This window comes from Pontivivens ytuae, from assembly GCF_015679265.1.
Classification (GTDB): domain Bacteria; phylum Pseudomonadota; class Alphaproteobacteria; order Rhodobacterales; family Rhodobacteraceae; genus Pontivivens; species Pontivivens ytuae.
This window is the reverse complement of record NZ_CP064942.1, coordinates 1394302-1448336: the sequence shown is the minus strand read 5'-3', so window position 1 is coordinate 1448336 and position 54035 is coordinate 1394302. Positions and strand designations below refer to the sequence as shown.

Sequence of the window (54035 nt, the reverse complement as noted above, 5' to 3'; positions counted from 1 at the left end):
CGGCGAGAAGGACCGCACGATCCTGCGCGAGCGCTTCGGCCTAACCATCTGACAATCCGGCGAGGCGGGACCCGGCCGAATTGCTTGGTTGCGCCGGTACGCTATCTTGCTCTCGAACTTCAAGAAGGAGGGATCCGTGCGCGTTCTCATTTCCGCCATGGCGCTGACGGTTCTCGCAGCCTGCGAGACGACATACGCACTGCCCGAGGTGGGCGGCAGCGCGAACATTCCGAACCGGGGCGCGGTCGCCGCGAACCGCTCCGTCTCTTCCGGAGAAAGCCTGATGCGGCAGGTGGCCCAGCGGGTCGAGCCCATAGCCGAGAGCACCTGCCGGCAGGAGACGGGGCAGTCCGGCCAGTATTGCGACTTCCGCATCCTGGTCGAGGATACGGGCGACCAGCCCAATGCCTTCCAGACGTTCCGGGACGGGCGGCCGCTCATCATCTTCAACACCGCGATGCTGCGCACCGTGCGCAACGACAACGAGGTGGCCTTCATCATGAGCCACGAGGCGGGCCATCACATCGCCGGGCACCTGCAGCGCCGTCAGCAGCAGGTGGGGCTCGGCGGCCTCCTCGGGGCGATCACCATCGGTGCGCTCGGGGGCGATCCGCAGCAGGGCGCCGACCTCGGTGCAAGCGTCGGGAGCCGGGCCTATTCGCAGGCCTTCGAGTTGGAGGCCGATCTGCTGGGCACCTACATCGCCGACCGCGCCGGCTACGACCCGGTGGACGGGGCGGCGAGCTTCGCGCGGTTCGGGGGATCGAACTCGATCCTGTCCACGCACCCGCCGGGACCGCAGCGCTACAACACCGTGGTGGCCGCCGCGCGGCAGATCGAGCAGCAGCGGGCGCGGGGCATCACGCCGACCATTCCGCGGAACTGAGTTGCGCGGGGCGCGCGCCCCGCATAGGTCTCAGTCATTCCGAAACGGATGGAGGGTATCCCCATGTCCCTGCGCATCAACGACACCGCCCCCGACTTCACGGCCGAGACCACCGAGGGCGAGATCACGTTCCACGACTGGATCGGCGACGGCTATGCCGTGCTGTTCAGCCACCCGAAGGACTTCACGCCCGTCTGCACGACGGAGCTCGGCACCATGGCCGGGATGATCGACGCCTTCGAGAAGCGGAACACCAAGATCATCGGCATCTCGGTCGATCCGGTCGAGGATCACCTGAAGTGGAAGGCCGATATCGAGCAGGTCTCGGGCAACAAGGTCGACTACCCGATGATCGGCGACCCGGACATGAAGGTGGCGAAGGCCTTCGACATGCTCCCGGCCGAGGACACCGATACGGAAGGCCGCACGGCGGCGTCGAACGCGACCGTGCGCTCGGTCTTCGTCGTCGGGCCGGACAAGAAGATCAAGCTGTCGCTCACCTATCCGATGACGACGGGCCGCAACTTTGATGAGATCCTGCGGGCCATCGACTCGATCCAGCTCACGGCGGAGCACAAGGTGGCGACGCCCGCCAACTGGCACCAGGGCGAGGACGTGATCATCACGCCCGCGGTCAGCGACGAGGAAGCGACCGAGAAGTTCGGTGCGTTCGAGCGCGTGCTTCCCTACCTGCGCAAGACCAAGCAGCCGGGCTGAGGCATCAGCCAAAGGAAGATGCGCCTGAACTTCAGGCGCATCTTTCATTGCATCCCGCGCCCCTGTCGCGACATTTCCTTGCCTTTCTTTCTGTGCCGTCGAAGCCTCCTCGGGCGCTCCTGTGCGCCAATCCATTCATGGAGGGGACCATGACGACACACGCCACACGCGCCGCTCTCATCCTGAGCTGCGCCTTCGCCATCGCCGCCACCGCGCCTGTTCCGTTCTCGGGCACCGACCTCGCAGCACACGCGCAGGGCCGGAGCGAGGACCGCGGCAATCGCGGTGGGAACGGCAACGGGAACGGTCGCAGCGAGCGGGCGGATCGCGACCGCGGAGATGATCGGCCCGGCCGCGGAAACGGCAATGGCGGCGCGGAGCGGTTCATCGTGACCGAGAGCGGCGAGGTGGAGCGGGAGCTCCATCCCCGTGACCTCGGCCGCTGGAACGCGAGCAATGCCAACCAGGCGGCACTCGACGCGCATGTGCGCAACGGGAACTTCAACGGGACCGTCGGTGCGCTGGCGCAGTACCAGCTCGTCTCTCGCTACGCCGCCGGGGAGGATCTGAGTGCTATCGAGCAGCAGCGGGTGGACGAGCTTCTGTCAGGCGGCAGCCGCCGGGCACGGCAGGTCGATATCGACGACGACCTGCGCCGTACCAACGAGCTGTCTCGGGCCGCGGGGCTCGATGCGACCTACCGGCTGGAGGGGACGACCGTCACCTGCACGGGTACCGGGTGCGATGACGTCGCCATCGAGCTGTTGCAGGCCGAGGTGAACGGCCAGCTTCCCGACGATCCCGCGATGAATGCCGACGAGCTGCTCCACCTGTCGGAGCAGCGGATCGTCGATGGCGGCCCGCGGGAGACGCCAGGCGAGGCTCTGCTCGACACCGTGGCCAATGCGCTTGGCGTCGTGCGGGACGCCTTCGCCGGTGAGGGCACCACGACCCAGTAAGCCGGGCCGGTTGACCGGGCGGGGCGAAGGGCGCACCTTCGCCCCATGAAACGATCCGAGATCAACGACATTCTGGCCCAAGGTGCCGCGTTCATCGCGCAGCACGGCGTCGTCCTGCCCCCCTTCGTCCATTGGGGGCCGGAGGAGCTGGTGGAGCGCGCGCGCGGCGATGCGCGCCAGATCGCGGAGCGGCGGCTGGGCTGGGACATCACCGATTACGGCGCCGGGCGGTTCGACGAGATGGGGCTGTTCCTCGTCACCACGCGCAACGGCGATCTGTCGGAGCGCAACTCCGGCACGGGCATGCTCTATGCGGAGAAGGTCATGATCTCGCGCAACGAGCAGCTCAGCCCGATGCACACTCATGTCCACAAGGTCGAGGACATCATCAACCGCGGGGGCGCAACGCTGGTCATCGAGCTCTACGGCTCAGACGACGCGGGCGGGTTTGCGGAGGATCGCGGCTGCACCGTGGCCTGCGACGGGATCGCGCGGGAGGTGCCGCCGGGCGGCAAGCTCATGCTCGCCCCGGGGGAGAGCGTGACCCTGCGCCCCGGCGACTGGCACGCCTTCTGGGGCGAGGGCGGGGACGTTCTGATCGGTGAGGTCTCCACGGTGAACGACGATCTGACCGACAACATCTTCCGCGAGCCGATCGGGCGCTTTGCCACGGTGGAGGAGGACGTGGCGCCGGATCACCTCCTCGTCTCCGACTACGACCGCTGGATCGGCTAGGTCGATTTTCGCATCGACGGTTGCAAGGTCGCACGCTACCTGCGGTGAGGCCCACTCGGCCTGAAAGGCTTTCCCATGACACGCGCCTCGCCGCACCATGCGCCGCTCGGCTTTGCCGGGTTCGTCGCCATCATCGCCGCCCTGATGGGGCTGAACGCGGTGGCGATCGACATCATGCTGCCCGGCCTGCCGGAGATCGCAGCGGCCTTCACGCCGGATGACGTGAACCGGGCGCAGCTCGTCTTCTCCGCCTATCTCGCGGGGTTCGGGCTTGCGCAGCTCGCGATGGGTGTGCTCGCGGATCGCTATGGGCGAAAGCCGGTGCTGATCGGCGGGATCGCGGTCTATGCGGCCGCCGGGTTCGCCTGTGCCTTCGCCCCGTCGCTGGAGGTGCTGCTGATCGCGCGGTTCGTGCAGGGCCTCGGCTCTGCCGCGCCGCGGGTGGTGGCGACGGCTTCGGTGCGGGACTGCTACGAGGGGCGGGACATGGCGCAGGTCATGTCGCTGAGCATGGTGGTCTTCATGGCCGTGCCGGTGATCGCGCCGACGCTGGGCCAACTCATCCTGTTCGTGGCGCCGTGGCCGGCGGTGTTCGTATTCCTGGGGCTCTATGCCCTCTTCATGCTGTGGATCTGCGCGACGAGGCTGCCGGAGACCCTGCGGCCCGAGCATCGCCGCCCGATCCGGTGGGCGAGTTTCGCGGCCGCGCTGCGCTCCGTCTTCGGGGCGCGGCAGACGGTAGGCTACATGCTGGCGGCCGGCATGTTCTTCGGCTCGCTCTTCGGCTTCATCAATTCCGCCCAACAGGTGCTAGAGGAGGTGCTGGAGCTCGGCCCCTGGTTCGTCGCGGTCTTTGCGCTGATCGCCGTCGCCATCGCGGTGTCCTCGCTGGTGAACGCCCAACTGGTGCAGCGCTTCGGCATGCGGTTGCTCAGCCACGGTGCGGTGTGCCTGTGCGCCCTCTTCTCCGCAATCCTGCTGATCGGGCCGGAGGGGCTGGGCGTGGTCGGGTTCCTCGCCGTGCTGTCGGGCGTGATGCTGATGATCGGGTTGATCTTCGCGAACTTCAACGCGCTGGCGATGGAGCCGCAGGGGGCGGTCGCGGGCATCGCGGCCTCGGTCATCGGGTCTGTGACGGCGCTGATGGGGGCGGGCATCGGCTTCACCATCGGGGCGGCCTTCGACGGGACGGCGCGGCCGCTTGCCCTCGGCTTTCTGGTGAGCGCGGTTGTCACCATCGCCATCCTCGCCGTGACGGAGCGCGGGCGCCTCTTCCGCAGCAGCCCCGCAGCGGCCTGACTCGCCGCGGGCCGGTCGCCGACTACCTATCTGCGGATGCACGGAAAATGGGGCAGAATGCCATGACATCGTCGACCGACAATAGCTGCCTTGTGACCAAGCTCAGCCACTACATGACGTTGAGCGAAACCGACCGGGGGCATCTCGCGCGGCTGGAGGAGGCGGAGGACGAGATCGAGCCGCAGACGGACTGCACGACCGAGGGGGACCCGCTCGAACGGCTCTACGTGGTCAAGACCGGCTGGCTCTACTCCTATCTCGACATGCCCGACGGGCGGCGGCAGATCGTCCAGCTTCACCACGCGGGCGACATGGTCGGTTTTCCGGATATCGCGTTCACCCGCGTGGCGACAACACTGCGAAGCTGTACGCCAGCGATCCTCTGCCCGTTCCCGAAGAGCGCGCTCAGCGAGATCTTCGCCACGGCACCGCGGCTGACGGCGCTGATCTTCGCCATCGCGGCGCGTGACCAGATCGTGCTGACGGACATGCTGCGCGCCACGGGCCGGATGACGGCGACGGAGCGGGTGGCGAACCTGCATCTGTCGCTGCTCACCCGGCTGCGGATCACGAACTCCAGGATGACCGACACATTCAACCTACCGCTCAGCCAGCGGGAGATCGGGGACGTGCTGGGGCTGACCAACGTCTCCGTCTCCAAATCGACGACGCAGCTGGAGCAGGACGGCCTGATCGCGCGGCACGGGCGGCAGGTGCAGATCCTCGACGAGGAGCGGCTGGCGCAGCTCGTAAGCTTCGACTACCGCTTCGACAACATCGATACGAGCTGGTTCCCTGCGTACTGACGCTGCGCCACGGTGAAACGATTTGACGTTCCGCGCGTTCACACTCGATAAACCGGGTCCGCGCTACCCGAAAAGACGCCAAATCATCGGTGGGACATGCCAAGCCTGAGACCTCTTCTCGCAGCGCTCGTGACGCTGCTCTTCCTCGCCTACCCCGTTGCTGCGCAGATTACGTCTCCACTTGGTGGGGGATCGTCGTCCGAGGCGCCGGCCGAGAGTTCGGGCGGTGAAGGGTCGGGTGGCGAAGGACCCGCGGCCGAGGTGGTGGAGAGCGTCGATCTGCTCATCGAGCTCTTACGCGATCCGGCCGTCGCCGCCGAACTGGCCCAACGGCTGTCCGGTGCGGCCGAGGAGGGCGCGCCGGAGGCCGCTGCACCGGAGGAGCCGGCTCAGCCCGAGGCCGCTTCCGTTGCCCGGCGCATTGCCGACCTCACATCCGGGGCGGCCGAGTCCGCCTTCGAGGGGCTGAACCGCGCGTGGATCGGGCTGGAGCGCCTTCCGCGCACGCTGGAGCGCAGCCTGTCCGCCTTCGACCGCGACGTGCTGATCGCAGCGGCGCAGAGCCTGCTGCTGGTCATCGTGGTCACCTATGCCGTGTTCATGGTGCTGAAGGCCGGGGGGCGCTGGATCGACCGCAGGCTCGGGCGCGAGGCGGAGAACCGCAGTGTGCTGGAGCGGGTGGCCCTCGCCGTCACGTCCTCCATTCTCGAAGTCGTGGTCGTCGCGCTGTCCTGGGCCGCGGGCTACGTCGTGTCGCTCTTCGCCGCGGGCGGGGGCGATATCGCGCTCCAGAGCCTTTACCTGAACGCCTTTCTGATCGTGGAGCTGTCAAAGGTCGTCGTCCGCGCGCTGCTGGCGCCGCGGGTGTCCAACCTGCGCCTCGTCCGGCTGCCGGACCGGGGCGCGCGCTCGATCAGCCGCTGGCTGGCCCTGTCGATCGGCTTGTTGACCTATGGCCAGCTCCTCGCCGTCCCGATCGTGAACCGCAATGCCTCGTTCCTTGCGGGCAGCGCGCTGGGCACGGTTATCAACATCATCGTCGTGCTGATGGCGATCACGGTGGTGCTGCGTCATCGTCGGTCGATCACCTCCTGGCTGCTGTCGGAGCCGGAGGAGGGGAAGAAGAAGCGCGGTGCGATGCGCACGCTTGTGCGGCTCTGGCCGGTCCCGGTGCTGCTCTATCTCGTGAGCCTTCTGGTGATTGTGGCGACCCGGCCCGGCGGCATCCTATTCCCGCTGCTGCAGGATACGGGGCGCATCATCGGGGCGGGTCTCGCAGGCTGGATCGTCGTGAGCTTGCTGTCCGGCGCCATCGCGCGCGGCGTGCGGCTGCCGCAGAAGACGCGCGAGCGCTTCCCGCTGCTGGAGCGGCGCCTCAACTCCTTCGTGCCGAAGTTCCTGATGGTGATCCGCTTCCTTGTGATCGCTGCCGTGATCAGCGTGACGCTCGACGTGACGGGTGTGGCGAACATCGGCGGCTGGCTGACGAGTGAGCGGGGTCTCGCGATGACCGGCGCGGTGGCGAGTGCGACGGTGATCCTGCTGATCGCCTTCGGCATCTGGCTCGTCTTCAGCTCCTGGGTGGAGTACCGGCTGAACCCCGATTACGGCCGCCCGCCCACGGCGCGGGAGACGACGCTGCTCACGCTGCTGCGCAACGCAGCGACCATCGCGCTGCTGGTCATCACGCTGATGATCGTGCTGAGCGAACTGGGCCTCGACATCGGGCCGCTGCTGGCATCGGCCGGTGTGCTGGGCCTCGCCATCGGCTTCGGCGCGCAGAAGATGGTGCAGGACATCATCACCGGCGTCTTCATCCAGTTCGAGAACGCGATCAATGTGGGCGACGTGATCAGCGTCGGCGGGGTGACCGGTGTGGTGGAAAAGCTGACGGTGCGCTCCGTCTCCCTCCGCGACCTGCACGGGGTGTTCCACATCATCCCGTTTTCCTCGGTCGATCTGGTGTCGAACTACATGCGGGAGTTCAGCTTCTACGTCTGCGACATGGGCATCGCCTATCGCGAGGATGTGGAGGAGGCGAAGGTCGCGATGCACGACGCCTTTGCCGAGCTGAAGAAGGGCGAATCCGGTCGCGATGTGCTCGGTGAGCTGGAGTGGTTCGGTCTCAACTCCTTCGGTGACAGCGCCGTGGTGCTGCGCGCGCGGATCAAGACGCTGCCCGGCAAGCAGTGGGCTACAGGCCGCGAGTACAACGCGCTCCTCAAGCGGATCTTCGACGAGCGCGGGATCGAGATCCCGTTCCCGCACCAGACGATCTACTGGGGCGAGGACAAGGAGGGCAAGGCGCCGCCGCTGCGCATGATCCGCGAGGAGGTGAAGGCCGCCGTACCCGCGCCCTCGCCCGAGCGGACCGACAGTCCCGTCGAGCGCGATCCCTACAAGTCCATGCCTGACGAGGCGCCGGAAACGGAGGATGCGCCGCGCTGATCGCGGCGCGCCTCACCGGGCGCGGGACTTGCACCTGCGTCGCAACTGGCCCTTATTGCGACACATGAGCGAACTGACCGAATACGAGCGCCGGCTGCGCGAGGCGGGCCTGCGCCTGACCGAGCCGCGCCGGGTGATCTTGCGTATCCTCGATGAAGCCGCAGATCACCCGGACGCGACCGAGATCTTCCAGCGGGCGGTGAAGAAGGATGCCCGCATCTCCCTCGCCACCGTGTATCGCACGCTGAAGATGCTGGAGGAGACGGGCGTCGTGGAGCGGCATGCCTTCGAAGGCGGTCCGGCGCGGTTCGAGCAGGCGGACGGCGAGCATCACGACCACCTGATCGACGTGGAGACCGGCGACGTGATCGAGTTCACCTCCCCCCGGATCGAGGAACTGCAAAAGGCCATCGCCGAGGAACTGGGCTACGAGATCGTGGACCACCGGCTGGAGCTTTACGGCCGGAAGATCCGGTGAGGATCGTCGCCGGGCGGTTCCGCGGCCGGGCGCTGGCGGCGCTGGGCAAGGGCGATGCGGGGGCGCAGCTCCGCCCCACCACCGACCGGGTGCGCGAGAGCCTGTTCAGCGTGCTCGGTGGGCACGGGGTGCTGGAAGGCGCGCGGGTGCTCGACCTCTTCGCGGGGACGGGCGCGCTGGGGCTGGAGGCGCTGTCGCGCGGCGCGGTCCATGTCACCTTCGTCGATGACGGCGCGAAGGCCGGGCAGCTTCTGAAGCGCAACATCGCAACGCTGGGCGTGGCGGATGAGACGCGGGTGATCCGGCGCGACGCGCGGCGGCTCTTCGCAGCAGATGCGACGTGCGACCTCGTATTCCTCGATCCGCCCTATGGGCGCGGGCTCGGCGCACCCGCCCTGGCTGCCGCAGCAGCAGGCGGCTGGATCGCGGAGGATGCGCTGGTCGTCTGGGAGGAGGCCGCGCCGCAGGAGGTGCCTGCGGGCTTCCGCGAGGTGGATCGGCGCGCCTATGGCGACACGTCGGTCCAGTTGCTGCGGCGGGATCCGAGTATTTAGGCGAACTCGAAAGCTAGAGGCTCTTGAGATCAGCGCCCGGGTCGGCGAGAGCGCCAGGGTCGGGATGGTGCCCGCCCTCGATCCACCGCTTGCCGGTCATGTAGGCGCGTGGATCGTTCATGGCATCGACGGCGAGCAGGCGGTCGCCCGCGAAATACCAGACCGATTGCGTGCCATCGCGAGCGCCAGGGCGGGTTACGGTTCGGTCATAGCCCGCATTAAGACCCGCGATCTGAAGCTTCACGTCGTACTGGTCGGACCAGAACCACGGCTTCGCGTCATAGTCCGCAGGTTGACCTGCCATCGCGGCCGCGGCGGCTTCCGCCTGCTCGATGGCGTTGGGCACGGATTCCAGCCGAATGCGCGCGCCGTGCCACGGGAAGCTCGCGCAATCCCCGGCGGCGAAGATCGCGGGGGCGGAGGTGCGGCAGTGCGCATCTACCGCGATGCCGTTGTCGAGGGCGAGCCCGGCGGCCTCGGCCAGTGCGGTGTCGGGCGCGATGCCGATGCCGATCAGGACGAAATCGACCTCCAGGGTCTCGCCACCCGCCAGCACGGCGCGCGTGACTGTGCCGTCACCCTCCAGCCGATCGAGGGCCGCGCCCTCCCGGATCTCGACGCCATGCGCGGTGTGCAGGTCGCGGAAGTAGTCGGCGGTGGCGGGCGCCGCGACGCGGGCGAGGATGCGAGGCGCCGCCTCGATCAGCGTGACCTTCAACCCGCGGGAGGCGGCGACCGCCGCGGCCTCCAACCCGATATAGCCGCCGCCGACGATGAGGCAGCGCGCGCCCTCGCGAAACTCCGGCTCCATCGCGTCCACGTCCGCCAGCGTGCGCACCGGATAGACCCGCTCCAGATCGCCACCCATCGCGGTGGGCAGCATCCGGGGGCGGGAGCCCGTGGTCAGCGCCAGCGTCGCGTAGGGCAGGGTGGAGCCATCGGAAAGCTGCACCTCCTGCGCTGGCCGGTCGATTGCCTCGGCTCGCACACCCGTGCGCAGGTCGATCCCTTGGTCGGCATAGAAGCTCTCGGGTCGCAGGAACAGGCGTTCCAGCGCCATCTCCCCCAGCAGGTATTTCTTGGAGAGTGGCGGGCGCTGGTATGGCGGCACCGGCTCCTCGCCGATCAAGGTGATAGGGCTTTCCGCATCCAGTTCGCGCAGCTTCGCCACCAGCGCCGCGCCCGCCTGTCCGGCGCCGATTACCACATGTCCGGCCATGTCCCTCGCCCTTTCCGCCTCACGTCTTACGTAAGAAGCGTCATATGCCACCAAACCGAAAGGTCACACCGAAATGACGATCTCAGTTGGGGACAGCCTGCCCGCGGCCACCTTCATCACCATGGGCGCCGAGGGGCCGGAGGAGGTGAAGTCGACCGACATGCTCGCGGGCAAGACCGTGGTGCTGTTCGCGGTGCCGGGCGCCTTCACGCCGACTTGCACCTCGGCGCACATGCCGAGCTTCATCCGCACCGCCGACAAGCTGCGGGAGAAGGGGGTGGACGAGATCGCCTGCGTCTCCGTCAACGATCCGTTCGTCATGAAGGCGTGGAGCGATGCGACGGGGGCCGAGGGCGCGGGGATCAAGGTGCTCGCCGATCCGCAGTCGGAGTTCACGAAGGGTATCGGCATGGACTTCACAGCGCCCCCGGTGGGCCTGATCGCGCGGTCCCAGCGCTACGCCATGGTGGTGAAGGACGGCAAGGTGACGGCGCTGAATGTGGAGGAGAGCCCGGGCGTGTGTGAGCTGAGCGCCGGGGAAGCATTGCTCGATCAGCTGTGAGCGATGAGCCGTCCCGGCTTTAGCGCCGGGACCTTTCCGCAACGGAGCGCTGCTTTAGCGAAAGGCCCCGGCACTACGGCCGGGGCGGTAGCCTACTTGATCGCGTCGAACTGCTTGGCCAGCGCGATGTCGCGGTCGGACAAGCCGCCGACATCGTGCGTCGTCAGCGTCACCTCGACCTTGTTGTAGACGTTAAACCATTCGGGGTGATGATCGGCCTTCTCCGCCAGGATCGCCGCGGAGGTCATCCAGCCGAACGCTTGCGTGAAATCCTTGAACTGGAAGGTCTTCTGGATCGCGTCGCCGTCCCGCGCCTCATCCCAGCCAGTGAGCGTGTCGAGCGCGCGGCGCTTCTCGTCGCCTTCGAGTTTCGCAACCATCAGTCCTCTCCCTGAACCTTTCTGAAGGGCCCGTAGGCCGTGAGCACCTCGATCTCCTCGTCCACCGCGGCGCGCTCGGCCTCCAGAAAACTCTCGACGGCGTTGCGGAAGCCCTCGTCGGCAATCCAGTGGAGCGAATAGGTGGGTGTGGGCAGGTAGCCGCGTGCGAGCTTGTGCTCGCCCTGCGCGCCTGCCTCGACGCGGGTGAGACCCTGGGCAAGCGCGAAGTCGATGGCCTGGTAGTAGCAGACCTCGAAATGCAGGCAGTCGTGATGCTCGATGCAGCCCCAGTACCGGCCGTAGAGCGTCTCGCGCCCGATCAGGTTCATGGCACCGGCGACCCAGCGGCCGTTCCGCTCGCACATCACCAGCATGATGTCGTCGCGCAGATGCTCCTGCGCTTCATGGAAGAAGGCGCGGGTCAGGTACGGCGTGCCCCACTTGCGCGAGCCCGTGTCCTGGTAGAAGCGCCAGAAGGCGTCCCAATGCTCGGGCTGGATCTCATCCCCGGTGAACTGGTGGATGGTCCCGCCGAAGTCCTGCGCCGTGCGCCGCTCCTTGCGGATCGTCTTGCGCTTGCGGGAGCTCAGATCGGCGAGGAAGCCGTCGAAATCGGCGTAGTCGCGGTCGAACCAGTGGAACTGCTGCCCCGTGCGCTGGCTGAGGCCGAGCGCGCCGCCCGCCTCGTACTCCGCCTCGGTGCAGAAGGTGACGTGGACCGAGGAGAGCCGGTTCTCGCTCGCGAGTTGCACCATTCCTTGAACGAGCGCCGCGGTCCCCGTCTCTTCCAACCCCGGCAGGGTCAGAAAGCGCCGCCCGGTTGCCGGGGTGAAGGGCACGGCGCCCTGCAGCTTCGGATAGTAGCGCCCGCCCGCGCGCTCATAGGCATGCGCCCAGTTGTGGTCGAAGATGTACTCGCCCTGGCTGTGCCCCTTGGCATAGAGCGGCATCACCGCGATCACGTTGCCTTCGGCCCGCGCCACCAGGTGCCGCGACATCCAGCCCGTACCGGTGCCGACGGAGCCGGAGCGTTCCAGCGCGTTGAGGAAGCGATGCGTGGTGAACGGGTCGAGCGGGCGGCCCTCATCCGGGGCCGCGCAGGCATCCCAGTCGGCCTCGTCGATCTCCGAAAGCGACGACAGCACGCTGATTTCGATGGCGGTTGTATCTCTCATCGACCCGTTCCCCCGGCAAGCCTACCAGATGGCCCCGGACCGCGCCCGATCAACGGGGCGCGGCGCGCAGTCTCATCACTCTCGTCAAATACGCAAAAGAAGACGGTTCAGATTGCGGGCACGTAGCCTTCGAAGGTGATCTGGTCGGCCACGCGCCGCGCCTCAGCCTCCTCCTCCGCACTTCGGACGGTCCAGGTGAGCACCGGCAGGCCGCGCCGCTTCGCCTCCCGCACCGGGACCATGTCGAGTGTGCGACGGTTGTGGGAGATGAAACTGACGCCACACGCGTCGAGATCGGCCATCCGCGCGAGTTTCTCGCGCCGCGGGGCCGGGACCATGGCCCAGTCCTCCCGCGCGAAGGCATCGGTCACAAGGCCGCGCGGCACATCCGGCGCCATGCCGCCCAGCACGCGGACGGAGTTCGGGTTGAAGCTGATCAGCGCCAGCGGGCCCGAATATCCTCGGATCACATCGGCCACCGCCTGCTCCAGCGCGCCGATACCGGGGCCGAGGGCGCCGTCCTGGTCCTTCACTTCGATGACCAGCGGCACGCGGCCGCCCACGATCTCCAGCACGTCCGAAAGGGTCGGCACGCCTGCGCCGGTGCCGAGCAGCGACATGCGGCGCAGGTCCTCGACCGGGGTGAGCCGCACCCAGCCGTCGACACCGCAGAGCCGGTCGAGCGCGTAGTCGTGAAAGACCATGGGCGTGCCGTCGGCGGCGGGCTGGACATCGACCTCGATGCCCCAGCCGCCCTCGACCGCGGCGCGCACAGCCGCCGCCGAGTTCTCCGCCACGCCCGGCCTGTGCAGCGCGCGGTGCGCTATGGGCCGGGCCAGAAAGCCATCGGGCAGGGTCATGCGATCTCGAAGATCCCCTCGACCTCCACCGCTACGCCAAAGGGCAGGGAGGAGGAACCGACGGCGGAACGGGCATGGCGGCCCTTCTCGCCGAAGATCTCGACCATCAGGTCGGAGGCGCCGTTGACCACCGCGGGATGCTCGCCGAAATCGCCGGTCGCGTTGACGAAGCCATTGAGCTTCACGACGCGCACCGTCTCCAGGTCGCCCACGGCCTTTTTCACCTGCGCGATCAGGGAGATGGCGCAGAGCCGCGCGGCGGCCTGCCCGTCCTCGACGGAGAAGCCGGCGCCGAGCTGGCCGGTCACCAGCGCTCCGTTCTGGATCGGCACTTGGCCGGAGACGTAGAGCAGGTTGCCCGTGCGCACCGTCGGCACGTAGTTGGCGGCAGGTGCGGGCGCGTCGGGCAGCTCGATGCCGAGCTCCTTGAGGCGATCATCGACGGACATGGGCAGTCTCCTCTCCTTGAGTCGGAGGGGAGACTAGCCCGGCATCACGTCTCGCGGAACGCCTTGGTGAAGTAGTCGGTCAGCGGCTTCGTCAGGAAGGTGAGCGGTGAGCGCTCGCCGGTCTGGATGAAGGCGTCGACCGGCATGCCCGGCACAAGTTCGAGGCCCGAGAGCTTCTCCATTTCCTCGTCGTAGGGCAGGATCTCGGCCTCGTAGTAGTTCTGGCCTGTCGCCTCATCCGTAAGCACGTCCGCCGAGACGTTGGTGACGACGCCGTAGATCTCGGGCGTCGTACGCTGGTCGAAGGCGGCGAAGCGCAGGACTGCCTCCTGCCCGATGCGGACCTGGTCGATGTTGATGGTCTCGATCCGGCTCGCGATCACCAGCGGGCTGTCCTGCGGGACGATGAACATCACCGGATCCGCCGGGCGGACGACCGAGCGCAGGGCATGGACGGTCTTGCCGTAGACGATGCCGGAGGTCGGGGCGCGCACCTCGAGGCGGGAGAGCGTCTCGATGGTCGAGAGACGCCGCTCGCGCAGCTCGTTCTCGCGGAACTGCAGGTCGCGCAGGGTGGTGATCGCCTCTTCCTGCTTCGTGGTGTCGAGGCGGATGATCTCGATCTCCAGCTCCGAGATGCGGCCGCGGTTCTCGGCCACCGATGCGGTGAGCTCGCCGACCTGACCGCGAAGCTGCGCCGCCTCACGCTGGAGTGCGAGGACGCGGGACGCCTGCGCGAGACCCCGGTCGAGCAGCGATTGCTGGTCGGTGAGCTCCGAGTCGATCAGTTCGATCTGCTCGGCCAGCGCTTCGAGCTGCGATTCGCGGCCCGCGATGAGCTGTTCGATCTGGCTCTGCCGCTCGCGCAGCTGGCTGATCTGCTGCTCCGCGCTTTCCTTGCGCGCGTTGAAGAGGCGGATCTGGCCGCCGATCAGCTCGGCCACCTCGGAGTTTTCCATCGCGAGGTTCAAAAGGCCCGTGTCGAAGGTGATCTGCTCGGCGTTCTCACTTTCCGCGCGCAGGCGGCCGCGGCGGGCGATCAGCTCGAAGTACTGGCTTTCGATGATCGAAAGCTCCGAGCGCAGCAGTGTGTCGTCGAAGCGGATCAGGACGTCGCCCGCCTCCACCCGGTCGCCGTCATCGACGTAGATCGCGCCGACCACGCCGCCTTCGGGGTGCTGGACGATCTGGCGGTTCGATTCGACCTCGATCTGGCCGGTCGCGATGACCGCGCCCGCGATGCTGGTCAGAACCGACCAGCCGCCGACGCCGCAGACCAAGACGATCAGGGCGACGGTGCCGATGAAGACGGCGCGGCTGGGTTGCCACTTGTCGCCGCCGGTTTCGCTTTTCTTGCCGATCATGCGTCACTCTCCGCATCACGCTTACGGTCGGCGGGCTTTGCCGCCGGGGTTTTCTGAGGGGCGGGCTGGGCCGATGCATCGGCCGGGGCCGCGGGGCCTGCCGGACGGGGTCCGTGTGGCGGCTGGTTGGGTGCAGGCTGATGCGCCGCGGCCGCCGGAACGGGCTTGCGCTGCGCGTCCGCCTTCGGTGCCTCGGCGGGCTGCCCCCCGGTCGCGGTGCCCGGAAGCTTGGGCGCCTCGCCCGGCTTCTGGGGGATGCGGCGGTTGGCCGGCCGTTGCGAGACGGCGCCGGCGACCTGATCGTAGTTCTTCAGGTGCTTCTTGAGGACCTCGTCGCGCTTGCCGAAATCCTTCACCTGGCCGTTTTCCATCAGCAGAAGCAGCTCGCACTGGGCGATCGCGGCGGGGCGGTGGGCCATGATGATGACCGAGCCGCCGTCCTTTTTCATCTGCTCGATGGCGGCGTTCAGCGCGTTCGAGCCCTCGTTGTCGAGGTTTGCGTTGGGCTCGTCGAGCACCAGCAGCACAGGGTTGCCGTACATCGCGCGCGCAAGGCCGAGGCGCTGGCGCTGACCGCCCGAGAGGCGGCTGCCGCCCGCCTGGATCTGGGTGTCGTAGCCGTCGGGCAGCTTGAGGATCATCTCGTGCGCACCGGCCTTCTTCGCCGCCTCCACGATCTGCTTCGGATCGGGGTTGGGCGACAGGCGGGAGATGTTCTCGGCCACCGAGGCGTCGAAGAGCGACACGTCCTGCGGCAGATAGCCGATATGCTGGCCGAGCACGTCGTTGGCGTACTGGTCGAGGGCGGCGCCGTCGAGGCGCACCTTGCCTTGGAACGGCGTCCAGATACCGGTGATGACGCGGGCGAGCGTCGACTTGCCGCTCGCGCTCTGCCCGATCACGCCGAGCGCCATGCCGGGGACGAGGCGGAAGCTCACGCCGCGCAGGGTCGGCGTCTTCTCCCCCGGGGGCACGACCGACACGCCCTGCACGTCGAGCAGCGCCTTGGGGCGCGGCAGGGCGGTCTTCTCCTCCTCCGCCGGGGTTTTTTCGAGGAGTTCGCCGAGATTGGTCCACCCCTGACGGGCGCGCTGGACCAGCGACCACTGGGCAATCGCCTGCTCGACGGGTGCGAGGGCACGGCCCAGCAGGATCGAACCGGCGATCATGGCACCGGGCGTGAGCTGGCCCTGCAGCACCAGATAGGCGGCTACAGCGAGCATCCCGGACTGCAGGAAGAAGCGCCACGTCTTGGAAAAGGTCGAGAAGCTGCCGGAGACGTCGGCGGCGCCGATCTGGGTCTCCAGCGCCTTGTCGCGCTGCTGGCGCCAGCGGCCGATCACGGCGTCGCGCATGCCGAGGCTCTGCACGACCTCGGCCTCCTGCCGCACGTTCTCGGCGAAGTTGTCGGCGCTGGCCGCCGCGATCTGACTTTCGTGCTGCGGCTTCTTCGACATCATCTGGTTGAGCACCGTCGCCACGATCAGCACGGCGCCGCCCGCAACCGCGAGCCAGCCAAGCAGCGGGTGGAAGATGAAGATCGCGAGCAGGAAGATCGGCGTCCACGGCAGGTCGTAGACGGCGAAGAGCGCTGGCGAGGACAGCAGCCGCTGGATCGATTCGAGGTCGCGCAGCGACGTCGCGGGCCGGTTGCGGAAGTTCGGATCCACCGACCGGCGCATCAGCGCGTCGAACACCCGCTTGTCGAGCGTCGCCTGGAATCGGGCCCCCACCCGCGCCAGGATTCGCCCGCGGGCGTAGTCCAGAAAGCCCATGATCGCATAGAGCACGGCGACAAGGCCGAAGAGCGCGACCAGCGTCGCCTCCGATCGGCTCGACAGCACGCGGTCATAGACCTGCAACATGAAGATCGGCCCGGTCAGGACCAGGATATTCGCGAAAACACTGAAAAGCGCGACGATCTGGAACAGCCTCCGGCTTTGCCGAAGGACTCCCTTGAGCTCGTCTGCCCCACGCGGTGCGGCTGCGGCCATACCGTTACTCTCCCCCAAACCCCAATTGCTTACGATCATGCACGCGAATGTGTCGGCAATGCAGCGCCTCGCGGCAAATCGCAAGCGACCGGGGGTATAGCATCGCTTTTCTCGCCCTCCAAGGATTGGAAAAACTACGGTACGTTACACCTGTCTCGACCGAACACAGCCCTCGAAAGTGCCTTCATGACCCGAACACAGCCCCTGCTCGCCATCGCGGCGACCCTTTTCGTGGCCGCCTGCTCCTCGACACCGCAGAGCGATGCGCAGCTCGTCTCCGACCCGCTGGAGCCGGTGAACCGGGTCGTGCATGGCGTGAACAAAGGGGTCGATACCGTGGTGCTGCGCCCGGTCTCGCAGGCCTACGGCGTCGTGGTGCCGGAGCCGGTGGACCGCACGCTGGGCAACTTCACCTCGAACCTCGCGCTGCCGTCGGACATCGTGAATAACGCGCTGCAGGGCGACACGGTGGCGCTGGGCGACAACCTCGCGCGGTTCTTGATGAACACGACGCTGGGCCTAGGCGGCCTGCTGGACGTGGCGGGATCGACGGGAATCGAGCGTGAGGCGGCGGATTTCGGGCAGACGCTGGCGGTCTGGGGCGTGGGCGAGGGACCGTATCTGGAGCTGCCGCTCCTGGGTCCGAGCACGACGCGCGACGCTTTCGGCACCGCGGTCGACATCGTGACCAACCCGCTGGTGCTCGCCGGCAGCGACACGCTGGACGACATTGTGCTCTACGGCACGATCGTGGAGGTCGTGGACACCCGTAACGAGAATTCACAGGTGATCGACCAGATCCTCTATGAGAGCGAGGACAGTTACCTCGCGGCGCAGACGGCCTATATCCAGCTTCGTCGTGCGCAGGTCAGCGGAGGGGAACGCTCTGACGAGGACTTCGTTGATATCTACGCCGAATGAGCGTTCGAAAGGAATTTCCGGCATGACCTTCCCTTATCGCATCCGTGCGGCGGCCGCTGCCGCGCTGCTCGCAGTCGCCCCGCTCTCCGTCGAGGCGCTGACCCCGCAGGAGGCGCAGTCGCTGACCCAGACCATCGTGACCGAGGTCGAGGGATACGTGAACTCCGCCCAGCCGCTGGCCGCCAAGCAGGCCGCGTTCAAGGAGACGATGGACCGCTACGCCGATACCGGCGCGATCGCCCGCTACGTGCTCGGCGCGCCCTGGCGCACGGCGACGCCAGCGCAGCAGGAGGCGTTCATCGCGGCGTTCCGCGACTACGTCGCCAACAAGTACGGCAGCCAGTTCAGCGAGTACAACGGCGGCTCCACCGCGGTGAACAGCGCGCGTGACCTCGGCCAGCGCGGCGTCGTGGTGATGACGACCGTGACACGGCCCGGCGCCTCCCCGGTGGAGGTCGAATGGCAGTTCTCCGACCGCTCGGGCCAGCCGCTTCTGATCGACATCATTGCCGAGGGCGTGTCCCTGCTCGCGACCGAGCGGGCGGCGGTCTCCCAGATGCTCGACCGTCGCGGCGGCGACATCGACGCGCTGATCCGGGACCTGCCGACGCAGGGCTGAACGGCAGCGCTGAGGGAATGGTTTCAGCTATCACGTGACCGTGTAGCGTTGTGAATTCTCTGGAAACAATCGGTGGCGCATCGTCAGGGCGACGATGCGCCACTCTTGTATCCGCAATGGAGAATCCCAATGACGCCAGCCCTCCCGCTCGCCATCGCTTTCGCCCTTTTCGGCACCGCCGCCGTCGCTCAGGAGTGCAGCATCGGGGATGCCGATCCCTGGGAGCTGACCGCCGAACAGGTGAACGAGGTCTATTCCTGCGTCGCGGACGCCCTCGCTGCCGGTTATGCCGCCGGTGACAACGCTGTCGCGGCCGAGTACCGCGACTGGGCACCGACCGCGACGCGCCCGGGCCTTGCCGGTCCGCATGGCGAGCGCCTGCTGATGACCTTCGCCAACGACATCGCGGCGGAGCAGTACCTCACCTACGAGATCGGCGATTTCTCGATGCCGGTGGGCTCGGTCCTCGCGAAGGAGAGCTTCAAGTTCCAGGACACGGGCGCGGTGCGCAACGGCCCCCTCTTCATCATGGAGAAGGTCGCGGCGGGCACCGCGGACGAGTTCGACAACTGGGTCTATTCCGCGGTTCAGCCCAACGGCAACCCGATGGGCATCTCCCAGCAGTTCTGCCACGACTGCCACGCGGCGTTCGAGGACCAGGACAGCATGGGGTATCCGCTGGAGGAGGTCCGCCTCACGAACTGAGGACGCGGTCGAGCGCGGCGTCGAGCGCCGCGCCATCCTCCAGCTCCAGACGCACGGGCAGGACGCTGACCTTCGCGCGCCATTCGGCGGGCAGACGGGCGGCGTCCTTTTCCGTGGTGACGAGGCGGGCGCGGTGCGACAGCGCCTCCTGTTCCAGCCGTTTCAGGACGGGCAGGGCGTAGGGCTCATGATCGCCGAAGGCGCGGGTGGCGACGACATCGACACCGAGTTCGCGGAGCGTCGCGAAGAACTTCGCGGGCCGCCCGATCCCGGCGAAGGCGAGCGCGCGGAAGCCCTGCCACGGCATTCCGGTCTGCAGCGGCGCGATGCAGCCTTGGAGGGTCGGGAGCGGCGCGATCTGTTCTGTAATCGTGGAGATGTTGTCCCCGCCGACGATCAGTGCGAGGTCGGCGCGGGCGATGCCCTCGGCGACCGGCTCCCGCAGCGGTCCGGCAGGTACGATGCGCCCGTTGCCGAAGCCGGTCTCGCCGTCGACGACGATCAGCGAAAGATCCTTGGCGAGCGCGGGGTTCTGGAAGCCGTCGTCCATGACGATGACCTCCGCCCCGGCCTGCGCAGCGGCCCGCGCCCCGGCGGCGCGGTCACGGGCGATCCAGGTGGGGGCGAAGGCGGACAGCATCAGCGGCTCGTCCCCGACATCGGCGGCGGTGTGGCGCGCCGGATCGACCTGAAGCGGCCCGGTTTCCTTGCCGCCATGGCCGCGGCTGAGGACGTGCGCCTTGAGCCCCCGGGCGGAGAGGCGGTCGAGCAGGGCGATGACGGTTGGCGTTTTGCCGGTGCCGCCCACGGTGAGGTTGCCGACGCAGATCACCGGCACGCCGACCGTCGCGGGGGTCCCCTTCGCAATCCGCCGTGCCGTCTCCCACCGCCAGAGGGCCGCGAGCGGGCTCAGCAGCGTGGAGGCGAGGCCGGGCGGGCGGTACCAGAAGCCGGGCGCGCGGCTCACGTGTCGATCCGGTCGAGCAGGGGCGCGAGCCGGTCCGCCACCCGGTCGAGCGTATCCGCCCCGGCGGAGGCGACGTCCCATGCCGCCGTCGCCATCGCCGCTGCCGCGTCGGGGCTCAGCAGCTCCGTCACCGAGGCGGCCAGCGAGGCCGCGTTGCTCACCCGCCGCGCGCCGCCGGTCATGCTCAGCCGGCCGTAGGCGTCGGTGAAGTTGGAGACGTAGGGGCCATTCAGGATGGCGGAGCCCAGGGCCGCGGGCTCGTACGGATTGTGCCCGCCCGCATCCACCAGCGATCCGCCGATGAAGGACACCGGCGCAATCCGGTACCACAGACCCAGTTCGCCGAGCGTATCGGCCACATAGATCGCCTGCTCCTGCCCGATCTTCTCCCCCTGGCTGCGCAGGCCGACGCGCCAGCCTTGCGCCGTCAGGCGCTCCGCGATCTCCGGCCCACGATCCGGGTGGCGGGGCACGAGGATCAGGATGAGGCCGGGATGGGTGAGGCGGACGCGGGCATGGGCGTCGACCGCGATCTCTTCCTCACCCGGATGGGTGGAGGCGGCGCACCAGACCTGGGTGCCGGCGAGCCGGGCGGCGATCCGCTTGCGCTCCGCCTCGTCATGGGGGAGCGGCGCGGCGCTATCCTTCAGCGAGCCGCTGAGATGCAGCGTGGCGGGCTTCGCGCCGAGCTGCTTCAGCCGTTCGGCGGTGTCCTTGTCCTGCGCGAGGATCAGGTCGAAGCCGCCGATGATGCGCTGGGCGGCGATCGGCGCCCATTTCCAGCCGCGAAAGCTCTTCTGCGACATGCGCGCGTTGATGAGCACCGTCGGGATCTTCCGGTTGCGCAGCTCGCTGAGCATGGTTGGCCACAGCTCGCTCTCCGTCCATAGCGCTACGTCGGGCTGCCAGTGGTCGAGGAAGCGGCGCACCGCGACCAGCACGTCGAGCGGGTAGAACTGGTGCATCGCCCCCTCGGGCAGGCGGGCGGCCATCAGCCGGGCCGAGGTGATCGTGCCGGTCGTGACGAGGATGTGGATGTTGGGTCGCTGCATCCGCAACCGTCGCACAAGGTCGAGGATGGAGAGCGACTCGCCGACGGAGGCCGCGTGGAACCAGATGAGCGGCCCCTCCGGGCGGGGCAGGCCGGGCACGCCCATGCGCTCGCCCACCCGCTCCACATCCTCCTTGCCGGCCGCGATCCGCCGGTCGAGGGTGCGTCGCGCGAGCCCGCCGCCGAAGCGGGAGAAGAGGTGGTAGAGGCCGAGGGCGAAGGAGCTCATGCGGCGACCTCCTCCGGCGTGAAGATTGTGCGGCGCCCGGCGATGCGGTCGGCCTCGCGCGTGACGTCGGTGATCGCGGCCTCGATGCGCAGGCGGAAGGGCTCGAACTCCGCCTCCATCGCGTCGCGCGGCGGTGGGGTGATTTCCGGTCCCCAGACGATGGTGATGCGGCTGAAGGGCAGGGGGACGAGGAAGCGGTCCCAGGTCGACAGCCCGATGGCGTGGCGGCTGGCCCACGCCATGGGCACCACCGGCTTGCCGGAGCGGATCGACATCGTCGCCACCCCGTGGTGACAGCGGCCCCGCGGCCCGCGCGGGCCGTCGGGCGTCAGGGCTACCACCGCGTCGTCGGTCTTTCGGAGGAACGCGATGGCGCCGACCAGTGCCGCCGCCCCGCCCTTGTCCTTCGACGGCTTCCTGGGATTGGCCGAGGAGCCGCGGATCAGCCCGATGCCGAAGGGGATGAGCAGCCGGGCCGCGAGATCCCCGTCCTCGGAGCGGGAGGCGATGCCGTGCGCCTTCAGCCCGTTCTGCGCCTCGTGCGTCACCATGATGAGGCGACTGTGCCAGGAGCACATGATGAAGCTCGCGTTCCCGGCCCGCGCGCGCTGCTGCAAATCCGTGTTCCCGGCATAGCTGAACCGGGCCGTGGCCAGCACCAGACGCAGGTAGGCGACCATGATCGCGGTGCCGAATGCGATCAGTCTCTCCTGTGTCCGGGCGGATTTGAGCAGGCGCATGGGCGGGCGGTCAGCCCAGCTCTTCGGTCGGCGAGGCGGCGACCTCCTCGTCCCGCAGGCGGTGCAGGTGCGCGATGAAGTAGCGGGTATGCGCGTTGTCGACGGTGCGCTGGGCCGCATCCTTCCACGCGCTGTAGGCGGTCGCGTAGTTGGGGAAGATGCCCACGATGTCGATGTCGTTGACGTCGGTGAACTGGGTCGACTGCGGGTTCACGAGCTCTCCGCCGAAGACGAGATGAAGGCGCTGGGTCATGGGGATCTCCAAGTCCGGATGGATGGCGCGCACCCTAGCCGTGGCCGGTCCAAGGTCAAGAAGCGGGCGCGCCGACGCCGCGGCGGGCGATGATCTCGGCCGTCAGCGGGGCCGGAGCCGCGATGATGCCGTCGAGCCGCCGCGTGTCGGAGTTGAAGCGTGGCGTGCGGCCCACACCGTCGGTGACGGCGGCGCCGGCCTCGCTCGCGATCAGGCTGCCCGCGGCCGCGTCCCACTCCCAGACCGGGCGGAAGGTGAACATGCCGTCGAGGTTGCCATCGGCGGCGAGGCAGAGCCGCCAGGCAAGCGCCGGGCGCATGGTGTGCGCGATGTCCGGCACGCCGCCGGGCCAGTGCTCCGGCTTGAGCTGGTTGCGCGGGGCGGCAACCTTCGCCCCGGTGAGCGCGTCACGGGTCGAGGTGCGGATCGCGGTGCCGTTGAGCGTCGCCCCGTGGCCGCGGGCGGCGGCGTAGAGCTCACCGCGGGCAGGCAGGTACATGACGCCCGCCACGATCTCTCCGCGGTCGGCGATGGCCAGCGCGTGGCCGAAGGCGTCCTTCTCCTCGATGAAGGCGCGGGTGCCGTCGATGGGATCGATGATGAAGGTGCGCTCCCGCTCCAGCCGGACGGGCGTGTCCTCCGTCTCCTCCGACAACCAGCCGTAGTCGGGGCGAGCGGCGGCGAGCTCGGCCTCCAGCATCGTGTTCACTTCGAGGTCGGCCTGCGTGACGGGACCCTGGCCCGCGTCCTTCTCCCACACCTCGGGGGCGCGGCCGAAATGGCGCATGGCGATCTCGCCCGCGGCCCGCGCGGCGTCGATCAGCAGCGCGAGGTCGTCGGTCTCAGGCGCCTGCAATGGTCAGCCCCTCCACCATCAGCGAGGGTACGACGCGGCTCAGATGCGTGCGGGCGTCGTTCGCGGGGACGATCGTGCGCAGCATGTCCCGCAGATTGCCAGCAACGGTGCATTCGTTGACGGCGCGCGCGATTTCCCCGTTCTCGATCCAGAAGCCGCTGGCGCCGCGGGAGTAATCCCCTGTGGTCGGGTTGATCGAGGCGCCGATTAGCGAGGTGATGAGGAGGCCCGTCCCCATCTCCCGCATCAGTTCTTCCTTGCTGTGCGCGCCTTGGGTCAGCGAGAGGTTGCCCACCGAGGGAGACGGTGAGCCCGAAACGCCGCGCGCCGCGTTCCCTGTGCTCTCCAGCCCCAGCTTTCGCCCCGTGGCAAGGTCGAGCACCCAACTTTGCAGCACGCCGTCCTTCACCAGCGCCTTCTGCCCGGTCGGCAACCCCTCCCCGTCGAAGGGGCGGGAGCCGGTGGCGCGGGCGCGGTGCGGATCCTCGATCAGGTCGAGGCCCGCGGGCAGCACAGCCTCACCCATCGCGTCCTTCAGCCAGCTCGCGCCGCGCGCGACCGCGTTGCCGTTGATGGCGGCGAGCAGGTGGCCGATCACACCGGAGCTGATCCGCTCGTCATAGATCACCGGATAGCGGCCCGTGGGCGGCTTGGAGGCACCGGCAAGCGCCACCGCCCGCTCGCCCGCGATCCGCCCGATCTCCTCCGGCGACATCAGGTCGGCGAGGTGCGTGCGGCTGTCGCCGAAGTAGTCCCGCTCCATCCCCAGCCCCTCGCCAGAGATCGCGACGGCCGATAGCGAATATCCGGTGCGCCCGTAGCCGCCCGAAAACCCGTTGCTGGCGGCGAGGTGCATGGCCCGGGTGGAGGCCCCGGCACCCGTCGCCTGCATCTGGCTGACGCCGGGAACGGCCATCGCTGCAGCCTCGGCCGCGAGCGCCATCTCCTCCAGCGTCGCCGGGTCGGGGCGGGCGTCGTCCTCCAGATCGAGCGCCGCCGCGGACACATCGCCCGCAAGCTGCCCCGGATCGGCCAGCCCCGCATGCGGATCCTCCGGCGCGATCCGCGCCATGGCGACTGCGCGCTGGGCCAGCGTCTCGATCATCTCGGGCCGGGTGTCGGAGGCGGACACGCTCGCCTGCCGCTTGCCCGCGAAGACGCGCAGCCCGATCTCCGTCCCCTCGCTGCGCTCCGCCTGCTCCAGCCGGCCCTTGAGCACTTCGATGGAGAGCGTATCGTCCCGGATGGCGACGGCGTCCGCCGCATCGGCGCCCGCCTTCTTCGCGGCGTCGATCAGGGCGTGGGTGAGGTCGGAGAGGTTCTGGGTCATGGGCACCGAATTGGCCCGCCCTGAACGCAGGGTCAAGGGGAGGTCCGCATGGCCATCCGGGTCGAGATCGAGGCGACGTATGACGGCGACGCGGATGCGATCTTCGCCGCCGCCCTCGACTTTCGCGAGATGCAGGAGGCGATGCGCGGCCTCGCCGTCTACGAGGGCCTGCCCGATGCGGATGTGGAGGAGGGCCGCACCTACAAGGTGGACGTGACGATCTGGCGCGTGCTGCGCAACCGCGGGCACCGGATGCATGTCGCGCGGCTGGACCGCGCCGCCCGCGTGATCCGGAGCCGGGAGGGTGGTGGCGCGATCCGCCGCTGGGACCACACGCTCAGCGTCCAGCCCGACGGCGACCGCGTCCGCTGGTCGGACCACGTGATCATCGACGCGGGCTGGCAGACATGGCCAACCTCCCGCTTCGCCGGATATGTCTACCGGAGGCGACACCGCCACCGGCAGGCGCTGTCGATCACCTGCCGCTATCTGCCGGCCTAGAAGGAGCCACGCCATGGACTGGATCAGGGGAAAGGTCGCACTCGTCACCGGCGCCTCGCGCGGGATCGGGGAGGCGACGGCGCGCGCCCTGGCGGAGGAGGGCGCCGCGGTCGTGCTGGCCGCCCGCTCCTCGGGCCGCATCGGCGAAATCGCGGAGAGCATCCGGAACGATGGCGGCAAGGCGCTGGCGGCCACCTGCGACGTGGCCGACTACGCGAGCGTCGAGAGCGCGGTGGCGCAGGCGGTCGACGCCTTCGGCGGGCTCGACATCCTCGTGAACAATGCCGGCGTGATCGAGCCGGTGGCGACGATGGCGCAAAGCGATCCGGTCGCCTGGGCGCAAGCCTTCAACATCAACGCGACCGGGACGTTCAACGGTATTCGGGCCGCGCTGCCGGTGCTGCCCGAGGGCGGCGTGATCGTGAACATCTCCTCAGGCGCGGCCGTCAACGCGCTGGAAGGCTGGTCACATTACTGCGCCTCGAAGGCGGCGGCCAAGATGCTGACCGCCTGCGTCGACAAGGAGGAGGGCCGCCGCATCCGCTGCGTGGGCCTCTCGCCCGGGACCGTCGCCACGCAGATGCAGCGCGAAATCAAGGCCTCCGGCGTCAACCCCGTCAGCCAGCTCGACTGGTCCGACCACATCCCACCCGAATGGCCAGCCCAGGCGATCCTGTGGCTCTGCGGCCCCGAGGGCGCGGTCTTCGCCGGCACCGACGTGAGCCTGCGCGACGAGGATATCCGGCGGCGCGTGGGGCTGATCGAGTAGCGCCGGAGCTACCGACGCCGCTTGCGATGGCCGCCGACGGTGCGGGAGTGGAAGGTGGGCTCCCGCTTCGCGACCCAAGCGATGAACCTCGCCAGCCCCGGGTGTTCGCGCAGTCTTTTCAAGGTGTTGAAGTCGCGGGCGAGCTCGCTTTCGGTGAGTACCGAATGGATCTCGTTATGGCAGATCTGATGGAGCAGCACCGTCGGCCCGCCCTTGCCGCCGCGCAGCCTGGGGACGAGGTGGTGGAGGCTTTGTTTCGCCTCTGGCGGGATAGGCCGGCCGCACAACCCGCATAGCGGGTAACCGTCATCATTTTTCTGCATGTTCTGTTCAGAATTATGCCTAAAAGTGTCATTAATGGTACAACAGTTTTGACCTATCGCCGTTATTGCAAGTGCGAAAACACGGCGCACGAAGACGAGGGTTTCATGGACAGAAGAGATTTCATCCGCGGGTCGGCCGGTGCGGGTATCGCCGCCGCCGCGGCAGCGCCGGCTCGGGCGCAATCGCGTCAGACCCTGGTGGTCGGAACGGTGTTCGGCCTGGGTGCGACCGGACGGGCCGCCATCGGTGCCGACTTTGCCGAAAGCCTGTCGGCGCTGACCAACGGGGCCGTCCAGATCTCCTTTGAGGACCTCTCGGGGCGCGAGGCTGCCGACGTGCGCCTGCAGCTTGAGACCGGTGAGGTGGACGGGATCCTCGGGACCGAGGATCTGTGGTTCGACGTCTCCCCGGCCTATGGCCTCTTCGCCGCCGTGCCCGGCGGTCTGACCGAGCGTGAGCTGGAAGCGTGGATCCGCGCCGATACCGGCAGCGAGGTCTGGGCGGCGCTGTCCGCGACCCACGGCAAGGTGCCGTTCCTCATGGGCGATTCCGGTGCGACGCCGCTCTGGTCGGCCTCCGCCCTCGACGACGTGTCTGCCTTCGCAGGCCAGTCGGCGGCGACGACGGGCCTCGCGGCCAACGTGCTCGCGCGTCTCGGGGTCACTGTGCAGCCGACGGCGGCGCCGTCGGGCTTCCCGGCCCGCGCGACGCTGGTGCAGACCGGCCCGCTCGGCGAGCAGTACGACGACCGGCAGAACGCACTCGCCTATCTCTACCTCGACGCGCCGACGTGCCCGAGTGCCGCTGTGTCGCTCAACATCTCCGAAGCGGCCTGGGGTCGGCTGGGCGACAGCGCGCAGCGTTCGGTTCGCGCCGCCACGACGGCCGTGACCTACCGCGCGAATGCACGGGCCATGCAGGCCAACGCGCTGGCGCACCAGGCGCTGCGGTTGAACGCGAGCCTGACCATCGGCGCGCTGCCGCAGCCGGTCTGGACCGCCATGATGGACGCCTCCCGGGCCGAGTACGAGGCGCTCGACGCGCTGGAGGGCGAGGCCCGCGAAGCTTGGCGCGCCTATACCCGCTTCGGCCGGGCGGTGCAGAACTGGACCCGTGTGAGCGAGGCCGCCTTTACCGAGGCGCGGGCCCGCAACCTGCCGGCGTGAGGGGACGAAAGATGAGCAAGATGACCAAGATCTCCCGCCGCACGGCCCTCGGCGCCGCCGCGGCAGCCCCCGCCGCGCTTGCCGCACCGCTCTATGCGCAGGGTGTGCGCCAGCTTCGCATGGTGACCTCCTGGCCCTCCGCCCTCGCCATCCTCGACGGCTCGGCCCGGCGCGCGGCGCAGAACATCACGGATCTCTCCGACGGGCGGCTGCAGGTCGAGGTGTTCTCGGCCGGGCAGCTTGTGGGACCGTTCGACGTGCACGACGCCGTGGCCGACGGGCGGGCGGAGCTGTATCACTCCGCCGACTACTACTTCCAGGGCAAGCACCGGGCCTTCAACTTCTTCACCTCGGTGCCGCTGGGCCTCCTGATGACGGAGATGCATGGCTGGCTCGCCTTCGGCGGCGGGCAGGAGCTCTGGAACGAGCTCGGCGCCCGTTTCGGCGTGCGGACCATCGCCTGCGGTGGCACCGGCGTGCAGATGGGCGGCTGGTTCAACGAGCCGATCCGCAGCGTCGACGATTTCTCCGACCTCACGATGCGGATCCCGGGCCTGGGCGGCGCGGTGCTGCGCGAGCTGGGGGCGGAGACGGTGACGACGCCCGCGGGCGCCATCGTTGACGCGCTCTTCGACGGGCAGATCAACGCGCTGGAATGGGTTGGGCCGAACGACGACCTCGCCTTCGGCTTCCCCAAGCTGCTGGCCACCTACATCTTCCCGGGCTTCCAGGAGCCGGGCACGGTGTCGGGCCTCGGCATCGGACTGGAGCTGTGGAACCAGCTCGACCCGCGCGACCAGGCGGTGATCGAGACGGCGGCGGCGATGGAGAACAGCCTTGCCTGTTCGCAATACTACGCGGGCAACGGCCACGCGCTCAGCCAGATGCTGATGGAGTTCGGCACGCAGCCCACCAAGCTGCCGGAGGAGGTCTTCGATCGCCTCGCCGAGGTTGCCTACCGCGTCCGCGCCTCGGTGGCGGAGGACGACGATCTGGGCCGCCGGATCAACGAGAGCTTCCTCGCTTACCAGCGCGGGCTGATGGAGTGGAACGCCTCCACCTTCGCCGCCTATTTCGCGCGCCGGGACATCGCGATCCCGGTCTTCGACGAGACGTTTTGATTTCGCAGGAAAGGGCGGCCCCGTGCCGCCCTTTCCATTTGGCCCGCCACAGGGCGCGGCAATTTGCGCCGCCCGTATTGCCGTGAGGTCATTCGTTGCCATTTGTTCATGAACGGCTCCGCGCACCTCTCGTGGGAGCTTTGAGAGGTGTCGCTTGCTCAGAACCATCTGCGTCCTGTTGATGCTCGCCGGTGCCGCCCAGGCAAATGACCGCCCGTCGGTCGCGATCTTCGGCGGCGTGCTCACCGACAACGACTGGCAGGAGGTCCTCTGGCCGCCGAATGTCGATTTTCAGGAGCCAGGCCTCGTCGGCTTCGCCCTGTCGCGCCCCATCGGATCGGTGTTCGAGGTCGAGGGGCAGATCGTCCGCCATTTCGGGGAGCAGGAGGTGTGGGAGGCGAATGCGCTGGTCACCGCCCGGCTCGATGTCGGGCGCGGGCCGCTCGACAGCCTCGCCTTCGGCCTCGGCCCCTCGATCACCGACGTGGAGCCGGAATTCGAGATCGAGCGGGACGGCGGCGCGCAGCGGTTCAACATCTACTGGATGGCCGAGGCGGCCTTCGACGGCCCCGGCGAGACGGAGATCATCACCCGCATCCACCACCGGTCGAACGCCTTCGGGCTGACCGGCGAGTTCAACGGCTCCAACGCGCTGGTGGTGGGCCTGCGGCGGCAGTTCTGAGGCGCGACCTCAGCTCGCCTTGAGCGCGGCCGCCCGTTCCAGCGCATTGCGGAAGCCGGGGCGCGCGCGGCACATCTTGCCGTAGGCGGCAACACCCTCGCTCGCTACCTCGAACTTCGCGGCCTTGGCCCAGCTTAGGCAGTGCGCGGCGAGGATGTCGGCCACGGTGAAGGTCTCGCCCATCAGGAACGGGCCGTCGCCCAGCCGCTCCTCCAGCCGCTCGACGGCGATCGCCCATTCGTAGCGCGCCGTGTCCTTCACCGGACGATGGCGGTGCTCCTCTGGCAGGACGAAGGTGTGCTTGGAGGCGGTCCAGAGCACGCTGTCCATCTGGTCGAGCAGGAAGTGGACATGTGCGTCCTGCTCCGCCCGCTCCAGCGTGCCCGCCGGTTTGGTCAGCGCACCATGGCGGTCGGCGAGGAACTGGACGATGGCCATGGACTCGGTGATGACGCTGTCATCGACCACGAGGGCGGGGATCTTGCCCGACGGGTTGTACTTCTTCGCCTCGGGCGTCGCTGGGTAGGCGGGGTTGATCTGGTAGTCCTGCCCCAACTCCTCCAGCGCCCACATCACGCGCATGGCGCGGCTCGTCGGGCTGCCGATCACGGTGTAGGTCATGGGCTCTCCTTCAGGTCCGGGGGCGCATCATCGCGACGCGGATGAGCGCGCGTTCGAGAAGCGGCATCGCGGGCGCGCCGCTGCCGCCGCGCAGGGCGAGATCGGTCTCGGTCAGCGCCATCAGAGCGCGTTCGAGGCGCGGCAGGCCCCAGGCGCGGACCTGAGCGGCCATCGCATCGCGCCGCGGGCCGAAGACCGGGGGGCGCAGGCGTTGCAGCGCCTCCTCGGCGCGGCCACCGGCGCCGGCCGCGGCGTGGAGCTGGCGGAAATGGCGGGTCGTACCGATGCAGATGGTGGTGGGGTTCGCACCCTGCGCCTCGAGCCGGGACATGGCGAGGCCGATGCGCGGCACCATGCAGTCCGCCACCGCCGCGACGAGCGCATCTACGTTATCGTCGGCGGTCTGGGGCGCGAGCGCTTCGATCTCCGCCACCGTCAGCGGCTCGTTGTCGCCGCGCTTGTAGAGCGCCAGCTTTTCGAGGAGCTGGGCGAAATCCCCCGGTTCCAGCGTGCGGCCCATGGCGGTGAGCGCGGCCATCGCGTCGCCGGCGGCCGCAACGCCCGCCTTCTCCATCATCGCCTCGATCTCCTCCCGCCCCGGCGGGTCGGCGTAGATGGCGAGCGCATAGGCGTTGCCCGCCCCTTCGAAGAGCTTGCGCAGGGCGGAACGGGCGGTGAGCTGACCGGCGGTGACGAGCAGGAACGCGTCCCCCTCCCGCCAATCCTCCAGCGCGGGGGAGATCGACTTCGCAAGGCCGTCCGTCGCGTCCTCCACCAGCACGGCGCGCTGGCCCGGGAAGAAACCCTGCGCCTTCAGCGCATCGGCCAGCCGGGCCGCATCGCTGCGCAGCTCGCTGGCGGCCATCCGCTCGAACCGCATCTCCTCCGCACCCTGCGGGCCGACGAGGGCCTCGACCAGCGCCTTGCGGCGGTCCGCGATCCGCATCGCGTCGGGTCCGTAGAGGAGAAGCCCCGCCTTGGAGACATCGGGGCGCTTCAGAAAGGCTGGCCAGTCGCGCGGGGCGAGCTTCATATCTCGAACTGTTCGGCGGCGATCAGGACGCGGTCGGCAATCTGCTCGGCCAGATACTCCGCCACGCGCTGGCGCGCATCCTCCTCCGCCACCCGCGCGGCGAGGGGGGAGGCGATGGGCTCCTGATCCTCGGTCGAAGCGGGGGCGGAGTAGCCTGCGTTGCCGATCAGCCGGTCGGTGAGCAGGACCTCCGGATTGCCGCTCGCGCGCAGGCTGTAGACCGCCTCGCCGCGCAGGTTGATCCGCGTGATGTCCGCGTCTTGCGTGATGGCGAGGCCCTGGGTCGAGGTCGTGAGCTCCACGTCGAGGATCAGCGGCGCGTCCTCCGCCGGCGTGCCGAAGCGGCGCAGCAGGCGCTCGCGCAGGAAGAACCCCTCCCGCCCCTCGATATTGGTGACGCGGATCCGGTTGCGCAGCTCCGATCCGGCGGCGGCCGATCCATAGAGCGGTTCGAACCCGCATCCGGCGAGCGGGGCCAGTGCGAGGAGCGCGAGGATATGCCGCCGGTCAGGCGACAAGGTTCACGATCCGGCCGGGCACGACGATCACCTTGCGGGGTGCCTTGCCGTCGAGGGCGCGCTGCACGGCCTCATCGGCAAGCGCCGCGGCTTCCACCGTCTCGCGGTCGGCGTCCTTGGCCACCGTGATCTCGGAGCGCTTCTTGCCGTTGATCTGGATCGGCAGCAGCACGGTGTCTTTGACCAGGTACGCCTCGTCCGCCTCCGGCCAGGGCGCGTTGACCAGAAGTCCCTCGCCACCCAGAGCCTCCCACATCTCCTCGGCGAGATGCGGGGTCATCGGCTGCATGAGCTGGGCGAGGGCGCTCAGCGCATCGCGCTTGGCCCGTGCCACGTCCGCGCCGCCCTTCGCCTTCGCGATGGCGTTGGTCAGTTCGTAGAGCTTCGCAACGCCCTTGTTGAAGGAGAAGCCTTCGATCGAGGCGGTCACGTCCGCGATGGTTCGGTGGGTGAGGCGGCGCAGGGCGATCGCCTCCGCCCCGTCCTTCTCATCAACGGCGGGCGGGGTCTCTTCGAGCTCGGCGACCAGCCGCCAGACCCGTTGCAGGTGCTTCCATGCGGCATCGGCGCCGGCCGCGGTCCACTCCACGTCCCGCTCCGGCGGGCTGTCGGACATGACGAACCAGCGGGCGGTGTCGGCCCCGTACTGGTCGATGATCTCCATCGGGTCGACGACGTTCTTCTTCGACTTCGACATCTTGATGACCGGGCCGATCTCGACCGGCGTGCCATCCTCCAGCTTCGCGCCGCTGTCGGTACGCACTACCTCGGACGGGGAATGCCAGACCGTGCGGCCCTGCGCGTCCTTGGTCGAGTACGTCTCGTGCGTGACCATGCCTTGGGTGAAGAGCGCATTGAACGGCTCGGCCGCGCCCTCCGGCAGGTGGCCGGTGCGGATCATGGCGCGCGCAAAGAAGCGGGAGTAGAGCAGGTGCAGGATCGCGTGCTCCACCCCGCCGATATACTGGTCCACGTTCATCCAGTAGGCCGCGGCCTCCGGATCCGTTGGTGTCTCCGCATCGGGTGCGGTGAAGCGGGCGAAGTACCAGGACGAGTCGACGAAGGTGTCCATCGTGTCCGTCTCGCGCTTCGCCGGTTTGCCGCAGGCGGGGCAGGGCACGTCGCGCCAGGTCGGATGCCGGTCGAGCGGATTGCCGGGGACGGACAGATCCACGTCCTTCGGCAACTCGACGGGCAGGTTCTCCTTCTTCTCCGGCACGAGGCCGCAGTCCTCGCAATGGACGATGGGGATCGGCGCGCCCCAGTACCGCTGGCGGGACAGACCCCAGTCGCGCAGGCGATACTTGGTGACGCCGGTGCCGTAGTCGCTCGCCTCTGCATGGGCGATGGCGGCGGCGACACCCTCGTCGCCGGTCTGCACCTCGTCGCCCGCGAAGCCGCGGACATAGCGGACCTTCTCGGTCTTTGGCGGCACGAAGGCCTCGTTCTCCACCGGCTCGCCACCATCGACCGGCATGTAGACGTCCTGCACCGGCAGGCCGTATTTCCGCGCGAAGTCGAGGTCCCGTTGGTCATGCGCCGGGCAGCCGAAGATCGCGCCCGTGCCGTAGTCCATCAGGATGAAGTTCGCGATCCAGACCGGCAGCTCCCAATCCGGGTCGAGCGGGTGGGTCACGGTCAGCCCGGTGTCGATGCCGCGCTTCTCCGCCTTCTCGATCTCTTCTTCCGAGGTTCCGCCGCGGCGGCATTCCTCGTTGAAGGCCTTGATGTCGTCACGCTGTTCCTCCAGCGCCTTGGCCAGCGGGTGGTCAGGCGAAATCGCGGCAAAGCTCGCGCCCATCAGCGTGTCGGGGCGCGTGGTATAGACCTCCAGCGCCTCGAACCCGTCGAGACCGCTCGCGAAGTCGAAGCTGAACTGCAGGCCGCGCGACTTGCCGATCCAGTTGGCCTGCATCAGGCGCACCTTCTCCGGCCACTCCTCCAGCGTGTCGATCGCCTCCAACAGCTCGTCGGCCATGTCGGAGATCTTGAAGAACCACTGGGTGAGCTCCTTGCGCTCCACCAGCGCGCCGGAGCGCCAGCCGCGCCCGTCCTCCACCTGCTCGTTGGCGAGCACGGTCATGTCGACGGGATCCCAGTTCACCACCGATTTCTTGCGGTCGATCAGCCCGGCTTCTAGGAAGTCGAGAAACAGCGCCTGCTGCTGACCATAGTATTCGGGATCGCAGGTCGCGAATTCCCGCTCCCAGTCGAGGGAGAAGCCCAGTGGCTGCATCTGCTCGCGCATGTCAGCGATGTTCTGGTAGGTCCAGTCGCCGGGGTGGACGCCCTTCTCCATCGCGGCATTCTCGGCCGGCATCCCGAAGGCGTCCCATCCCATCGGGTGCAGAACGTTGAAGCCGCGCGCTTTTTTGTAGCGCGCGATCACATCGCCCATTGTGTAGTTCCGCACATGGCCTATGTGAATGCGGCCGGATGGATACGGGAACATCTCCAGCACGTAGTATTTCGGTTTTGTGACGTCCCGAGTTGCGCAAAAGACACGGGATCGGGCCCAGACCTGTTGCCATTTGGGCTCGGTGACGCGGGCGTTATATCGCGACATCTGGATCTCTCATCTGGCGTCCGGGCTTCTCCCGGAGCCTATCAGCGGTTGAGCGCGTCGTCCCGGCGCAACTGGCGGGCGCGCAGAAGGATGGCGTCTTCGAGCTGCCGGGTCGTTTGCTCCGCCACCGGAGCGTCCACCCAGGCGGCCTCGTCCCGGACCTGCCGGAAGAGCCCGAGCCGAAGCGAATCCACCGAAAGTTCATCCGACTGAATGACCACGACAGCCCTGTAACGCTCGCCCACGAGAGCCGCAGGCGCACCCCAGTCGGTCGTGATGACTCCGCCAAACGGGTCGGTCGAGGCGATCGGCAAAAAGTCCAGCGTATCCAGCGAGGCGCGCCACAGGAACGCATTCACGTTGAGCGCGGGGCCCTGGTTCTGGAACAGCTCGCCGGACAGCACGCGATTGATGCTGAGCCCCTCGCCGGGCTGCACGGGAGCGTTCGCGAGCTGTCGCTCGGCCGACTCTTCTCCGCCGCAGGCCGCGAGCGTCAGAATGCTGAGTACGGCGGCGGTCTTCGCATAGTGAGGCAAGGGTGAGTGCTCCATCCGCGATCTTCGTCGCCCTGTCTTATAGAGGCGCCGGGGTGTGAACAAGCGTTTTGGTCCGGAAAGGCCGGCTGCACGCACTGTGACATCGCGGCATCAGCAATCGCGTTATGCGAGACCTCACGGCGAAACCCTTTGACGATTGAGGCCAGTTTGCCGATTTTCCCCTCAACCGCCTCACAGGGGTGTGAGTGTCGGTGTACCTTTAACTCACGAGGGACAACCCATGAAGAACGTGCTCTTCGCCTCCACGGCACTCGTTGCGTTCGGCTTCGCCGGCGCTTCGTTCGCACAGAATGCAAACATCGCAATCTCCGGCGACGCCGAGCTCGGCCTCACCTATCAGGACACCGACGCGACGGAAGGCTCCGGCGACGCGATCCGTGTGCACAACGACTACGAAGTGTCGTTCGCGCTGACCGGCGTGACCGACGGCGGCATCTCCTTCGGTGCGACCGGCGTGTTCCTGGACGACAGCGAAGCGACCGACACGTCTGCGTTCATCTCCGGCGCGTTTGGTACGATCACCGGTGGTGACACCAACGGTGCATTCGACCAGGCAATGATCGAAGTTGCTGGTGGCGGTCTGGCTGACGAAGCTGACTTCTACCTCGAAGGCTCCGTGCTGGGTACTGTTGACCTCGGCGACGATGGCTTCGACGGCGCCGTCGATGATAACGCCGATAACGCCGCCGACATCACTGGTGACGCACAGATCATCCGCTACGATCTGGCGCTTGCCGCTGCTACGTTCTCCGTCTCCTACGAGGACGGTGAAGACGAGGACGGCGGTTCGGACGTCAACGCATACGGCATCGGTGCAAACTTCGATCTCGGTGACTTCGCAAACGTCGGTATCGCGTACCAGACGCTGGCTGGTGACGGTGACCTCGATGGTTCGCAGGTTTTCGGTATCTCCGGCAGCACAGAGCTGGGCGGCGTTGAGCTGACCGCAACCTATTCGTTTGCCGACATCGAGAGCGAAGCGAACGGCGATGACGAAGAGTTCAACATCGCTGCATCCGCCGAGTTCTCCCTTGGCGCAGCGGGCGTCGGTGTGAACATCGACTACAACGAAGCTGACGAGACCGACGCTGAAGCACTCGGCTACGGTGCCTTCATGGAGTACGATCTCGGCGGCGGTGCAGACTTCGTCGCAGCTATCGGTTACCAGGAGACCGAAGAAGCGGGTTCCGACGATGTTGACGAGCTGCGCGTCGGCGCCGGCATCGGCATGTCCTTCTGATCCACTCGGATCGGAACGGTTTGGGAAGGGCGGGTCTTCGGACCCGCCCTTTTCTTTTGCGCGCCACCCCGCCATAACGCGCGTCCGAGGAGGAGCGCGCCATGTCACTTGCCGAGATCGAGAGCGGGATTGCCGAGGCCTGCGAGCGGGCCGGGCGGCCGCGCAATGACGTTCACCTCATCGCCGTGTCCAAGGTGCAGCCCGATGCGCGGGTCGAGGCGGTGTTGCAGGCGGGCCACCGCCTGTTCGGCGAGAACCGGGTGCAGGAGGCCGTGGGCAAGTGGCCCCGTTTTCGCGAGCAGTATCCCGACGCCAAGGTCCATTTGATCGGGCCGCTCCAGTCCAACAAGGTCCGCCAAGCGGTCGAGCTGTTCGATGCCATCCACACCGTTGACCGGACGAAGCTCGCCCGGCGCCTTGCCGATCTGGCGCAGGAGCGTGGCGCCTCGCCCGAGCTCTTCATCCAGGTGAACACGGGTGAGGAGCCGCAGAAGGCAGGCGTGTCCCCGGCCGAGGCGGACGACTTTATTGCCGAGGTCCGCGCCATGGACCTGCCGCTCGCCGGCCTGATGTGCATCCCCCCGGCGGAGGAGGAGCCGAGCCTGCATTTCGCGCTGCTCGGCAAGATCGCGGCGCGCAACGGGCTGACAGGACTCAGCATGGGGATGAGCGGTGACTACAAGCAGGCGATCGCGCTTGGCGCGACGCATGTCCGCGTGGGCTCGGCTCTCTTCGGGGCGCGCGACTACGACTGAATGACGAGGCGGTCCCGAGGCCGCCACCGCGCCAGGATCCATTCGAGATCCGGGCGCGAAAAGGCCACGCAGCCCTCCGTCGCGCGCAGCGGTGCCCGCCACAGATGCACGAAAATCGCGGAGCCCGCTCCCGGCACCGGCGGGCGCGCATTATGGCTGGTCTCCACCACGATGTCGTAGAGGCCGTCGCTGCGCCACATCCTCTCATGGCCGAAGCTATGGTCCCGCCCGCGATGGCGTCGGTTGTAGCCGGGATCGCGCGGATCGTCGGACCAGATATCGGCCGGGGAGAGCGGAGAGGTCGGCAGCGCCGTCCGGGGCCGTGCGCCCCGATCGGCACGCCACATCACTTGCAGCAATTCATAGGCGCCGGCGGGCGTCGCGCCGTCGCCTTCGCGCTTGGCCTTGGTAATCCCAGAGCGCCCGATCGCACATGGCATCCGCCGCCCCCGATATAGAGCCATGCGCCCCCGGATCACCAGGTCCGTGGGACGGTTCAAAGCAGATGGCCGCTCTTCGCTGCCTTCGTGGCGAGGTAGGCGGCATTTTCCGGCGTCTGACCGACGCGCAGCGGCACGCGCTCGGCTACGTCGAGGCCGGAGGCCTCCATCATCGCGACCTTGCCGGGATTGTTGGTCATCAGCCGGACCGCGGAGAAGCCCATGGCCAGCAGGATCTCGGCCCCCAGCCGGAAGTCGCGCTCGTCATCCTCGAAGCCGAGGCGGTGGTTCGCCTCCACCGTGTCGAAGCCCTGATCCTGCAGCGAATAGGCCCGCATCTTGTTGGCGAGGCCGATGCCGCGCCCCTCCTGATTGAGATAGAGCAGCACACCCGCGCCCTCCGCCCCGATCTGATCGAGGGCGGCGCTAAGCTGCGGGCCGCAATCGCATTTCAGCGAGCCCACGAGGTCGCCGGTGAAGCAGGCCGAATGCAGGCGGGACAGGACAGGTTTCGAGCGGTCCGGACTGCCGATCTCGACCGCGTAGTGCTCCTCACCCCCGTCGCGGGGCCGGAAGACATGGACCCGACCCGCCTGCGAGACGACGAGCGGAACGCGGGCGGAGGAGACCTGCTCCAGCGGGGAGTGGTCACCGATATGGGACATCAGGGCGTCGAGCGGCAGCTCCGACAGACCGTTCTGCTGCGCCGGCGTCTCCACATCGATCCCGGTCACCACCACCGCGGCCGGCAACAGATGCGCCTGCTTGGCCAGCGCAATGGCGCCGCGATGCAGATCGGCCGAGCCCTCGCGCAGCGTGGCGTAGGGCCCGCGCATCGGATGCGCCAGATCGGTCGCCGGATCGGCGGAGGCCTGCAGCCAGGTCAGATCGGCATCCGCGGGCACCACGACCCGGGCCACGTCGCCGTCATAGGCACGCGCGCGCAGGGTCCCGGCCCGCCGCGCCGTCAGGGCCAGCGTTAGCTCACCCCCCAGCGCGCGCAGATCGGCCAACCGCTCCACCGTCAGCGTTTCCACCGCCGCGATCAGGGCGTTGCCGAGGCGCACGGGCATGCCGATGCGCAGGTCACCCCGCGCCCGCGCGATCCGCTCCTCGACAGATGGTCCCAAAGCCATGTTCCGATCCTTGCCCCGGCCTCTCCTCCGAAAGGATATAGGCGCGTCGCGCGGAAAGATGAAACAATTGCATGTCACTGGACACAGCTTGGTGAGACGCTGACGCATTTCTTGCGCGAAAACCCGCCGCTGCGCATGTCAGGGCGCAGGCAAGTATCGAAGAGGGGACATCCCATGAGCAACCTGAAGAAGATCCTGATGGTCGACGACGATGTGGACCTGCGTGAGGTCCTAGCCGACCAGTTGGTCCTGACCGAGGAGTTCGACGTCTTCGAAGCCGGGACCGGTGCAGAGGGTCTCGATAAGGCGAAGCAGGGGCTCTACGACCTCGTGATCCTCGACGTGGGACTGCCCGACATGGATGGCCGCGAGCTCTGCCGGCTGATGCGCAAGCAGGGCGTGAAATGTCCGATTGTCATGCTCACTGGACACATCACCGACGCCGACACGATCCTCGGCCTCGATAGCGGGGCGAACGATTACGTCACCAAACCCTTCAAGTTTCCGGTGCTGCTCGCCCGGATCCGGGCACAGTTGCGGCAGCACGAGCAGAGCGAGGACGCGGTATTCACCGTCGGTCCCTACACGTTCAAGCCGTCGGCCAAGATGTTGATCACCGAAGACGACAAGAAGATCCGTCTGACCGAAAAAGAAACCAACATCCTCAAGTTCCTCTACCGCGCCAATGATGGGGTCGTCGCGCGGGACGTTCTGCTGCACGAAGTCTGGGGCTACAATGCGGCGGTAACGACTCACACGCTGGAAACCCACATCTACCGCCTGCGTCAGAAGATCGAGGCGGACCCGAGCAATGCGGCCCTCCTTGTCACGGAATCAGGGGGTTACCGATTGGTTTCTTGAAAAGTTTGGTCAATTTTGAGGGAAAATATGGCAGGTTTTGTACGCGTCAGTTGAAAAATGCGAATGCCTGCGCATAATCGGATATGTCAGTCGTCGCCCCCCACATAGGCGGCTGGCCAGGCCACTTTATCCCCCCCTCCAAAGTGGCTGCCACAAGGGATTGTCGCCCGGCCTGGACACCAGGTCGGGCGCTTTCTCTTTAAGGGTGTTTTACAGGACTTGAGGCCTGCGGCCGCCTCCGCAATGGTGTGGCTCCAAAAGGGAGGCCCCCGTGAGCGTCACCATCTGCACCTGGAACATCAACTCGGTCCGCCTGCGCGCCGATATCGTCGAACGTTTGTTGACCGAGGAGGCGCCGGACGTCCTCTGCCTGCAGGAGACGAAGTCGCCGGTCGACAAGATCCCCGCGGACCGCTTTGCGGCACTCGGCTACAGCCACATCGTGGCCGAGGGAAACAAGGGATATAACGGCGTCGCCATCCTCTCTCGCCTTCCGGTAGAAAATGCAGGGACGCGAACCTTCTGTGATACAGGCCATGCCCGGCACTGCTCGGTGCGGCTCGAAAACGGAATCACCATCCACAACTTCTACGTTCCGGCGGGGGGTGATGAGCCCGATCCGGACGCGAACCCGAAATTCGCCCACAAGCTGGAGTTCCTCGACAACATGGCCGCCTGGGGCCGCGAGGGGCAGGCGAAGTCGATCGTCGTCGGGGACCTCAACATCGCCCCGCGGGAGGATGACGTGTGGAGCCACAAGCAGCTCCTCAAGGTCGTCTCCCACACCCCCGTCGAGGTCGAGGCGCTGGAGAAGGTGCGCAGCGACGGCGGCTGGGCCGACGTGGTGCGCGACGACATTCCGGAGGGGCGCCTCTTTTCCTGGTGGTCCTACCGGTCGAAGGACTGGTCGGCCGCCGACAAGGGCCGGCGTCTCGATCACATCTGGGCAACACCCGACACGGGCCACGTTGCCGGCAGCGCCCGGGTTCTGCGCGAGGTGCGCGGGTGGGAGAAACCGTCCGACCACGCCCCGGTCTTCGCGACCTTCGCCCCATGATCGAGCTTGACCGCGACGACCCCGTCGCCCGCCTCACCCTCGCCGCACCTGAGCGGCGCAACGCCCTGCGCATCGCCGATATGGAGGAGATGGCCGCCCGCCTGCAGGAGGTCGAGGAGGACACCACGCTCCGCGTCCTGATCCTGACGGGGCAGGGCAGCACCTTCTGCGCCGGGGCCGATTTCGCGGAGCTGGAAGCGGGGCTGCGCCCGGACCTCACGCTCACCCGGCTCTCCACCCGGATCGCGACGCTGCGCGTGCCCGTGATCGGCGCGCTCAACGGCGGGACGTTTGGCGCGGGCCTCGACCTCGCGCTTGCCTGCGACTTCCGCATCGGGGTGGAGGGGATGAAGGTCGCGGTGCCCGCCGCCGCCATCGGCGTCCACTATCCCGGCGAGGCGATTGCTCGGGCCTCCGCCCGCCTCGGGCCCGACACCGCCCGCCGCCTCTTCCTCGCCGCCGAAACGCTGGAGGGAGAGGCCGTCGCCACCGCCGGCATCGTCGAGCACCTCGTTTCTGTCGATGAACTCGCGGCCGCCGCCGAAGCCCGCGCGGCCACCATCGCCCGCCTCGCCCCGCTCGCGATCGAAGGCATGAAACGCAGCCTCAACGCAGCCGACGACGCCGAACCCCGCGTTGCCGCGTGCTTCGCCAGCGGCGACCATGCAGAGGCGCTTGCTGCCCGCCGCGAAAAGCGCAGGCCCGCCTTCAAACGCGCCTGACCTTCATCTGTCTTCAAATATCCCCGCCGGAGGCGGCGCTACCGTCGCACTTGCTCCGGCACCAGCCCCCGGGGGAAGAACCGCAGGGTCACGAGCAGCACCAGCCCCATGATGAAGAGCCGCATATGCGGCGCGGCATCCAGCAGATGCGCCCGCAGCGCGCTGTCCGCCGCCATCCAGCCCGTCACGGCCTCCATCGCCATCGGCCCCCAGTTTTCCGCCTGCACCCAGGTGAACCAGATCAGGAAACCGCCCAGTACCGCGCCCCAGTTGTTGCCGGAGCCGCCGACGATCACCATCACCCAGATCAGGAAGGTGAAGCGCAGCGGGTTGTACGTGCCCGGCGTGAACTGCCCGTCGAGCGTAGTCAGCATCGCACCCGCCACGCCAACCACCGCCGAGCCGAGGACGAAGACCTGGATGTGCCGCGCGGTCACGTCCTTGCCCATGGCGGCGGCCGCATCGCGGTTGTCCCGGATCGCCCGCATCATCCGGCCCCAGGGCGAATTCAGCGCCCGCTCGGCCACCCACATCAGGATGACGAGCACGCCGAGGAACAGTGCTGCATAGCAGAGCCGGACGAAGATCGTGGAGGCCTCCACCGTGTCCATCCCGAGGCTCTGCGCCCAGCCGATGAACCAGTCGGCGCGCTGCAGGTCGATCTCGTAGGGCACCGGCCGATCGAGGCCGGAGACGTTTTTCACCCCCCGCGTCAGCCAGTCCTCGTTCTTGAGCACGGCGATGATGATCTCCGAGATCCCCAGCGTCGCGATGGCGAGGTAGTCCGACCGCAGCCCCAGCGCGATCTTCGCGATCAGCCAGGCGGCCCCGGCGGCGAAGAGACCGCCGACGATCCAGCTCAGGATGATCGGCGCACCCGCGCCGCCGATATTGCCGAACTGCGCGGGGTTCTGCGCCTCGATCGCGTCCACGGCCGGGTAGAAGAAGCGGCGCATGACGAAGTAGCCGATCACGATGATCAGGACCGTACCGATCCCGCGCAGCTTCTCCGGCAGGAGCTTCCGCCCATAGCTTGCGAGCACCACAGTCACGCCCAGCGACAGCAGCGCAGAGACGAGGCCGACGCCGCCCGCCGCCCATGCCTCGGGCCGCGGCGCCTGGCTCACGAGCACGCCCGCGACCCCGCCAAGGGCCGCGAACCCCATGATCCCGACGTTGAAGAGGCCGCCATAGCCCCACTGCATGTTCACCCCCAGCGCCATGATCGCGGAGATCAGGCAGAGGTTCAGGATCGACAGCGCCAGCGGCCAGGATTGCACGAGGCCCACCGCCGCGATGGCGGCCAGCATGGCGGAATAGAGCAGAACGATGCGAAGCGGCTGGCTCATATCACCTTCCCCCGGAACAGGCCCGTGGGCCGGACGAGCAGCACGACCACGAGGATGAGGAACGACACCGCGAACTTGTAGTCGGTGGAAAGGAGCTGGAGCAGGCCGTCAGGCTCCCACCCCGGCACGACGTACTCCACCACCCGCCGGTAGGCGTAGGTCACCGTGACCTCCGAGAACGCGACGACGAACCCGCCCGCGATCGCACCCACCGGGTTGCCGATGCCCCCCACGATGGCCGCGGCGAAGATCGGCAGCAGGAGCTGGAAATAGGTGAACGGCTTGAACGACTTGTCGAGGCCGTAGAGCGTGCCCGCCACCGTCGCGAGCCCGGCCGCGATCACCCAGGTCCAGAACACCACTTTCGCCGGGTCGATGCCGGAGAGCAGCGCGAGATCCTCGTTGTCGGAATAGGCCCGCATCGCCTTGCCCATCCGCGAGTGGTTGAGGAAGCGGAAGAGGGCGATGACGATGATGATGGCGACCACGACGGTCAGAACCTGCGTCGTGCGCAGCGCCAGCCCTTCCTCCAGCCCGCTCCACGCCTCGAAATCGCGCGCGCGGATGATGAACCGCTCCCCATCGGCGAAGCGCTGGTCATCGGGGCCGATGATGAGGCGGGTGAGACCGTTCAGCACGAACATCACGCCGACCGACGCGATGACGAAGACCACGGGGGCGGAGCGCTGCTTGCGGTAGAAGCTGTAGACCGTCCGGTCCATCAGCAGGCTCATGAGCACGGCGGCGAGGATCCCGACCGGCAGCGCGATCAGCGCCGTGGGCAGCGGCCCGGCGGACACGCCCATCGACTGCAGCCACCACGTGAACAGGATCACCCCCGCGGTGCCGAACGCCATCAGGTCCCCATGCGCGAAGTTCGAGAAACGCAGCACGGCATAGACCAGCGTCACCCCGAGCGCGCCGAGTGCGAGCTGGCTGCCATAGACCACGCCGGGTACCAGCACGAAGTTCGAAAACAGGACGAAGGCGTTGAGGAGGTCGATCATTCTTCGCTCCGGATCCGTAGAGGCGCCGCCGCGCCTGCCGGGCGCCACATCGCTCGGGCGACCAGCCCGGGCAGCGCCCGACCCTCCCCCCGGGAGGGCGCTTTTGCGCCGTCGCCCGCCGCGGCACGGCTCTTCGGGTTTGAGGGATAAAGGGCTTCGATCATCACGGGGCTCCTGCGCCCTCCCAGGCTCGGGCGCTGCCCGGGCTGGTCTGGAGTATGAACACTCATCCTCACCCTCCCAGGAACGTGCGCCGGACCTCGGGATTGGCGAGCAGCGCCTCCCCCGTGTCGGTCCACGCGTTGCGGCCCTGCACGAGCACATAGCCGTGATCCGCGATGTTGAGCGCCTGCCGAGCGTTCTGCTCCACCATCAGGATGGCGATGCCGGTCCGCGCGACCTCGATGATCCGGTCGAAGAGCTCGTCCATAACGATGGGGCTCACCCCAGCCGTTGGCTCGTCGAGCATCAGGAGCTTGGGCTCCGTCATCAGCGCACGGCCCACGGCCACCTGCTGGCGCTGCCCGCCGGAGAGCTCGCCCGCGGGCTGGCGGCGCTTTTCCTTCAGCACCGGGAACAGGTCGTAGACCTGCTCGATGGTGCCGCGGAAATCGTCTTCCCGCAGGTAAGCGCCCATCTCCAGGTTCTCCTCCACGGACATGGAGGTGAAGACGTTGTGGGTCTGCGGCACGAAGCCCATGCCGTTCGCCACCCGCTCCTGCGGGCTCATGGCGGTGATGTCGGTCTCGCCCAGCAGCACGCGGCCCTCGCGCAACGGGAGCATGCCGAAGACAGCCTTCATGGCGGTGGACTTGCCCGCGCCGTTGGGGCCGACGATGACCGCGATCTCGCCTTGCTCCACCTTGATCGTGCAGTCGTGGAGGATGTCGGTGGCACCGTAGCCGCCCGTCATGTGTTCCGCGGTGAGGAAGCTCATGGCCGCCCTCCGCGCAGATTTGCGACACTCGTGTCGTGCACCTGAGAGACCGTCGCGGGATGCGCCCGCCCTTCCCCCGTGGTCCAAAGCGCGACGCTGCCGACCTCCGCCGGTATCACGGTCACGATGAAGTCGGATGTCCGTCCGCTGGCGGGGTGAGACAGCGTTACCTCGGCCCGCAACGCCGGGCCGGTTTCGAGAGGCGTGGACACCATCTCGCGGATATCGGCAACGAGCCCCCCGCCGAGCGAGACGACGGCGGCCTGGAGACCGGCGCTTACCTTGCCCGGCTGATCCGCATCGAAGCGCAGCGTGGGAGTATGACTCGTTGCAGACCGGGTACTGATCCCAAGGCCTCTGATCCGGTACCAGGTCACGACACCGGGAAGGGTCTGCCAATCGTCGTCCTGCGAGGGAAAAGCCGATGGAGGAAAGCGATAGCTCACCTCTTCGTCCGGGCAGAAGCTGACGGTCGGCGAGATGGGGTCGCAGACAATGAACGTCTGCGCGCCCGCCATCAGGGGAAGAGCGAGCACAGCGGTGGCGACGGCGATGCTCCTCATGCCTCCACCTTCTTGTTCTTTAGCCCGGTGCCCAGATACGCCTCGATCACCCGCTCGTCGGACTTCATCTCGTCCACCGTGCCTTGCGCGAGCACCTTGCCCTCCGCCATCACGATCACCGGATCGCAGAGCCTGCCGATGAAATCCATATCGTGCTCGATCATGCAGAAGGTGTAGCCACGCTCGCGGTTCAGCCGCAGGATCGCATCGCCGATGGTGTTCAGCAGCGTCCGGTTCACCCCCGCGCCCACCTCGTCGAGGAAGACGATCTTCGCGTCCACCATCATGGTCCGGCCGAGCTCCAGCAGCTTCTTCTGCCCGCCCGAGAGGTTCCCGGCGAGCTCATCGGCCACCTGCGAGATCTGCAGGAACTCGATCACCTCGTCGGCCTTGGCGCGGATCTCCGCCTCCTGCCGCCGGATCTCGCCCGGGCGCAGCAGCACGTCCCACAGCTTCTCGCCCTTCTGGCTGCCGGGCACCATCATCAGGTTGTCGCGCACGGTGAGGGTCGAGAACTCGTGGGCGATCTGGAAGGTGCGCAGGAGCCCCTTGTGGAACAGCGCATGCGGCGGCAGGCCCGTGATGTCCTCACCATCGAGGAACACCCGGCCCGAGGTCGGTGTATAATGCCCCGCGATCACGTTGAAGAGCGTCGTCTTGCCGGCACCGTTCGGCCCGATCAGCCCGGTGATCGAGCCCTTGGCGATCTCGATGCTCGCCCCGTCGACGGCCCGGATGCCGCCGAAATGCATGTGGATATCCTCGACCCGGATCATATCCGCCCCGTCCCTAAAGAAGCGGCCCGGGGGTAGCCCCGGGCCGCGCCGCCTGCAAGTGGCGTTTTTCGCCTCAGCGGATGTTCACGGTGGTGAAGGCGCCGTCCTGCACCTCCAGCTCACGGTAGGAGCCCGCAGCCTCGCCCGGCCCGATCAGCTCGACGCCGGTGGCACCGACATAGTCGACGTCGCCGCCTTCGGCGAGGATCTCCAGCGCGCGGCCCAGCTCGCCGGGGCCGATGGGCTCACCGGGGGCGTTGGCGACCGCGATCAGGTTCTCCGCGATCGCGCCGCGATCGGTGGAGCCCGCCGCCTGTGCCGCGAGGATCATCAGCGCGGCCGCATCGTAGCTCTCGCCGCGATAGGGGCCGTCGCCCTCGATGCCCGCACTCTTGGCCATTTCGTCGAAAGCCGCAAAATCCTCGCTGTCGGAGCCCGGTGCGGTGCCGAAGGTGCCGTCGATGTCGCCGCCGAAGGCTTCGGTCAGGCTGTCGCCGATCATGCCGTCGCCCAGCACGAAGGTGTCGAAAGCCCCCGTGTCGAGCGAGGACTGGATGATCCCGCGGCCGCCCTGGTCCACATAGCCGAAGACGGCGAGCGCGTCGGCGCCGGTGGCGGCCAGCGCGCCGACCTCGGCCGAGTAGTCGCCGCGGCCGTCTTCGTGTGCTGCGACCAGCTCCACGGTGCCGCCTGCCTCCTCGAACGCCGCCTGGAACGCGTCGGCGAGGCCCTGGCCGTAGTCGTTGTTGGTGTAGGTCACCGCGATGCTGTCGATGCCGCGCTCGGTCACGATATCGGCGAGGATCTGGCCCTGCCGCGCATCCGACGGGGCGGTGCGGAAGAAGAGGCCGTTATCCTCGATGGTCGACAGCGCCGGTGAGGTGGCGGACGGGGACACCATCACGACGCCGTTCGGGATCGCGACGTTGTTCGCAACGGCCGTCGTCACGCCGGAGCAGTCGGCGCCCATGATGCCGATCACGTTGTCCCCGGTGATCAGACGCTCGGCCGCTGCCGCTGCGGCCGCGCTGTCCACACAGGTGGAGTCGGCGCGGACGGGCGCGAGGACCGTTCCGTCGAGGAATGCGCCGCTCTCGTTCACCTCCGAAATCGCCAGTTCGGCCGAGGCCGCCATGTCGGGCGTGAGGGATTCGATCGGGCCGGTGAAGCCCAGGATGATGCCGATATTCGCGGTCTGGGCGTGGCTCTCGGCCAGTGCTCCCGTTGCCGCGGCACACAATGCGGTGCTGAGCAGGAAACGTTTCATCTTGTTCTCCCTGAGGTCACGTTGGACTGGCGCCATCAAAGGGGGCGCGAGCGTGGTTTACAAGCGGGTTTTGGCGTCATCCGGCGCGGTTTGCGGGCTCAGGAGAGGGCCGCGCCGTCGGCCCAGAGGCCCGGCGCGGGCCGGATTTCCCCGGTCACGAGGCCGCGCCGGTTCTTCTGCGGCGGGTTCAGGCGCTTGGCGATCAGCGGATGCGCGGGATCGGCGACGCCGAGCCGCGCGAGGATCGCCGCGATCGCGCATTCGGAGGCGCGGGTGGTCCCGTCTTCGATCTTCAGCGCCACGCCGAGGCCGAGCTCGGGCAGGATCGCGATGAAGACGGCCTCCGCCCCGGTCTTGATGACGGTGGGGCCGGGCATCGCGGCCATCATCTCCGAGCACGCGCGGCCCTCACCGGCGACGAGCAGCGGATGCGCCTTCATCGCGCTGACAAGGCGGCGGGCCGCGTTCTGACGCGCCTCACCGAGCCCGCCCGGATCGGCCATGCGCGCCATGGCGTAGGCGAGGCCACGCAGGCTGCTCGCATGGTTCGGGGCGGAGCAGCCGTCGATGCCGTGGCCCGGCGAGGTCTCGTCCGCCATCTCCTCATGCGCGGCCTTCACGGCCCGCTGCACCGGATGGTCGATCTCGTTGTACTCGGCCCCGCCGCCCAGATGCTTCGACAGGGTCAGAAAGCCCGCATGCTTGCCCGAGCAGTTGTTGTGGATCTGGCAGGCGCGCTCGCCGCTGTTCAGCAGCCGGTCCCGCTCCGCCTTGTCGTTGGGGAACTGCGGCCCGCAGCGCAGATCGCCCTCGCCGAGGCCCAGATCGCCGAGCCAGGCACCGACCCGCTCCGTATGGATAAGCGCGCCCTGGTGGGAGGCACAGGCGAGCGCCAGATGCGCGTCGCCAAGCCCCGCCGCCTCCGCCGCGCCGCTTTCGATCAGCGGCAGGGCCTGGAGCATCTTGCAGGAGGAGCGCGGAAACACCGTCGCATCCGCCGTGCCCCACTCGGCCAGAACGTCGCCGCCCGAATGGACCACCACGGCATGGCCGCGATGGACCGACTCGAGGAGACCGCCGCGCCAGACCTCAACGAGTTCGGCGGCAGCGGGGGAGCGGTCAGTCATCGTAGAGTTCCTGGATCATGTCGGGGCCCAGACGGTCGCGCATCCGGGCGAAGGCAAGGCGGACGCGGGACTTCACCGTGCCCAGCGGCACGCCCTCCCGCTCTGCGATCTCCACCTGGCTCAACCCCTCGAAGAAGGTGGCGAAGAGCACTGTGCGCTGGTTGTCGGGCAGTGTGGCAAGCGCCTCGCGCACCTGGGTCTGCCGCTCCATGGCCGAGACGGCGGCGCCACCATCGGGCTCCGGATCCGGCTGGAACATCGGGTCGTCCGGGTCGGGCTGGCGCCGCGCGCCGCGCCGTATGAGGTCGATCCGCCGGTTCCGCGCGATGGCGAAGATCCAGGTCGAGGGCGCGGCCTTCACCGGGTCGTAGCTCGATGCCTTGCGCCAGACCTGGACCATGACCTCCTGCGCGATCTCCTCGGCCTGGTCGTCTGGCATGGCGTAGCGCAGCAGGAAGGATTTCACCCGCCCCGCATAGCGGCCGAAGAGCTCGGCAAAGGCACTCTTGTCCTGCTGGGCCACCCGCAGCAGCAGCGCGATCTCCTCGGATCGCGGATCATCGTCCGGTATGGTGGCCGGCTCCGACGAAGGCTTGGGATGGGGGTCTGGCACGTCTTGCCCTCTCGAACGGGCCGCTTGCGCAACGCCGATCCGTCGAAAATCGTTGACGGGGTGGCCAGAAGCCGCCCCTTTTCGATACATTATCGGAGCCGCACCGGCGCAAGGCAAGCACGCGCTGTCTGCAAAGGGTCGGCACGCGGAACCGCCAGACACAGGGGCGGAGGCGATTTGGCGATGGAGCAGGTAATGAATTCTAAGGTTGTGTTGGTCGGGCTGGGGTTGATCGTGGGCTTCCCCGCCGCGGCGCAGGAGACGACGCGCGCCGACGCACATCAGAACTGGAGCGTTTTCGTGTCCGACAACGGCACGCGGGAATGCTGGATCGCGTCGGCGCCGACGCGGTCGGTCGCGACCAGGGACGGATCCCCCGTCACCGTGCGTCGTAGCGAGATCCGGATGATGGTCACGAGCCGTCCGACGGACGGGGTGGAGAACGAGGTGAGCTTCACCGGCGGCTATCCCTTCCGGCCCGACTCAGAGGTCAACGTGACCATCGGGGACAGCGAGTTCGCCTTCTACACCGATGGCGAATGGGCCTGGCCGTCCTCCCCCGCGGACGACGCGCGGGTCGTGGCGGCGATGCGAGCGGGCTCCGACGCGACCGTCGTCGGGACGTCATCGCGCGGCACTACAACGACGGACACGATCTCCCTGATCGGGTTCACGGCGGCACTGCGCGACGCGTCGGGCCGCTGCTCCAACTAGAATAGAAACAGCCATCATCCCCGAGCGGAGGATCTATCCATGAAGCTGAGCCGACTTTTCCTGATCGCGGCGGGCACCACCTGCCTGACGGCGCTGCCGGCGCTGGCACAGGACGCAGCGCTATGCGGCGGTTTCGGTGCGGATGCGGTCTGGGCCGGCGGGGATGAGGCATCCTCCGCGATCGACGGCGCGGCCGACCCCTTCACGCTGGAGGGCAGCGTTCCGGCCGGTGGGGCCTACACGGTGCTTTTCACCGTCGGTGCAGCCGCGGACGTCCGGGTCGAGGCGGAGCCGGAGGCTGCCGGGGATACGGTGATCGACCTGCGCGATGCCGCGGGCACGATCCTTCTGAACGACGACGATGGCGGCGGCTTCCTGTCCTCGCGGGGTGAGATCGCGCTGGAGCCCGGCACCTACTGTCTGTCGACCACCAGCTATGACAGCTCCGATATCGGCGCGACCATCCGGGTCGGCCTGCAGTCGCACGCGGCCCTGACCGACGCGCCCGCCCCGACGCCCGCTCCGGCCCCGGGTCCGGTCAATGAGGAGACCGCGAACCTTTGCGCAGGCTACGGCGCGCGCGCGGTCTGGGCGGGGGGCGACGAGGCCTCCTCGGCCATCGACCTCGCCTCCGGCCCGTTCACCGTGGCGGGCAGCATCCCGGCCAATGGCGAATACACCGTGCTCTTCACCGTCACCAACGGCACCGATGTCCGGGTCGAGGCGGCGCCGCAGCGTGAGGGCGACACGGTGATCGACCTGCGCGACGCGAACGGCACTGTTCTTCTGAGCGACGACGATGGCGGCGGGTTCCTGTCCTCCCGCGGGGAGACGTATCTCAATCCTGGCACCTACTGCCTCTCGGCCAGCAGCTATGACAGCAGCAACTTGCAAGCCGACATCCGCGTGGGTCTGACGACGCACGAGGCGCTGACCGCCGGATCCGGCAATGGCGGCGGCGCGGGCGGCGGCGTCTGCCTGCCCGATACCGAGGCGGTGGCGATCTTCGACGGTGCGCCGGTCGACAGCGAGCTTGAGGCGGGCCTCCGCCAGACGGCGGCGATCAACGACACGCCCTTCTATCGCTTCACCCTGTCCGAGCCGCAGCCGATCAGCGTCACGGCGGAGAACCCGAGCGCCGATCCGGTGCTCAGCATCTACGACGACACGGGCTACCTGCTGGCGGAGAACGACGATTTCGACGGGCTGAACTCCCGCATCGACTTCACCGAGCCGCTGGAGGCGGGCACCTACTGCATCGGGCTCGAGGCGCTGAGCGACGGCTTCTCCCCGGTCACCGTGACCCTGAGCGCCTACGACGAGGAAGCCTTCATGGCGAGCCTCTACAACAATGCCGAGGCCGCGCCGCCGCTCGACGGCAGCTACCCGGTCACGGATCTGGGCGCCATCGAAGGCCGGATCCGCCGCGACGTGCGAGACACCGACGACCTGCAGTGGTTCAGCTTCGAGGTGACGGAGCCCGGCCTGATCCTCATCGAGGGGATCGAGACCGGCAACAACGACCCGATGCTGACGCTGTTCGACGATCTGGGCCGGCGGCTCGACCAGAACGACGATTACGGCGCGACCTACTCCGCCCAGATCGCAGCGCGGGTCAATCGCGGGGTCTACCTGCTGGCGGTCGGCCGCCCGGGCGGCCTCTACGGCCAGGCCTCGGTGACGCGGCTGGCGATCGAGCGGTTCGTGCCGGCGCAGTGACGCTGTTCCACCGCGCCGCGGTGATCGAGCCGGGCCGGACGCTGGAGCGTCTGGCCCGGCTCTGTAGTCTGGGGGCGGAGCATGGCTGCCCGCCCGAGGCGCGGCTCGCCCCCGACATGTTCCCGCTGGTCGAGCAGGCTGCGACGGCCGCCCACTTCCCCCTGCGCGGCGCCTTCCCGCTCGCCGGTCGCGACGTGCCGGAACCCGAGCCGAACGACGACACGCTCCCCGGCATGGCCGACGCGGTGGAGCGGAGTGCGGCGGCCCTCGCCACGATCGGCCCGAAGGACCTCGACCTCACCCGCGAGATCGCCTTCGAAGCCGGTTTCGCGCAGCACAAGCTCGACGGCGAGGCATTCCTCCTCCGCTTCATCCTGCCGAACTTCCATTTCCACGTCGCCATGACCTACGCGATCCTGCGCGCGCAGGGTGTCCCCGTGGGCAAGGCGGATTTCGACGGGGTGCATGGCTATCCGCCCGGTTTCCGCTTCACCTGACTGGCAATTCGCGCTCCGATTTGCTATCTGACGGTCAAACGCCTCCCCTCATCCGGGAGGCGTCTTCGTTGGAGTAGCCGATATGTCCGAGCCCACCGCCCCGATCACGCAGGATCTGCTGACCATCAAGCGCGCGCCCGTGCCGGGTCTGCCGAACCTCGTCGGCATGACCCGTGCCGCCATGTGCGACGCGCTGATCGAGGCCGGAACGCCCGAGAAGCAGGCGAAGATGCGCGTCGGACAGATCTGGAGCTGGATCTACAACAAGGGCGTCTACGACTTCGACGCGATGACCAACCTTGCGAAGCCCTTCCGGGCCATGCTCGCCGAGCGGTTCCGCGTCGCGCTGCCCGAGGTCGTGACCAAGCAGGTCTCCACCGATGGCACCCGCAAGTATCTGCTCAGGATCGAGGGCGGGCACGAGGTCGAGACCGTCTACATCCCCGAAACCGACCGCGGCACGCTCTGCATCTCCTCCCAGGTCGGCTGCACGCTCACCTGCTCCTTCTGCCACACCGGCACGCAGAAGCTGGTGAGGAACCTCACTCCAGGCGAGATCATCGGGCAGGTACTCGTTGCCCGCGACGACCTCGGCGAATGGGGCAAGGGGCCGGAGGACAAGCGGCTCCTGTCGAACATCGTGCTGATGGGCATGGGCGAGCCGCTCTACAACTTCGAGGCCGTGCGCGACGCGATGAAGATCGCGATGGACCCCGAGGGCGTGGCTCTCTCCCGCCGCCGCATCACGCTCTCCACCTCTGGCGTGGTGCCCGAGATCGCGCGAACGGGGGAGGAGATCGGCTGCATGCTCGCCATCTCCTTCCACGCGACGACGAACGAGGTGCGCGACAAGCTCGTCCCGATCAACAAGCGCTGGGACATCGACGAGCTGCTGCAGGCCTGCCGCGACTACCCGCGCCTGTCCAACGCCGAGCGGATCACCTTCGAATACGTGATGCTCAAGGACGTCAACGACAGCGATGCGGACGCAAAGCGGCTGGTGAAACTGATCGAGGGGATCCCGGCGAAGATCAACCTGATCCCCTTCAATCCGTGGCCGGGCTCGCCCTACGAACGGTCCACGCCCGAGCGGATCGAGGCGTTCGGGCGCATCGTGAACCGCGCGGGCTATGCCTCCCCGGTGCGTCGCCCCCGCGGCGAGGACATCATGGCCGCCTGCGGCCAGCTCAAATCCGCCACCGAGCGCGCCCGCAAATCCCGCGCCCAGATCGCGGCCGAAGCCGGGCTCTGACATGCCGGGCCGCATCTTCCTCGACCAGGACGGTGCGGCGCTGGCGGATCACTTCGGTGTCGCTCCGGCCGACACGCCGACCGGCGTGGATCTTGCCCCGGACGAGGAACTCGCGCTCGTCCTGCCGGGCAAGCTCATCACCGCGCGCTGGGGCATGATCCCGAAGGGGGCCGTGAACGCCCGCGGTCGCCCGGTGATGGAAAAGCTCGTCAACATCCGCTCCGAAACGCTGCATGAGAAGACGGCCTTCGCGAAGATCCAGCACAATCGCGCGGTCCTGCCGGCCTCCGGCTGGTACGAGTGGACGGGCAAGACCGGGCGCAAGACCCGCTGGCGGATCAGCGCGCCGGACCAGCCGCTGCTCGCCTTCGCCGCGATCTACGACGTCTGGCACATGCCGGGCGGACGTGAACTGGTGAGCTTCGCCACGCTCACCTGCGAGCCCAACGCGGACGTGCGCGACATCCACCACCGGATGCCGGTCCTGCTGGACGATCCCGCTGCGTGGCTGGCAGGCGAGGCCCGGCCGATGCGCCCCGCCCCCGACGGCACGCTGACGGTCGAGAAATCCGAACTCTAGGCATTTATGTCCGCGCATTTTCGCGACGCCAGACCGATGCGGCCGGACTGGAAAATGCTTCAGTCCTTCACCCGCCGCAGCCGGTAGGTGCCCTCCGGCAGATCGAGCGCCGCGCGCAGATCGCGAAGCTGCGCCGTGGACAGCACCACGGTCTGCACCTTGCCCGTCCGCTCGTCGAGCTGCTCCACCCGCGCCCCGTCGTCGAAGACGGTGATGGTCACGTCCTCGACCGCCTCCGCCTCGTCGATCAGGGTGACGACCGTCGCGTCGAATTCGTGCTCGATGGTGAACATTACGGCAGTGCCTCTTCTGGGCCGGAAGACGCTTCAGCATCGTCAGCTTCCACGCCGCTGTCCATGCCAATGCTCCGGAACATGTCCATCTGCACCACGCCGTAGCCGTTTCGCTCGAACAACATGCGAGAGGCCTCGTTGCCGCCCCAGATCGTGGCGGAGATCCCGCTGCACCGCTCCACCTTCGCCATCGCCGCCGCGTGATCGAGCAGGCGCTGGCCGAGGCCCTGTCCGCGTGTCGTGTCCCGCACCGTGATGTCTTCGATGTAGAGGACGCTGCGCCCGTGCATCGGCTCGGTCCATAGCCGGGTCAGGCAGTGGCCCGCCACGCCGCCCGCATCGCGGATGACGAACGCGCTCTTCGACGGCCGCATGGGGCCGACGACCCACTTGCGCGGGAAGTGCTTGCGCAGCGCCACCAGGCACATGTCGCGGCCGAGCTCCCACGGCGGGAAGGCCTCCGGGAACCTGCGGGAATGCCAGTCATGCGTCTGCTGCTGGAGGAGCAGGATGTCCGGCAAATCCTCCCAGACGGCGCATTCGACGGTCGGAACCATGGGGTCTCATCCCGGATCGGCAGGGTCGGCAAGCTGATCGCAGGCCTTTGCGTCGAGAGTGAGGCCGTCGCCCCGATCTGCCCTTCAGGTTGTGCTTCCGGGCACTGTCTGTCTCGACGTCCGGATGGCGAGCTCGATGTGGCCCTATGCCGGATCGGC

61 protein-coding genes (2 of these 61 only partly in view) are annotated in these 54035 nt (G+C 68.0%); 29 read left to right on the top strand and 32 right to left on the bottom strand.

Annotated elements, in window-relative coordinates; translation table 11 throughout:
* The 10 genes from I0K15_RS07020 to rsmD all read left to right on the top strand — a co-directional run.
* On the top strand, positions 1-52 hold the 3' portion of the coding sequence (locus I0K15_RS07020; protein WP_196104679.1) for a glycosyltransferase. It extends 767 nt beyond the left edge of the window; only the last 52 of its 819 coding nucleotides appear in the window; its start codon lies off the left edge, out of view; the stop codon is at positions 50-52.
* Between the two features lie 84 nt (positions 53-136).
* Positions 137-886: a M48 family metalloprotease gene (locus tag I0K15_RS07015; RefSeq protein WP_196104678.1), complete on the top strand. Its 750-nt coding sequence runs from the start codon at positions 137-139 to the stop codon at positions 884-886.
* Positions 887-949: 63 nt separating this feature from the next.
* Positions 950-1603: a peroxiredoxin gene (locus I0K15_RS07010; protein WP_196104677.1), complete on the top strand. Its 654-nt coding sequence runs from the start codon at positions 950-952 to the stop codon at positions 1601-1603.
* A 149-nt stretch (positions 1604-1752) separates the two neighbouring features.
* Positions 1753-2562, top strand: a complete 810-nt coding sequence (locus I0K15_RS07005) for a hypothetical protein (protein ID WP_196104676.1) — start codon at positions 1753-1755, stop codon at positions 2560-2562.
* Between the two features lie 45 nt (positions 2563-2607).
* Positions 2608-3297 carry a D-lyxose/D-mannose family sugar isomerase gene (locus I0K15_RS07000; protein ID WP_196104675.1) on the top strand — a complete coding sequence of 230 codons (690 nt, stop codon included), beginning with the start codon at positions 2608-2610 and terminating at the stop codon, positions 3295-3297.
* Positions 3298-3372: 75 nt separating this feature from the next.
* Positions 3373-4596, top strand: coding sequence for a multidrug effflux MFS transporter (locus tag I0K15_RS06995; protein ID WP_196104674.1), 1224 nt, complete (start codon positions 3373-3375; stop codon positions 4594-4596).
* Between the two features lie 62 nt (positions 4597-4658).
* Positions 4659-5402 carry a Crp/Fnr family transcriptional regulator gene (locus I0K15_RS06990; protein ID WP_196104673.1) on the top strand — a complete coding sequence of 248 codons (744 nt, stop codon included), beginning with the start codon at positions 4659-4661 and terminating at the stop codon, positions 5400-5402.
* A 96-nt stretch (positions 5403-5498) separates the two neighbouring features.
* Complete coding sequence (locus tag I0K15_RS06985) at positions 5499-7850, top strand: mechanosensitive ion channel domain-containing protein (RefSeq protein ID WP_196104672.1); 2352 nt, start codon at positions 5499-5501, stop codon at positions 7848-7850.
* Between the two features lie 64 nt (positions 7851-7914).
* A complete protein-coding gene (locus I0K15_RS06980; protein WP_196104671.1) occupies positions 7915-8328 on the top strand; it encodes a Fur family transcriptional regulator in 414 nt (137 codons plus the stop codon).
* Positions 8325-8882, top strand: a complete 558-nt coding sequence (gene rsmD / locus I0K15_RS06975; protein ID WP_196104670.1) for a 16S rRNA (guanine(966)-N(2))-methyltransferase RsmD — start codon at positions 8325-8327, stop codon at positions 8880-8882. Before I0K15_RS06980 ends, rsmD begins: the two co-directional genes overlap by 4 nt.
* 13 nt (positions 8883-8895) lie before the next feature.
* On the opposite strand, the gene I0K15_RS06970 is transcribed toward rsmD, so the two are convergent.
* Positions 8896-10101, bottom strand: coding sequence for an NAD(P)/FAD-dependent oxidoreductase (locus tag I0K15_RS06970; protein ID WP_196104669.1), 1206 nt, complete (start codon positions 10099-10101; stop codon positions 8896-8898).
* 73 nt (positions 10102-10174) lie between these two features.
* Here I0K15_RS06970 and I0K15_RS06965 point away from each other — a divergent pair, with 73 nt between their 5' ends.
* A complete protein-coding gene (locus I0K15_RS06965) occupies positions 10175-10663 on the top strand; it encodes a peroxiredoxin (protein ID WP_196104668.1) in 489 nt (162 codons plus the stop codon).
* A 92-nt stretch (positions 10664-10755) separates the two neighbouring features.
* On the opposite strand, the gene I0K15_RS06960 is transcribed toward I0K15_RS06965, so the two are convergent.
* From I0K15_RS06960 to I0K15_RS06935, 6 genes are all read right to left on the bottom strand, one after another.
* A complete protein-coding gene (locus I0K15_RS06960; RefSeq protein WP_196104667.1) occupies positions 10756-11043 on the bottom strand; it encodes a 4a-hydroxytetrahydrobiopterin dehydratase in 288 nt (95 codons plus the stop codon).
* The gene (locus I0K15_RS06955) at positions 11043-12218 is read right to left on the bottom strand and encodes a GNAT family N-acetyltransferase (protein ID WP_196104666.1); all 1176 of its coding nucleotides are present in this window, start codon (positions 12216-12218) and stop codon (positions 11043-11045) included. The genes I0K15_RS06960 and I0K15_RS06955 overlap by 1 nt, the downstream gene beginning before the upstream one ends.
* Before the next feature lie 107 nt (positions 12219-12325).
* Positions 12326-13078, bottom strand: coding sequence for a glycerophosphodiester phosphodiesterase family protein (locus I0K15_RS06950; RefSeq protein ID WP_196104665.1), 753 nt, complete (start codon positions 13076-13078; stop codon positions 12326-12328).
* A complete protein-coding gene (locus I0K15_RS06945) occupies positions 13075-13527 on the bottom strand; it encodes a RidA family protein (RefSeq protein WP_196104664.1) in 453 nt (150 codons plus the stop codon). The genes I0K15_RS06950 and I0K15_RS06945 overlap by 4 nt, the downstream gene beginning before the upstream one ends.
* A 44-nt stretch (positions 13528-13571) precedes the next feature.
* Entirely contained in the window at positions 13572-14891 is a 1320-nt protein-coding gene (locus I0K15_RS06940; RefSeq protein ID WP_196104663.1) for an HlyD family type I secretion periplasmic adaptor subunit, read from the bottom strand.
* The gene (locus I0K15_RS06935) at positions 14888-16885 is read right to left on the bottom strand and encodes a type I secretion system permease/ATPase (protein ID WP_196104662.1); all 1998 of its coding nucleotides are present in this window, start codon (positions 16883-16885) and stop codon (positions 14888-14890) included. Before I0K15_RS06935 ends, I0K15_RS06940 begins: the two co-directional genes overlap by 4 nt.
* A 186-nt stretch (positions 16886-17071) precedes the next feature.
* Here I0K15_RS06935 and I0K15_RS06930 point away from each other — a divergent pair, with 186 nt between their 5' ends.
* The 3 genes from I0K15_RS06930 to I0K15_RS06920 all read left to right on the top strand — a co-directional run bounded on the left by I0K15_RS06930 (position 17072) and on the right by I0K15_RS06920 (position 19130).
* Positions 17072-17806, top strand: a complete 735-nt coding sequence (locus I0K15_RS06930; protein WP_196104661.1) for an MlaA family lipoprotein — start codon at positions 17072-17074, stop codon at positions 17804-17806.
* A gap of 22 nt (positions 17807-17828) precedes the next feature.
* Positions 17829-18425 carry an MlaC/ttg2D family ABC transporter substrate-binding protein gene (locus I0K15_RS06925; RefSeq protein ID WP_196104660.1) on the top strand — a complete coding sequence of 199 codons (597 nt, stop codon included), beginning with the start codon at positions 17829-17831 and terminating at the stop codon, positions 18423-18425.
* A gap of 129 nt (positions 18426-18554) precedes the next feature.
* Positions 18555-19130: a cytochrome P460 family protein gene (locus tag I0K15_RS06920; protein WP_196104659.1), complete on the top strand. Its 576-nt coding sequence runs from the start codon at positions 18555-18557 to the stop codon at positions 19128-19130.
* Here the strand turns inward: I0K15_RS06920 and lpxK are convergent.
* From lpxK to I0K15_RS06890, 6 genes are read right to left on the bottom strand one after another with little or no spacing between them, the layout of a single operon-like run.
* The gene (gene lpxK, locus I0K15_RS06915) at positions 19120-20097 is read right to left on the bottom strand and encodes a tetraacyldisaccharide 4'-kinase (RefSeq protein WP_230374323.1); all 978 of its coding nucleotides are present in this window, start codon (positions 20095-20097) and stop codon (positions 19120-19122) included. The genes I0K15_RS06920 and lpxK overlap by 11 nt on opposite strands.
* Entirely contained in the window at positions 20094-21377 is a 1284-nt protein-coding gene (locus I0K15_RS06910) for a 3-deoxy-D-manno-octulosonic acid transferase (protein WP_196104657.1), read from the bottom strand. The genes lpxK and I0K15_RS06910 overlap by 4 nt, the downstream gene beginning before the upstream one ends.
* Positions 21374-22117, bottom strand: coding sequence for a lysophospholipid acyltransferase family protein (locus tag I0K15_RS06905; protein ID WP_196104656.1), 744 nt, complete (start codon positions 22115-22117; stop codon positions 21374-21376). The genes I0K15_RS06910 and I0K15_RS06905 overlap by 4 nt, the downstream gene beginning before the upstream one ends.
* Before the next feature lie 10 nt (positions 22118-22127).
* A complete protein-coding gene (locus tag I0K15_RS06900; protein ID WP_196104655.1) occupies positions 22128-22370 on the bottom strand; it encodes a DUF4170 domain-containing protein in 243 nt (80 codons plus the stop codon).
* 55 nt (positions 22371-22425) lie between these two features.
* A complete protein-coding gene (locus I0K15_RS06895; protein ID WP_230374322.1) occupies positions 22426-23226 on the bottom strand; it encodes a 3'(2'),5'-bisphosphate nucleotidase CysQ in 801 nt (266 codons plus the stop codon).
* Entirely contained in the window at positions 23213-24556 is a 1344-nt protein-coding gene (locus tag I0K15_RS06890) for a TldD/PmbA family protein (protein WP_196104654.1), read from the bottom strand. Before I0K15_RS06890 ends, I0K15_RS06895 begins: the two co-directional genes overlap by 14 nt.
* A 48-nt stretch (positions 24557-24604) precedes the next feature.
* Here I0K15_RS06890 and I0K15_RS06885 point away from each other — a divergent pair, with 48 nt between their 5' ends.
* Both I0K15_RS06885 and I0K15_RS06880 read left to right on the top strand, forming a co-directional pair.
* Positions 24605-25057, top strand: a complete 453-nt coding sequence (locus I0K15_RS06885; RefSeq protein WP_196104653.1) for an SRPBCC family protein — start codon at positions 24605-24607, stop codon at positions 25055-25057.
* A gap of 13 nt (positions 25058-25070) precedes the next feature.
* Positions 25071-25826 (top strand): SDR family NAD(P)-dependent oxidoreductase, encoded by a 756-nt coding sequence (locus tag I0K15_RS06880; protein ID WP_196104652.1) that lies wholly within the window; start codon positions 25071-25073, stop codon positions 25824-25826.
* A gap of 8 nt (positions 25827-25834) precedes the next feature.
* On the opposite strand, the gene I0K15_RS06875 is transcribed toward I0K15_RS06880, so the two are convergent.
* Positions 25835-26149 (bottom strand): HNH endonuclease family protein, encoded by a 315-nt coding sequence (locus I0K15_RS06875; RefSeq protein ID WP_196104651.1) that lies wholly within the window; start codon positions 26147-26149, stop codon positions 25835-25837.
* Between the two features lie 105 nt (positions 26150-26254).
* On the opposite strand from I0K15_RS06875, the gene I0K15_RS06870 reads away from it, so the two are divergent.
* The 3 genes from I0K15_RS06870 (at position 26255) to I0K15_RS06860 (ending at position 29119) form a co-directional block, all read left to right on the top strand.
* Positions 26255-27316: a hypothetical protein gene (locus I0K15_RS06870; protein ID WP_196104650.1), complete on the top strand. Its 1062-nt coding sequence runs from the start codon at positions 26255-26257 to the stop codon at positions 27314-27316.
* Positions 27317-27327: 11 nt separating this feature from the next.
* A complete protein-coding gene (locus tag I0K15_RS06865; RefSeq protein WP_196104649.1) occupies positions 27328-28437 on the top strand; it encodes a TRAP transporter substrate-binding protein in 1110 nt (369 codons plus the stop codon).
* Between the two features lie 154 nt (positions 28438-28591).
* Positions 28592-29119, top strand: coding sequence for a hypothetical protein (locus I0K15_RS06860; protein WP_196104648.1), 528 nt, complete (start codon positions 28592-28594; stop codon positions 29117-29119).
* A gap of 9 nt (positions 29120-29128) precedes the next feature.
* Here I0K15_RS06860 and I0K15_RS06855 read toward each other — a convergent pair whose 3' ends face one another.
* Genes I0K15_RS06855 through I0K15_RS06835 form a run of 5 tightly spaced genes read right to left on the bottom strand, consistent with a single transcriptional unit; the run spans position 29129 to position 34408 of the window.
* Complete coding sequence (locus I0K15_RS06855; RefSeq protein WP_196104647.1) at positions 29129-29740, bottom strand: glutathione S-transferase family protein; 612 nt, start codon at positions 29738-29740, stop codon at positions 29129-29131.
* Positions 29741-29750: 10 nt separating this feature from the next.
* Positions 29751-30773: a DNA polymerase III subunit delta gene (holA, locus tag I0K15_RS06850; protein WP_196104646.1), complete on the bottom strand. Its 1023-nt coding sequence runs from the start codon at positions 30771-30773 to the stop codon at positions 29751-29753.
* On the bottom strand, positions 30770-31291 hold the full coding sequence (lptE, locus tag I0K15_RS06845) for an LPS assembly lipoprotein LptE (RefSeq protein WP_196104645.1): 522 nt from the start codon (positions 31289-31291) through the stop codon (positions 30770-30772). The genes holA and lptE overlap by 4 nt, the downstream gene beginning before the upstream one ends.
* The gene (gene leuS / locus I0K15_RS06840) at positions 31281-33857 is read right to left on the bottom strand and encodes a leucine--tRNA ligase (RefSeq protein ID WP_196104644.1); all 2577 of its coding nucleotides are present in this window, start codon (positions 33855-33857) and stop codon (positions 31281-31283) included. The genes lptE and leuS overlap by 11 nt, the downstream gene beginning before the upstream one ends.
* Positions 33858-33898: 41 nt before the next feature.
* Complete coding sequence (locus tag I0K15_RS06835) at positions 33899-34408, bottom strand: DUF3576 domain-containing protein (protein ID WP_196104643.1); 510 nt, start codon at positions 34406-34408, stop codon at positions 33899-33901.
* Between the two features lie 226 nt (positions 34409-34634).
* On the opposite strand from I0K15_RS06835, the gene I0K15_RS06830 reads away from it, so the two are divergent.
* Together I0K15_RS06830 and I0K15_RS06825 are read left to right on the top strand one after the other, a co-directional pair.
* Positions 34635-35654, top strand: a complete 1020-nt coding sequence (locus I0K15_RS06830; RefSeq protein ID WP_196104642.1) for a porin — start codon at positions 34635-34637, stop codon at positions 35652-35654.
* Between the two features lie 101 nt (positions 35655-35755).
* Positions 35756-36409 (top strand): YggS family pyridoxal phosphate-dependent enzyme, encoded by a 654-nt coding sequence (locus tag I0K15_RS06825; protein ID WP_196104641.1) that lies wholly within the window; start codon positions 35756-35758, stop codon positions 36407-36409.
* Here the strand turns inward: I0K15_RS06825 and I0K15_RS06820 are convergent.
* Both I0K15_RS06820 and ribA read right to left on the bottom strand, forming a co-directional pair.
* The gene (locus I0K15_RS06820) at positions 36400-36849 is read right to left on the bottom strand and encodes a L,D-transpeptidase family protein (RefSeq protein ID WP_230374321.1); all 450 of its coding nucleotides are present in this window, start codon (positions 36847-36849) and stop codon (positions 36400-36402) included. The genes I0K15_RS06825 and I0K15_RS06820 overlap by 10 nt on opposite strands.
* Positions 36850-36905: 56 nt before the next feature.
* On the bottom strand, positions 36906-37985 hold the full coding sequence (ribA, locus tag I0K15_RS06815; RefSeq protein ID WP_196104639.1) for a GTP cyclohydrolase II: 1080 nt from the start codon (positions 37983-37985) through the stop codon (positions 36906-36908).
* Between the two features lie 174 nt (positions 37986-38159).
* Here ribA and I0K15_RS06810 point away from each other — a divergent pair, with 174 nt between their 5' ends.
* The 3 genes from I0K15_RS06810 to I0K15_RS06800 all read left to right on the top strand — a co-directional run bounded on the left by I0K15_RS06810 (position 38160) and on the right by I0K15_RS06800 (position 40625).
* Positions 38160-38846, top strand: a complete 687-nt coding sequence (locus I0K15_RS06810) for a response regulator transcription factor (RefSeq protein WP_196104638.1) — start codon at positions 38160-38162, stop codon at positions 38844-38846.
* Between the two features lie 271 nt (positions 38847-39117).
* A complete protein-coding gene (locus tag I0K15_RS06805) occupies positions 39118-39903 on the top strand; it encodes an exodeoxyribonuclease III (protein WP_196104637.1) in 786 nt (261 codons plus the stop codon).
* Positions 39900-40625 (top strand): enoyl-CoA hydratase/isomerase family protein, encoded by a 726-nt coding sequence (locus tag I0K15_RS06800; RefSeq protein WP_196104636.1) that lies wholly within the window; start codon positions 39900-39902, stop codon positions 40623-40625. The genes I0K15_RS06805 and I0K15_RS06800 overlap by 4 nt, the downstream gene beginning before the upstream one ends.
* Before the next feature lie 38 nt (positions 40626-40663).
* Here I0K15_RS06800 and I0K15_RS06795 read toward each other — a convergent pair whose 3' ends face one another.
* From I0K15_RS06795 to I0K15_RS06760, 8 genes are all read right to left on the bottom strand, one after another.
* Positions 40664-41974: a branched-chain amino acid ABC transporter permease gene (locus I0K15_RS06795; RefSeq protein WP_196104635.1), complete on the bottom strand. Its 1311-nt coding sequence runs from the start codon at positions 41972-41974 to the stop codon at positions 40664-40666.
* Positions 41971-42978: a branched-chain amino acid ABC transporter permease gene (locus tag I0K15_RS06790; protein ID WP_196105396.1), complete on the bottom strand. Its 1008-nt coding sequence runs from the start codon at positions 42976-42978 to the stop codon at positions 41971-41973. Before I0K15_RS06790 ends, I0K15_RS06795 begins: the two co-directional genes overlap by 4 nt.
* A 235-nt stretch (positions 42979-43213) precedes the next feature.
* Positions 43214-43918, bottom strand: a complete 705-nt coding sequence (locus tag I0K15_RS06785) for an ABC transporter ATP-binding protein (RefSeq protein ID WP_196104634.1) — start codon at positions 43916-43918, stop codon at positions 43214-43216.
* Positions 43915-44481, bottom strand: coding sequence for a hypothetical protein (locus tag I0K15_RS06780; protein WP_196104633.1), 567 nt, complete (start codon positions 44479-44481; stop codon positions 43915-43917). The genes I0K15_RS06785 and I0K15_RS06780 overlap by 4 nt, the downstream gene beginning before the upstream one ends.
* Complete coding sequence (locus I0K15_RS06775; protein WP_196104632.1) at positions 44478-45257, bottom strand: ABC transporter ATP-binding protein; 780 nt, start codon at positions 45255-45257, stop codon at positions 44478-44480. Before I0K15_RS06775 ends, I0K15_RS06780 begins: the two co-directional genes overlap by 4 nt.
* 73 nt (positions 45258-45330) lie before the next feature.
* Positions 45331-46524: an ABC transporter substrate-binding protein gene (locus I0K15_RS06770; RefSeq protein WP_196104631.1), complete on the bottom strand. Its 1194-nt coding sequence runs from the start codon at positions 46522-46524 to the stop codon at positions 45331-45333.
* A 98-nt stretch (positions 46525-46622) separates the two neighbouring features.
* A complete protein-coding gene (locus I0K15_RS06765; RefSeq protein ID WP_196104630.1) occupies positions 46623-47651 on the bottom strand; it encodes an asparaginase in 1029 nt (342 codons plus the stop codon).
* A complete protein-coding gene (locus I0K15_RS06760) occupies positions 47644-48264 on the bottom strand; it encodes a sigma-70 family RNA polymerase sigma factor (RefSeq protein WP_230374320.1) in 621 nt (206 codons plus the stop codon). Before I0K15_RS06760 ends, I0K15_RS06765 begins: the two co-directional genes overlap by 8 nt.
* A gap of 195 nt (positions 48265-48459) precedes the next feature.
* Here I0K15_RS06760 and I0K15_RS06755 point away from each other — a divergent pair, with 195 nt between their 5' ends.
* The 5 genes from I0K15_RS06755 (at position 48460) to I0K15_RS06735 (ending at position 53026) form a co-directional block, all read left to right on the top strand.
* Positions 48460-48978 carry an invasion associated locus B family protein gene (locus I0K15_RS06755; protein WP_196104628.1) on the top strand — a complete coding sequence of 173 codons (519 nt, stop codon included), beginning with the start codon at positions 48460-48462 and terminating at the stop codon, positions 48976-48978.
* Positions 48979-49017: 39 nt separating this feature from the next.
* Positions 49018-50697, top strand: coding sequence for a PPC domain-containing protein (locus I0K15_RS06750; protein ID WP_196104627.1), 1680 nt, complete (start codon positions 49018-49020; stop codon positions 50695-50697).
* On the top strand, positions 50694-51194 hold the full coding sequence (locus tag I0K15_RS06745; RefSeq protein ID WP_196104626.1) for a DUF1993 family protein: 501 nt from the start codon (positions 50694-50696) through the stop codon (positions 51192-51194). The genes I0K15_RS06750 and I0K15_RS06745 overlap by 4 nt, the downstream gene beginning before the upstream one ends.
* Before the next feature lie 82 nt (positions 51195-51276).
* Positions 51277-52446: a dual-specificity RNA methyltransferase RlmN gene (gene rlmN / locus I0K15_RS06740; protein WP_196104625.1), complete on the top strand. Its 1170-nt coding sequence runs from the start codon at positions 51277-51279 to the stop codon at positions 52444-52446.
* Between the two features lies 1 nt (position 52447).
* Entirely contained in the window at positions 52448-53026 is a 579-nt protein-coding gene (locus I0K15_RS06735) for an SOS response-associated peptidase (protein WP_196104624.1), read from the top strand.
* A 59-nt stretch (positions 53027-53085) separates the two neighbouring features.
* Here I0K15_RS06735 and I0K15_RS06730 read toward each other — a convergent pair whose 3' ends face one another.
* The 3 genes from I0K15_RS06730 to I0K15_RS06720 form a co-directional block, all read right to left on the bottom strand.
* Complete coding sequence (locus tag I0K15_RS06730) at positions 53086-53319, bottom strand: hypothetical protein (RefSeq protein WP_196104623.1); 234 nt, start codon at positions 53317-53319, stop codon at positions 53086-53088.
* Entirely contained in the window at positions 53319-53876 is a 558-nt protein-coding gene (locus I0K15_RS06725; protein ID WP_196104622.1) for a GNAT family N-acetyltransferase, read from the bottom strand. Before I0K15_RS06725 ends, I0K15_RS06730 begins: the two co-directional genes overlap by 1 nt.
* 144 nt (positions 53877-54020) lie before the next feature.
* Positions 54021-54035, bottom strand: partial view of a GNAT family N-acetyltransferase gene (locus tag I0K15_RS06720; protein ID WP_196104621.1) — the end only. It continues 489 nt past the right edge of the window; the window shows 15 of its 504 coding nt (coding positions 490-504); the start codon falls outside the window, past its right edge; the stop codon is at positions 54021-54023.

Excerpts from the sequence above, each read along its gene's own strand:
- I0K15_RS07010 (WP_196104677.1), top strand. The coding sequence starts at position 950 with ATGTCCCTGCGCATCAACGACACCGCCCCCGACTTCACGGCCGAGACC.
- I0K15_RS07005 (WP_196104676.1), top strand. The coding sequence starts at position 1,753 with ATGACGACACACGCCACACGCGCCGCTCTCATCCTGAGCTGCGCCTTC.
- I0K15_RS07000 (WP_196104675.1), top strand. The coding sequence starts at position 2,608 with ATGAAACGATCCGAGATCAACGACATTCTGGCCCAAGGTGCCGCGTTC.
- I0K15_RS06995 (WP_196104674.1), top strand. The coding sequence starts at position 3,373 with ATGACACGCGCCTCGCCGCACCATGCGCCGCTCGGCTTTGCCGGGTTC.
- I0K15_RS06990 (WP_196104673.1), top strand. The coding sequence starts at position 4,659 with ATGACATCGTCGACCGACAATAGCTGCCTTGTGACCAAGCTCAGCCAC.
- I0K15_RS06985 (WP_196104672.1), top strand. The coding sequence starts at position 5,499 with ATGCCAAGCCTGAGACCTCTTCTCGCAGCGCTCGTGACGCTGCTCTTC.
- I0K15_RS06980 (WP_196104671.1), top strand. The coding sequence starts at position 7,915 with ATGAGCGAACTGACCGAATACGAGCGCCGGCTGCGCGAGGCGGGCCTG.
- I0K15_RS06970 (WP_196104669.1), bottom strand. The coding sequence starts at position 10,101 with ATGGCCGGACATGTGGTAATCGGCGCCGGACAGGCGGGCGCGGCGCTG.
- I0K15_RS06965 (WP_196104668.1), top strand. The coding sequence starts at position 10,175 with ATGACGATCTCAGTTGGGGACAGCCTGCCCGCGGCCACCTTCATCACC.
- I0K15_RS06960 (WP_196104667.1), bottom strand. The coding sequence starts at position 11,043 with ATGGTTGCGAAACTCGAAGGCGACGAGAAGCGCCGCGCGCTCGACACG.
- I0K15_RS06955 (WP_196104666.1), bottom strand. The coding sequence starts at position 12,218 with ATGAGAGATACAACCGCCATCGAAATCAGCGTGCTGTCGTCGCTTTCG.
- I0K15_RS06950 (WP_196104665.1), bottom strand. The coding sequence starts at position 13,078 with ATGACCCTGCCCGATGGCTTTCTGGCCCGGCCCATAGCGCACCGCGCG.
- I0K15_RS06945 (WP_196104664.1), bottom strand. The coding sequence starts at position 13,527 with ATGTCCGTCGATGATCGCCTCAAGGAGCTCGGCATCGAGCTGCCCGAC.
- I0K15_RS06940 (WP_196104663.1), bottom strand. The coding sequence starts at position 14,891 with ATGATCGGCAAGAAAAGCGAAACCGGCGGCGACAAGTGGCAACCCAGC.
- I0K15_RS06935 (WP_196104662.1), bottom strand. The coding sequence starts at position 16,885 with ATGGCCGCAGCCGCACCGCGTGGGGCAGACGAGCTCAAGGGAGTCCTT.
- I0K15_RS06930 (WP_196104661.1), top strand. The coding sequence starts at position 17,072 with ATGACCCGAACACAGCCCCTGCTCGCCATCGCGGCGACCCTTTTCGTG.
- I0K15_RS06925 (WP_196104660.1), top strand. The coding sequence starts at position 17,829 with ATGACCTTCCCTTATCGCATCCGTGCGGCGGCCGCTGCCGCGCTGCTC.
- I0K15_RS06920 (WP_196104659.1), top strand. The coding sequence starts at position 18,555 with ATGACGCCAGCCCTCCCGCTCGCCATCGCTTTCGCCCTTTTCGGCACC.
- I0K15_RS06910 (WP_196104657.1), bottom strand. The coding sequence starts at position 21,377 with ATGAGCTCCTTCGCCCTCGGCCTCTACCACCTCTTCTCCCGCTTCGGC.
- I0K15_RS06905 (WP_196104656.1), bottom strand. The coding sequence starts at position 22,117 with ATGCGCCTGCTCAAATCCGCCCGGACACAGGAGAGACTGATCGCATTC.
- I0K15_RS06900 (WP_196104655.1), bottom strand. The coding sequence starts at position 22,370 with ATGACCCAGCGCCTTCATCTCGTCTTCGGCGGAGAGCTCGTGAACCCG.
- I0K15_RS06890 (WP_196104654.1), bottom strand. The coding sequence starts at position 24,556 with ATGACCCAGAACCTCTCCGACCTCACCCACGCCCTGATCGACGCCGCG.
- I0K15_RS06885 (WP_196104653.1), top strand. The coding sequence starts at position 24,605 with ATGGCCATCCGGGTCGAGATCGAGGCGACGTATGACGGCGACGCGGAT.
- I0K15_RS06880 (WP_196104652.1), top strand. The coding sequence starts at position 25,071 with ATGGACTGGATCAGGGGAAAGGTCGCACTCGTCACCGGCGCCTCGCGC.
- I0K15_RS06875 (WP_196104651.1), bottom strand. The coding sequence starts at position 26,149 with ATGCAGAAAAATGATGACGGTTACCCGCTATGCGGGTTGTGCGGCCGG.
- I0K15_RS06870 (WP_196104650.1), top strand. The coding sequence starts at position 26,255 with ATGGACAGAAGAGATTTCATCCGCGGGTCGGCCGGTGCGGGTATCGCC.
- I0K15_RS06865 (WP_196104649.1), top strand. The coding sequence starts at position 27,328 with ATGAGCAAGATGACCAAGATCTCCCGCCGCACGGCCCTCGGCGCCGCC.
- I0K15_RS06855 (WP_196104647.1), bottom strand. The coding sequence starts at position 29,740 with ATGACCTACACCGTGATCGGCAGCCCGACGAGCCGCGCCATGCGCGTG.
- holA (WP_196104646.1), bottom strand. The coding sequence starts at position 30,773 with ATGAAGCTCGCCCCGCGCGACTGGCCAGCCTTTCTGAAGCGCCCCGAT.
- leuS (WP_196104644.1), bottom strand. The coding sequence starts at position 33,857 with ATGTCGCGATATAACGCCCGCGTCACCGAGCCCAAATGGCAACAGGTC.
- I0K15_RS06835 (WP_196104643.1), bottom strand. The coding sequence starts at position 34,408 with ATGGAGCACTCACCCTTGCCTCACTATGCGAAGACCGCCGCCGTACTC.
- I0K15_RS06830 (WP_196104642.1), top strand. The coding sequence starts at position 34,635 with ATGAAGAACGTGCTCTTCGCCTCCACGGCACTCGTTGCGTTCGGCTTC.
- I0K15_RS06825 (WP_196104641.1), top strand. The coding sequence starts at position 35,756 with ATGTCACTTGCCGAGATCGAGAGCGGGATTGCCGAGGCCTGCGAGCGG.
- I0K15_RS06820 (WP_230374321.1), bottom strand. The coding sequence starts at position 36,849 with ATGCCATGTGCGATCGGGCGCTCTGGGATTACCAAGGCCAAGCGCGAA.
- ribA (WP_196104639.1), bottom strand. The coding sequence starts at position 37,985 with ATGGCTTTGGGACCATCTGTCGAGGAGCGGATCGCGCGGGCGCGGGGT.
- I0K15_RS06810 (WP_196104638.1), top strand. The coding sequence starts at position 38,160 with ATGAGCAACCTGAAGAAGATCCTGATGGTCGACGACGATGTGGACCTG.
- I0K15_RS06800 (WP_196104636.1), top strand. The coding sequence starts at position 39,900 with ATGATCGAGCTTGACCGCGACGACCCCGTCGCCCGCCTCACCCTCGCC.
- I0K15_RS06795 (WP_196104635.1), bottom strand. The coding sequence starts at position 41,974 with ATGAGCCAGCCGCTTCGCATCGTTCTGCTCTATTCCGCCATGCTGGCC.
- I0K15_RS06785 (WP_196104634.1), bottom strand. The coding sequence starts at position 43,918 with ATGAGCTTCCTCACCGCGGAACACATGACGGGCGGCTACGGTGCCACC.
- I0K15_RS06780 (WP_196104633.1), bottom strand. The coding sequence starts at position 44,481 with ATGAGGAGCATCGCCGTCGCCACCGCTGTGCTCGCTCTTCCCCTGATG.
- I0K15_RS06775 (WP_196104632.1), bottom strand. The coding sequence starts at position 45,257 with ATGATCCGGGTCGAGGATATCCACATGCATTTCGGCGGCATCCGGGCC.
- I0K15_RS06770 (WP_196104631.1), bottom strand. The coding sequence starts at position 46,524 with ATGAAACGTTTCCTGCTCAGCACCGCATTGTGTGCCGCGGCAACGGGA.
- I0K15_RS06765 (WP_196104630.1), bottom strand. The coding sequence starts at position 47,651 with ATGACTGACCGCTCCCCCGCTGCCGCCGAACTCGTTGAGGTCTGGCGC.
- I0K15_RS06755 (WP_196104628.1), top strand. The coding sequence starts at position 48,460 with ATGAATTCTAAGGTTGTGTTGGTCGGGCTGGGGTTGATCGTGGGCTTC.
- I0K15_RS06750 (WP_196104627.1), top strand. The coding sequence starts at position 49,018 with ATGAAGCTGAGCCGACTTTTCCTGATCGCGGCGGGCACCACCTGCCTG.
- rlmN (WP_196104625.1), top strand. The coding sequence starts at position 51,277 with ATGTCCGAGCCCACCGCCCCGATCACGCAGGATCTGCTGACCATCAAG.
- I0K15_RS06735 (WP_196104624.1), top strand. The coding sequence starts at position 52,448 with ATGCCGGGCCGCATCTTCCTCGACCAGGACGGTGCGGCGCTGGCGGAT.
- I0K15_RS06730 (WP_196104623.1), bottom strand. The coding sequence starts at position 53,319 with ATGTTCACCATCGAGCACGAATTCGACGCGACGGTCGTCACCCTGATC.
- I0K15_RS06725 (WP_196104622.1), bottom strand. The coding sequence starts at position 53,876 with ATGGTTCCGACCGTCGAATGCGCCGTCTGGGAGGATTTGCCGGACATC.